The following is a 56,757-nucleotide window of genomic DNA, read 5'->3' on the forward strand; positions in this document are numbered from 1 at the left end:
CGATTTTGACCGTGGTCAGCTACTCTATTGCCCAAGGCAGGCGCGCCAATATTCCGCTTGTCGCTGCGGTGGCATTGGGTGATTCAACGGCGCTGCTCTTTTCACTGCTTGGCCTGGGAGCGGTGTTAGCCACCTCGGCATTTTGGTTCACCGTAATCAAGTGGATCGGCGGTTTATACCTGCTCTATATGGGCATCAAACTATTGCGTGCCGGTATATCCTCTGTGCAGCCAGTAACACCGGCGGTATCAGGTTCGCGCTGGAAGCTTTTCACCAATACCTATCTCGTTACTGCGCTCAACCCGAAGGGCATTATCTTCTTCGTCGCCTTTTTGCCGCAATTCGTCAGCCCGAACGCCGATGCTGGGCAACAATTGTGGATACTTGCGATCACGTTTGTGGCGTTGGCAACGCTGAATGCCACTCTTTACGCCGTATTCGCAACGTCGGTGCGCAAGATGCTGGCATCGCGTCGTGCCCAGCGTCGCTTCAACTTGGTTGGCGGAACGTTACTCTCTTCAGCGGGTGTCTGGGCGCTGCTTGCTAAGCGGCCTGTATAAGCAAAAGACGGTAAATTGGATGTGTTCGTATCGGGAGACAACTGTGAGTGAAACCCTTCAAGAACTGCTAGCGGAACTTGAGCAATTTGGCCAACAAAACGATGCTGCTATTTCTGAGCGCCCAAGACGAATGCTCAATATCACCCGTGATACGGGGGAGTTCCTATCGGTACTAGTTCAAGCAACCAATGCCCAACGAGTGCTGGAAATTGGCACCTCGAATGGGTACTCCACCTTATGGCTGGCTCAGGCAGCGCAGAGGATTGGTGGGCACGTTACCACCGTTGAGCTCTCCGAATTCAAGCTGGAGATGGCCGCGAGAAATTTTGACCGCTCAGGCCTCACTAAGGTCATCACTCAGCATCGGGGGGAGGCGGGCAGTATGCTTGAAAGCCTGGACGATGCCTGTTTCGATCTGCTCTTTTTAGACTCAAAGCGCTCTGATTATGTGCATTGGTGGCCGAATATCCAGCGAGTTTTACGCAAGGGCGGACTGCTTGTGGTGGATAACGCCACTTCCCATGCAGATGAAATGGCTGATTTTATGGCGCTGGTATCGGCAGACTCCAAGTTCACTACTTGCACTGTACCCGTTGGCAATGGCGAGTTTCTGGCAACGCGGTGCGGGTAACGCCTGCTTAGCGTTAAAGGCGCCCTAGCTGATTCAGAAAGCGGAAGTCGATTTTTCATCAGTGAACCTAAACCGTCAGAATATAAATGGAATAAACCATGATCAGAGATGCCGTAGAGGGTGATTCGGAAGCCATAGCGCACATTTATAACCACTACATCGAAAATACCGCTATTTCATTTGAAGAAAAGCCAGTATTGGGTTCAGACATTCAAGGCCGGATTGAAAACGTTCAGGGGGCCGGTTTGCCTTGGGTAGTGGCAGTGGAAGATGATGCTGTGGTGGGCTATGCCTACGCTACCAAATGGAAAGAGAGAAGCGCCTATCGATTTTCAGTTGAAGTCAGCGTCTACCTTTCCAATCAGGCGCACGGTAGGGGCTTGGGCGCAAAGCTGTACGAAACGCTCTTTTCCACGCTCACAGAGTGCGGTATTCATGCGGTGATGGGCGGTATCACGCTTCCCAACCCGGCCAGCGTTGCACTGCATGAAAAAATGGGTATGAAAAAAGTAGCCCATTTTGAAAAGGTCGGGTTCAAGTTCGATCAGTGGCACGACGTTGGCTACTGGCAGCTAAGCTTGAATACCTGATTGTGACTCGATACACAAAAATTAAGGCTGATGTGAGTGGGTAAGCATGGACAGTACTTGCCGCTTCTAGGCGTGTAGTCATTGGGTAAAGCGCAAACTCGCACTGTTTATGACGAGCTTTGAGGCAAGTATGACAATCACTGAAATTAAACGCCCACAAGAGCTGTCGCGCTTACGCCGCCTTGCCCTGGCTGCGCAAGGTTTGCTGCAGAATAAGCCTTATGGACGTGGCTTAGCCGGTGCCCGTAAAGCGATTAACCACCTGGGTTATGTTCAGATAGACACCATATCTGTGGTGGAACGAGCCCATCATCATGTTATTCACTCCCGGGTACCAGGGTTTGAGCCACACATGCTGAACCAGCTGTTGATCAATAAAGACATTTTTGAGTATTGGTCGCACGCGGCTGCATTTTTACCCATTACCGATTTTCGCTTTTCCTTGCCCTACAAAAACGCTATCAAAAGTGGGCAAACGCATTGGTTTAGATCACCTGATAAAAAGCTCATGGGAGAGTTGTTGGCTCGCATACGTTCAGATGGCCCGCTGCGGTCTCGAGATGTAGGGACTAGCAGCATCAAACGTGCAGGCTGGTGGGACTGGAAGCCCGCCAAAAAGGCACTTGAACAGCTGTATATGCAAGGCGATCTGATGGTCAGCGACCGCGACGGCTTTCAAAAGACATATGATCTAACCGAGCGGGTATTGCCATCCAACGTAAATTTAAAGATGCCCTCCATGGAGGAGTATGCGGCGCACCTTGTAGACCAACAATTGCGCTGTCATGGGTTTGCTTCACTCAAAGGACTGACCTATTTGCGCCGAAATGCAGAATTACGCAAAGCTGTGAATGCCCTGGTAAATGAAAGGTTGGCACAGGGCGATTTAGAGAGAGTAAAAGTGAGCAGTGGCGATGAATTTATATTGGAAAAGGGTGCACTCGAACGCTCCCTTCCTCGTTTGAAAGAGCGTATGTTGATTCTTTCGCCATTCGACAACAGTGTCATTCAGCGGGAGCGGCTCAAAGCGCTATTTCAATACGACTATCAGTTGGAATGTTATGTGCCCGAAACCAAGCGTCAGTATGGCTACTTTTGCCTGCCGCTTCTTTATCGCGATGAGTTTGTTGGCCGGATGGATTGTAAAGTCCATCGAAAAACCAGCCACTTAGAGATCAAGAATTTATATTTCGAACCACACCCTTTTGATGAACATAGAGTCGTTACTGCTTTTGTGGAAGCCATCGTTCAGTTTTGTCATTTTCAAAAATCTGACTCCGTCTCTTTGAATGCAGTCCAACCTGAACACCTGACTCAGCGGTTGCGCAGCGCGTTAAAACCCCTGGGGTGAAAGGATCTAGGCAGGGGGGGGTATCTAAGCTAGGCGTTGCTATTGGAAAAATTTTCCTCGGAGCCATGGCTTCAGGTACATGAATGTGTTGAATGACCGTTTCTAGCCGAATCAAAAACTTTCCTCCATATTAACAACGGGGCAGATGACGGCCTGCTGACGTAGATACGTTAGCTGCTATATTAGCGATAACGCTTAAGCGAGAGGATTGCACCAATGACAGGGACAAATAAACCATCAACGATAGCATTGTTGAGCGATAACCGGGTAAAGGTGCTCTTGGTCATCGCGATTATTGCGGTGGTCTGGGCCGTGGTGGCGCACACCATTGCGGGGTCGCGGGGAGACAGTATGGATGCGCTCGAAGCGCGTCTGGCTGAAACCGAGCGGGAGCATCAACAGATTCAGGCGGAGATGTCTGAGGTTGAAGCCGCGGAGCTTGATTTAGCAACACTGCAGCAGAGAATGAGCGCCCTTGAGGTTGAGCAAGCTGATGCTGAAGCCGAGCTAGCTTCGACGCGAGCAGATATTTCCCACGCTGAAGAAGATTTGAAGGCTTTACGGGGCGAGCGTGAAACCCGCGAAGAAGAAGTGGAGACCCTCAATGAGCAGGTCGACGAACGGCAGAGCAGCCTTGAAGAGCTGAATGAGAACTACGCCGAGGTAGAAAAAGAGAAAGAAGAGGCCGAAGCCGCCCGCGATGCCGCTCAACAGTCTCGTCAAGACGCAGAAGACGCTCGCAGCGAGGCTGAAGCAGACCTTGAAGCGCTCAACGCCGAGATTGAAGAAGCCGAAGCCGCCAGCGATACCGCGCAACAGGCTCGTCAAGAGGCAGAAGATGCCCGCAGTCAGGTTGAAGCTGACCTTGAAGCGCTAAATACTCAGATAGAAGAGGCCAATAACCAACTTTCAGCGGTCGGTGATCGGGTAAGTGAGTTAGAAACAACGCGTGATGCGCTCACCGTTGAAATCACTTCGCTCGAAGTGATGCGCGACGAAGCGCAAACGCCTGAGTGATTTACAGCCTTAACGAATAATACCTCGCAGCGAAGAACTCTAGACGTGTCTCCCCGTTACTTTAACGGGGAGGTTCTAGACGATATCTACTGCTCCGCCAAGGAGTGGTAGGTTCGCTAGAGCTTCATACTGAGTTGGATTATGTCCGCCTGTTTGTGGCCTACGATAACGACCGGCACCTTGGGCTGGGTAGCGTTGATGAACGCGACGAGCGCCACGCCTGCGAAGCGCCTTACACTCTACTGCACATTTCTTAATCCAGGCGATACTATCCGATGCATCGGCGATTTCTGTTACCTCTTTTTCTTTTGGGGTTGCTGGCCTCTTTGGCTGGCTGCGGGGAAACGCCCACCGGGCGCTCCCAATTGGCGTTAGTACCGAACGCGTTAATGGCTGACATGGGGGAAGATGCCTTTAATCAGCTACGCAATAGCCAGCCGATCAATCGCGATACGCAGGCTAATCAATTAGTGCAGTGCGTGGCCGAAAAAGTGGTGGCTGGCGCTAAGGCGAGCTACCCAGGGCTCGCTTTCCCTGAACGCTGGGAAGTGGTGGTATTTGAGGATGCTTCCCCCAATGCGTTTGCTCTGCCGGGTGGACGCATGGGGGTGCATAGCGGGCTACTGCGAGTGGCCGAGACGCCAGCCCAGCTAGCGGCGGTGATTGGGCACGAGGTGGGGCATGTGTTGGCGGATCATGGCAATGAGCGGCTTACCCAGCAGCTTGGCATTAAAGCCGTGTTATTGGTGGTGGGGTTATTAGGGGAAGAGGAATTTGGCAACCAGCAATTGATGCAGGCCTTGGGTATCGGTGCCCAGTTGGGCATTAGCCTGCCTTTCAGCCGCACTCATGAGGAGGAGGCCGATTTGATGGGCTTGGAAATTATGGCCCGTGCGGGGTTTGACCCGCAGCAGAGCGTGACCCTGTGGCGCAACATGGCTGCTAGCGGTGGTGGTCAGCCCCCTGAATTTCTTTCTACGCATCCTGCCCATGAATCGCGCATTCGGGCATTACAGCAAGGGCTGGAAAAGGCCACGGCCAGCTATCGTACGGTTAGGCCTGCTGAATGTTGAGGTGAGTGGCATCGCGTTATTGATAAAATAAGAAAAATTGCCACGTGACGTCGGGAGTGTGGGGCTGTGCCATTACAGAAACAACAGTATCAGGTGCATGGGTTAACCGGACAGTTTTGCGATGCCAGCCGTGAGTTTATGTATCGCCGCTCTATCCAGGAAAGCGTGCGGCTTGAGTTTAGCTTTGCTGTGAGCGTTGCGGCATGTGTCTTTGGCATGTTCGCGATTGCGGATTACTACCTGCTGGGCCTTACCAGGGAGTTCTATCTGCTGCTTACCATGCGAATAGTGGTGGTGAGCATTTGCCTGTTGGTGGCACTCGTTGTGCGGCGCTGGGGTGGCAATGATTACCGTGCTTGGTTGCACGCCTTACCGCTGTGGGTATTTGCCACGGGCATTATATTGATTGTCCCCCTACGACCCGAAAGCCTCCCCACTCAAATCACCGCGGTGGTGGCTACCATGGCGTTTTATCTTCTGATTCCCAATCCGCTAACAGTCGTGACAGCGGCCAGCCTCTATTTAAATATTGGCTTTTTAGTGGCTGCGGTGCTGTTCGCAAGTCTTGCCCCGATAGCGACGCTACTGGTCGCACTGTTGCTGATTATGGGCAGCGTTGTAGGGTTTTTCGCCCTGCTGCGCTTGGAATGCCTGCAGCGTAAGCAATATGCACTGCTTCAAGAAGAGCGAGAGAATAACCACCAGTTACACAAAGAGATCGCGCACCGAAAATCACTGGAAGAACAGCTGAGGGTAGTCGCTGAGCAGGACGCGCTGACCAGCCTGAATAATCGCGGCCATTTTATAAAACTGGCTAAAGATCTGTTGCAGCACTCGCAAACCCACAAGGTGCCATTCAGCCTGTTTATGATCGATGTGGATCACTTCAAACACATTAACGACACCTGGGGGCATAGCCATGGGGATTGGGTGCTAACCAAGATTGCCGAAGTCTGTGCAGAATCGCTGCGCCCAACGGATGTGATAGGACGTTTTGGTGGTGAAGAGTTTGTTGTCGCACTCCCAGACACCAGCTCGAGCGATGCGCAAATGGTAGCAGAGCGTTTGAAAAAGAAGGTGGCTGAACTTTCGTTAACAGAAGAGATGGGCAAACTGCGCCCAAGCGTCACCGTTGGCGTGGCGGCTACCGATTCAGAGGAAGCCGATCTGGAGTCTTTAATTAAACGAGCGGATGAGATGCTTTATGTTGGCAAACGCGCTGGGAGGAACCAAGTCGTCGTCTGCAGCGATGTTGTCGAAGCACCAGATTCACCCGTTGGCAACAAGTAGCGCTTTCCTATGCCCCCATCACTGCTGCTAATGCTCGCCGACACCCTTCTAATTCTCCATGTGCTGTTTGTGGCCTTCGTGGTGTTAGGCCTGGTCGCCATTTACGCAGGCTACTTCTTCAGCTGGCGGTGGGTTCGCAATAGAACCTTTCGTATCATGCATCTATGCGCCATAGGTTATGTGGTGGTTCAGGCTTGGCTTGGCGTGGTTTGCCCGTTAACCACCTGGGAAATGGCGCTGAGGGCAGAGGCAGGCGCCGTCACCTATTCGGGCTCGTTTATTCAGAACTGGCTGCACAGCCTGCTCTATTTCACTTTGCCGGAGTGGGTGTTTGTGGTGGTGTACACGCTATTCGGTAGCCTGGTGTTGGCCAGTTGGTTTGTGGTGAAGCCTCGACAGCACTCTCCCTAGAAGATGGGCGTGTACTAAACTTTGCGTATCATACTGTGCTTGGGAGCGAACCCATGCGGCACCTATACCTAATGCGGCATGCCAAGGCTAAACAGCCCAGTGGCGACATGACCGACCACCAAAGGCCGTTGCGAAAGCGTGGTAAACGTCAGGCAGCGGCGATGGCGCATGTGCTTCAGCACTGGCAAGCGTTAGAAGGCGGGATTTACGCCAGTACAGCGGCTCGCACGCGGGAAACCTTCGACGAGATCGCAGCGCAACTGCCTGATCGTACCCTGGTCAATCAGGTTCACTTCGATGAAGACCTTTACACGTTCGATGGTGGCGGGCTGCAGGCATGGCTCGAATCGCTGCCGAATGAAGCCGAAAGGGTGCTGGTGATTGGGCATAACCCGGCGCTGCATGATCTGGCTCGTTGGCTCGACAAGACCGCGCCGCATTCGCTGCCCACCGGGAGCGTGCTGCATTTCACGCTGTCCGGCTCTTCCTGGGAAAGCGTGAGGCAGGGCGGAGCCAAGCTGGCAGGGTGCCAGACCCCGGAAGCGGCCAGTTATCCTCTTTTTCAGCGCCTTGCCCCCCGACCACCCAAACGCAATAACGACACTACCAGCCGCATTCGTGACATGCTGGAGCACCAGTATCAGATGATCCGTACCTTGGAAGCTGGTGTCATCGCAGGTGTTGATCCTGAGTTCCTGCACCAGTACCGGGTCAATCTGCGTCGTAGCCGGGCAGTGGGTGAATCCGTGCGCGCCATTACCCGAGTGCCTGGCCTGAAAAAGATGCTTAAGCGGCTCAAGCAACGTGCCCAGGCTACCAGTGACCTGCGTGATATTGATGTGTTTCTGGAGGATATAGCCAAGACGCCCCCGCCGCTCACTTCTGGTAGTCGCCAGGGATTGATGCAGTGGCTCCAGGCTTGCCAGCGGGAGCGCCACCAGGCGCTATGTCAGCAGTTAAGTGCACCGGCGTATGCTGAAGAGATGGAGGCATGGCAGCACTTTATCGCTTCCGATGACGTTGGTAAGGCACTTTCGAAACTGACGCCAAAGCGTATCCGTACGGTACTGAATGAGCGTATCGCACGCCACGATGAAGACCTTGCAGCACTTTCGTTGGATACCCATGACACCGGGTTCCATGAACTGCGTAAGGGCGTGAAGCGGATTCGCTACCTGGCTGATCTGGATCCAGAGACCCCTGAGCCGTTTCTGTCCCAATTGAAGCACCGCCAGCGCCTGCTCGGGGAGTATCAAGACCTGTGTTCCCGCCAGGCCTGGTTGGATGCCTTTGTCGCAAACCCCGATAACGACTCGCAGCAACAGCAGGAGTGTGTTCAGTGGCGCGATTCGTTAGAGAAGCCGAAGCTTGTGCTGCGCAAAGAAGTATTGGCGTTGGAACCTCTGGCCAACGTGTCCCCGTAACAACGTAATTAGGTAGCCTTGCCGCCAATCGTTACGCGATATATGATTCGTATATGCTTCATATTCGTTTCATATATTAGGTGGTGTGATGGGTATCGTTAAGATCAATGACCAGTTGCATGAGGATATTCGCAAGGCAAGCACTGTCATGGTGCGCTCAATCAATGCCCAGGCAGAGTACTGGATAAAGGTGGGCATGCTGGCTGAGGCCAATCCGGGAATGACCTTCTCTGACATCATGCGTGAGCAAATGAAGCAAGCCGACGTTGAAGTAAGGAAGGTGGTCGGTGAGTGAGCTGACGCTAAAAAGCGAGGAGGAGTTGCGTTTGATGCGGGAAGCCGGACGGCTACTCGGATTGGTGTTCAGTCATCTCGACCAACGGATAGCGCCCGGCGTATCCACCATGGCTATTAACGATTGGGCCGAGCGTTATATCGTCGATCAATTGCAGGCTCGCCCGGCCAGTAAGGGGCAATACGATTATCAGTACGTATTGAATGCCTCAGTCAACCACGTGGTGTGCCATGGCATTCCATCCGATAAGCAAATACTCAAAATAGGCGATATCGTCAATGTCGACATTACCCTGGAGAAAGACGGCTTTATTGCTGACTCCAGTAAGATGTATCTGATCGGTGATGTGACTCCCTATGCCAAGCGCCTGGTCGATAAAACCTACGAGGCCATGTGGCAAGGAATACACGCGGTCAAGCCTGGTGCTACGTTGGGTGATGTAGGCTACGCAATTCAGCAATATGCCGAAAAACACGGATACTCTGTCGTTCGTGAGTATTGTGGCCATGGCATTGGTCGCGAAATGCATGAAGAGCCGCAGGTGCTGCATTACGGGAAGAGAGGCAGAGGCCTGGCGTTGAAAGAAGGGATGGTGTTTACCATCGAGCCTATGATTAATCAGGGCAGGGCCAAGATAAAAACCAAGCGGGATGGCTGGACGGTGGTGACCAGTGACAAGAAATTGTCTGCTCAGTGGGAGCATACGGTAGCGGTCACATCCTCTGGTTTCGAAGTGCTAACACTCCGTGATGACGAGTGCCTCCCTACTGAGATTAACCCATAACGGCCATGATCTATCCTCCTTCGTTTAAGCGCCCTGTATGTTTAAGGGCCGTAGCCTGAAATCGATCTGGCGAAGCATATCAGGTGCGTTAAGCTGAAATGGTGGATGTGGCATAGCTAGGCATGCTTTCTCTTGCATGGAGTCTATGATTCACCTATTCCATATCGCTTAACAGCTAAATGAAAAGGATGTCTACGATGGCGAAAAAACCGACAGGTAAAGGCAATACGCCAGCGGGTGAGTCACTCGCCACTGTTTCATGCGGTACCGAAAAATTGCTATTGGCAGCCTTAGAGCGGGGCGGCAGTTGCCTTGAAACCGGGCGCTTTCTGATTAGCTATCGTGAGGGGCGGGTAGAAGAGGGCATTAAGTCGCTAAAAGCCCAGAAATTTCGCATCGCTGATGCGCGGGATTTCACCGATCAAGCCGTTAGCCTGGAAGATGCCGGAGATGCTGAGGCAATGGTATTTCCGGAGATTGGAGTAGCGCTGGTAGGCGGCGATGCCCTACAGCAGCATGGCATGAGTGCGCTGGGTAAAGTAGCCGCGGATAGTCCCATCGAAATTATTGAGCCAGAGTATTTCGCTTTTTCTGAAAATTCTGAATATCTACGGGGTTTTTTGCGGGCAGCCAGCACCATCGCTCGTGATCTTGGCGTTGAGCTGGATTTGGAAGAAGGCGAAGAGAACCTTGAAGAGGACGCCCTTCGGCCAACTTGGGGGCTAAAACGCTGTAAGGTGCCGCAAAGTAGCTGGAGTGGCGCGGGTATAAAAGTCGCCGTTCTGGATACCGGGATGGATCTTGGCCACCCGGATTTCGAGGGTAGGGAGTTCGTTACCCGCTCATTCGTCGGGGAGCCGGTGCAGGATATTAACGGGCACGGTACTCACTGTATCGGCACGGCCTGTGGCCCCCAGGCGCCCGGTGAAAACACTCAGCGTTACGGGATCGCGTATGAGGCGCAGGTCTTCGTCGGCAAGGTGCTGACCAACTCGGGCAGCAGTACCGGGGCGGGCGTTCTCGCTGGCCTAAACTGGGCCATAGCCAACCGCTGTGAAGTGATCTCGATGTCGCTTGGCAGCCAGAGCCCGGTGCAGGCCGCCTACACCCATGCTGGTGAAGCGGCGCTGCGTAATGGGTGCCTCGTTATCGCTGCAGCGGGAAATTCTGCAACCAATACAGGGGCGCCTGCCAACTCGCCTACCGTGATGTCGGTGGCGTCTCTCGATCCGAACCTGAAGCCTTCCAGCTTTTCCAATCATGGCAAGATCGAAATTGCCGCGCCTGGGCGCGATATCTTCTCCTCATGGCCCCGGCCCACTCGCCATAAGACGATCAGTGGCACCAGCATGGCGGCACCACACGTGGCAGGCTGCGCGGCACTGTGGGCACAGTCTGATGCCTCATTACGGGGAAGGAAACTGTGGCAACAGCTAGTGGCTTCGGTGCAAGAGCTGCCATCACCTGAATCCCGCGTGGGAGCTGGATTGGTACAATCGCCTTGATGTTGGGCGACGCACTGGGCAGGCGCTCCTTTCTGGCCGCTCAGTGCTCTTACTATGGAGATATGCCAGATGCCAACGGTAGCGCTATGGTTGATCACTATTTCCAGCGATCAACCGATAAATGAAATGGCCACGCGCCTCAGCGCTGAAGGATTAACCATCCAGGAGGTGCTGGAGGAGATCGGCTGTATTACCGGCTCGGCTGACGATGCCACGGCGGAACGGCTGAAAAAGATCAAAGGCGTAGTGGATATAGCGCCTGATATGCAGATCGATATGGGGCCACCGGGCTCTGAGGAGACTTGGTAAGCTCGGTAAATATTTCACTGGGCTTAATGACGCTATGGTTTTAGTGGAGATGTGATATGGCAACCCTCGCAAAGAACACTGTTTGCCTTTGGTACGATGGTGGTGCAGAAGAGGCAGCACGCTTTTACGCTGATACCTTTCCTGATTCGTTTGTCAGGGCGGTTCATCACGCACCGGGAGACTTTCCATCGGGTAAGCAAGGGGATGTATTGACCGTCGAGTTTACCGTGATGGGCATTCCGTGCCTTGGACTCAACGGCGGGCCTGGGGTTACGCACAATGAGTCGTTCTCTTTTCAGGTCTCAACGAATGACCAAGCCGAAACGGATCGCTATTGGAATGCCATTGTTAGCAATGGTGGAGAGGAAAGCGCCTGTGGCTGGTGCAAGGATAAATGGGGAATATCGTGGCAGATAACGCCTGCCGTGCTGATTAACGCCGTTACCAATCCTGACCCTGCCGCCGCTAAGCGCGCATTCGACGCAATGATGCAGATGAGAAAAATCAACGTCGCTGACATTGAGGCGGCGCTTCACGGTTGAGTATAGGATTGGTTGACTCTTCGTTTAAATTAAGAATATTTCGCAAATCGGCTTAACTAGGCATTATGAGCATTGAACCTCAATATGTCGCTTACCATTAGCCACGTCAGGAAATCCTGATCTCACCGGTGTTTCCCGGTAGGTGGCGGGTGGAGTAAAGCTATCCAGTTTCCGGAAGCAGGTAATGATGATGAGTAAGCATGTGCCAATACCCACCGAATGGCAGGCCGATTTTCTGCTTAAGCAATACTCGCTGTCGCACCGACTTGGCTACTCGTTGTCTGGCGTGGTGTTGGTGTTTTTACCCATTTTTACTATTTTGGACGCGACACTGGTCAGCTACGCTGATGGGGAGTTGATATGGAAACATATTCTCTTCCGCCTGCCCGCCGTTATTCTGGCGATTACTTTTTTGCTGCTCCATCATAAGAAAGACCCGGGCTTTTGGGCTTATCCGCTATTGCTGACGTTGAATCTTTCAATAGTGGGCATGATGGCTGCCATGTTTGTATTGCACTATTCGGAGCAGGGCGGACGTCTTCTTTACATCACCCAGGGGCTAACCTTGGTCATTATTACTGTGGCTACAGCGACCGTCTACGGTGTTAGAGATCTGGCTTTGATATACGGCTTGCCGCTTACGGCAGTAATCGCTTTTATTGTTTTTTCAGGCAGCCCGTTTCCAGATAACCCCATTCATTTGACCTTCATTCCCGCTGCGATAGGCATAGGTGTAGTCATTGCCACTATGCTTTACCAGGAACACCAGCGTACTTTTATTGCCAGCCAGCAACTTGAGCATAGTGCTTTGACCGACGCGCTGACTGGCTTACCCAACCGGCGTTCGATGCAAACAGACTTACAGGCAGAGTGGAGTCGTGCTAAGCGTGAAGAACAGTATTTTGCCGTGTTGATGGCGGATTTGGATCGCTTCAAGGCTGTAAATGACCAGCATGGTCATGAAGTGGGTGATGAGGTGCTCACCATTCTTGCTACACGGTTCACTAATACTCTTCGGGGTGGAGACCGGGTTGCCCGCTGGGGAGGAGAGGAATTTTTGCTACTGATTCCAAGCGCCACCGAAGAGAGCGCTATGGCCGTCGCCGAAAAGGTACGTCGAGCAGTTGCTGAGCCGCCCTTTGCCACCTCAGCAGGCAACTTGGCGGTTACATTGAGCCTGGGTGTTGCGCTTCACCGCCAGACCGAGAGCATTGACGAAGTGATCAGTCGCGCCGACAAGGCGCTTTACCGTGCTAAGCAAGAAGGCCGCAACCGCGCGGTACTGGCTGGCGATTGATCGGGCACGGTATTTTCTGGAATTGCTTCAAACTCATAACGCATCTAACACATCAAAGTGATCGCAGTAAGCTATATCCACGAGCTCGACTTGGATATGGCTAGTTTTTAACGCTGCAACAAAATCGTGTGTTTGTTGGCGAAAAGCGGGCGGATCGCTTTCGGCGATCACCACTTGGCATGAGGGTAGTTTGCTGGAATCGGCAAATATAGGACTTAACGCAAGCGCTTGGGGTGGAGTGAGCTCCAGCGCTTCGTTAACGTAGGTATCCACCAATGGTGTTAGGTCATAAACGCCGCTAACCAGTATCAACTTATCAATGGGTATATCACCACTGGCGGCTACCCAGTAGGCTAGCTGGGCACCGGCGCTATGGCCGCCTAATACAATAGACCACACGCCACCGTTATCCGCGAGGGCGTTGCATGCCGCCCCAATCCCCTCAATGCATTGGCTCACCATGGTGTTAATGGAGGTTTCCGGTGCTAAGCCGTAACCCAGGGAGGCGAAGGCCATACCACGGGCCAGGTAGCGTTCAGCCAGAAAGTCCGTCGCGGTGTTATCCAGCGCCTGCCAGTAGCCGCCGTGAATAAATAGCATCAATGGCCAGGGGCCCGCGGTACTTTCCGGGACGAACAGGTTGAGACGGGCCGCCGGATCTTCACCGTAGCGCAGGGTAATCGGCTGGTGGCGTGCCACCAGGTCGATACCTAAAGCTGCCTGGCGCGTTAAAGTGGCTTCGAAATCCCGAGCGAAATGGCTCGGCGAGTAGGCGAGGTTCAGGGGTATTTCAGTCATAACATACCTCTATTAGGTAACGGCATCACGCACATGAAACTGCGGATCCTGGTACTCACCGCTTTCCATTACCTCGCGGAAGTGCTGGGCGGCCTGCCAAACATCTTCAAAACTGAGATACAGCGGGGTAAAACCAAAACGCATTAGGCCGGGTTCCCGGTAGTCGCCGATCACACCGCGGGCAATCAAGGCTTGAACGATAGCGTAGCCGTTTTGACTATCCACCAGTGATACCTGGCTGCCGCGCTCACTGGCTGATGGGGTTATATCGTCAATATTATGAGTGGTAAAAATATCGCTTAAACACTCTCGAAACAGGTCGCTCATTGCCAGACTTTTTTCTCTCAGCGCCTGCATGTCCACCTCGCTCCATAGGGCGAGTGAGGCTTCCAGAGCGGCGTAGGCAAGTGCCGAATGGGTGCCAGTGCGAAAGCGGGAAATATCCCCCGCTGGGGTGTAATCCGCTTCAAAAGCGAAGGGCGATGCATGGCCGTGCCAGCCGGAAAGCGGCTGCCAACCTTTGTCTTGGTGATCGCTATGCACGTATAAAAAAGCTGGCGCGCCAGGGCCGCCGTTAAGGTACTTGTACGTACAGCCTACGGCGTAGCGAGCACCGCAACCGTTTAGATCAATGGGCAGTGCGCCTGCGGAATGGGCCAAATCCCAGATGACTTCCGCGCCGTGGTCGTGCACCAGTTTCGTGGTGGTGGCTATATCGCGTAATTTGCCAGTACGGTAATTAACTTGGCTCAGTACCACCACGGCTACACCGTCGAGGTGTTCGGCCAAGTTGCCTCCTTCGGGCAGGAAGCGGTGCTCGGCGCCACTCACCTGGCAATAGCCTTGGGCGATGTAGCCATCGGTCGGGAAGTTGCCGCCTTCGCTAAGAACCGCCTGGCGACCCTCCTTGCCTTGGCCGAGGATATACCCCAGCAGCTTGAAGATATTTAGCGTGATATTGTCAGTGACGCTTACCTCACCGCGTTGCGCACCAATCACCGGGGCTAGCAGATTGCCCAAGCGTTCCGGAGCATCGAACCAGCCCTGGTTCCAGCCTTTGATCAGTTGGTCGCGCCATTGATCCAGAGTCTCATCGACCGCCTGTTTGGCGGCCTTCGGTTGAGCGCCCAGTGAGTTCCCATCAAGATAAAGCACGCCTTCAGGCAGGGCGAAATGGCTTTTAAAGTCTGCCAATGGGTCTTGGCGGTCACGCTCACGAACACTATCCAGGCTTACAGGCATATGGCTGCTCCGAAAAATTGTATGTCGCTGTTTTGAATATCAAGACGGTAGTTAAACTGGGTGCGCAGCAGCGCGCCAAGTGCTTATATCGTCGTCCGAACACTCCACAGTTCCGGGAAGAACTGAAGATCCAGCGCTTTGACCAGATAGTTCACCCCAGCCGTTCCGCCTGTGCCGCGTCTATAGCCAATGATACGCTCGACCGTTTTCATGTGGCTGAATCGCCAGCGCTGAAAGTTGAATTCGACATCCACCAATTTTTCAGCAAGCTCGTATAGATCCCAGTGTTGTTCGCTGTTGCGGTAGATTTCCGTCCAGACCGCTTCCACCTCACTACTGGCGGTGTAGGGAATACTCCAATCGCGTTGGGTTTTGCTTTCCGGGATGCTGAAACCGCGTTTGGCAAGCAGCTGCAGCACGATATCGTAAAGACTGGGCGAGTGGAGGGATTCCTGAAGTTTTTGGTAGTGTTTGGGTTTTGATCTGTGGGCTTCGATTAGCTTGGCGTTCTTGTTACCCAACAGGAATTCCATTTCCCGATATTGATAGGACTGAAACCCAGAGCTTTGGCCAAGGCTGTCTCGGAAGCTGGCATAGTCGGCGGGGGTCATGGTGACCAACACTTCCCAGGCCTTGATAAGCTGTTCCTGAATTCTGGAAACCCGCGATAGCATCTTGAAAGCAGGGCGCAGGTTATCTTCTTGAATATGCGCTGCGGCACCATGAGCTTCGTGAAGGCAAAGTTTGATCCATAGCTCCGATACTTGATGGATAACGATGAAGAGTAATTCATCGTGTTCATCAGAAGCCGGATTTTGGCAAGCAAGCAAAGGTTCCAGATCCAGGTACTGGCCGTAGCTAATATCCTGATCCCAATGAATGGCTTCATTATCGACGCTGTTTTCTTCAGGAGTCGTCATTTTATTCTGCCTTGGTTGCTGTGCAATGTGTGGTTGTTGTCGTTTGTTTGCAAGCCTGTTCTTTAGGTTCACCTAAGTCCCAGAGTATACCGGCGGCGAGCTTCAGACCCTGCTCGATAATCGTTTCGAGCAGGTACTGATACGATCACAGTGTTTTATGAGAAAGGTGATCTTGAGCAATGCTATGTCGACATTCCCTTTCTCCCTAAGCTTGCAAAGTGATGTGTGAACGTCGGATATTGAACTTGGTAGCTACTTTTTTCACTAGCTAGGCATTCATTGTCTAGCTTTTCATAGACCGGCTTTTACTGACGAATGCCTACTATAAGGAAGAACCATAGTGCTCACTATCATCATCACCGTGGCGATCATCGCCGTTATCGCGTTTTACGTCATCGGTATCTACAACCGACTTGTGTCTTTGAAAAATCGCTTTGAGAACGCCTTTGCGCAAATTGAAGTGCAACTTAAGCGTCGGCATGACCTGATTCCTAACCTTGTCGAAACTGCCAAAGGGTATCTGAGCCATGAGCGGGAGACGCTGCAGTCCGTCATCGAAGCTCGTAATACAGCCGCCGCTGGGCTAAAAGCGGCCGCGGCAAACCCAGGCAGTGCCAAAGCCATGGCAGACCTGGGCGGCGCAGAAGGTGCACTGACTCAGGCAATGGGGCGGCTCAATGTGGTCATGGAAGCCTACCCGGATCTAAAAGCCTCAGAAAATATGCAGCAATTGTCAGAAGAGCTAACCAGCACTGAAAACAAGGTGGCCTTTGCGCGGCAGTCATTTAATGACGCCGTGATGCACTACAACACCTATCGGCAGAGCTTCCCGCCAGTGGCAGTGGCGGGGATGTTTGGCCATGGGCAGGATGCCTCGTTGTTAGAGTTTGAAGACAGTGCCCAGATTCAAGTGGCGCCGACGGTGTCGTTCTAAGCTCAGGGAAAACGCGACATGGATTTTTTTACCGCGCAGGATAAAGCTCGTCGTAAAACCGGGCGTCTGGTCGTTTTGATGGTACTGGCAGTACTCGCCCTGATTGCTGTTACCACGCTCGCAATTACCATCGCGCTGCATCTAATGGGGGAGCAATCTGCTACACAAACCAATCTTTCTGCTCAGGGGATGTGGTCGGCACTCTCGATTGAACTGGTCACTGGCGTTGCTATTGCGGTGTTGGCCGTCGTGGTGCTGGGCGGGCTATTTAAACGCAGTCAGCTAAGGCGTGGTGGCCGGGTAGTGGCAGAAGCCCTTGGTGGACGCGAGATCAATCTTAATACCCGTGATGCTGATGAGCGGCGTATTCTCAATGTGGTTGAAGAGATGGCGATTGCCTCTGGAACGCCAGTGCCCTCCGTGTATGTGCTGGAGGAGGAGAGCATCAATGCCTTCGCCGCAGGTTATCAAACCAATGACGCAGTGATCGGGATTACTCGTGGCACGATCCGAAACCTGACGCGGGATGAGCTGCAGGGCGTCGTAGCTCATGAGTTTAGCCATATTCTGCATGGTGATATGCGGTTGAATATGCGCCTGATCAGCATCCTCCATGGCATTCTAATCATTGGCTTATTGGGCGGTACACTGCTGCGTAGTATGCGTTTTCGACGGGTGGGCGGTGGAAAACGTGACAACTCAGGCGCTGTCGTTTTAGCGCTGGGGGCGGCGCTAATGCTGATCGGCTACGCGGGTACCTTCTTTGGTAACTTGATCAAGTCGGCGGTTAGTCGGCAGCGTGAATATCTGGCGGATGCCTCTGCGGTGCAGTTTACCCGCAACCCTAAGGGGATTGGTAATGCACTGGTTAAAATCGGCTCGCACAGCCAGGGTTCTCACCTGCAAGCGACACAAGCGGCGGAATTCAGCCACCTGTTCTTCGGTCAAGGCGTGCGGCAGGGGTTTAGCCAAATGATGGCCACCCACCCGCCACTTAAAGATCGCATCAAGCGGGTAATGCCGGACTGGAATGGCCGCTTCGAAGCCACTTTGCCCACCCCGCAAGCCGAGAGTGACGCACCAGAACCAGAATACAACAATGAGCGGTCTGGCGCGGATCCGACGCTTGGGCGAGGAGCCGGATTGGGAGCAACAGCGGCTGTGTTAACCGGAGCCTCTGCACAAGCGGCCATTAACACCATGGGTCAGCCTGGTCAGCGCCACCTTGCCCAAGCTAGAGCAACGCTAGAGGCGCTGCCTGAGCGGATTAAAACCGCCGCCCATGAGCCTTATGCTGCCCGTGCTTTGGTCTATTCGCTGCTGCTCAGCCAGGATAAGACAATGCGTCATCATCAGCTTAAGGCGTTGCATCAAGTTGCACTGCCAGATGTTTACCGAGCGCTGATGGATTATGGCCCTGAAATGTTGAGGCTGGATGTACAGTTACGCTTGCCACTGATTGAACTGGCGCTGCCAGCGTTACGCTCGCTCTCAATGGAGCAGGCCCAACACTTTCGCCTCTGTATGGAACGGTTGATCGAGGCAGATGGTCAGGTCAGCCTGTTGGAGTGGACGCTATATCAGTTGGTGTTGAATAACATCAGCAAGCAAGGCAGTGGGCCTGCAAACCTCAAGATAAACGACCTGCAACGGGAGTGTCAGATGCTACTGACGGTGCTTGCCACCGCCGGGCAAGATGACCCGGTTGAGAGAAGCGCTGCGCTTAATGCCGCTGAGCGTGAGCTGCCATTCTCATTGAGGGCCACTGACGATATAAGTGATATGCGTGCACTCAGCCTGGCGGTTGAGCGCTTGCGACGTTTAAAGCCTTTGCATAAGCCCGCGCTGTTGCAAGCGATGGCGCGCTGTATTGAACATAGCGGACGTATTTTGCCCGCCGAAGCCGAACTGTTCCGTGCCATGGCCGATATTCTCGATTGCCCAATGCCGCCACTGTTATCAGATGAGGCATAGGCAGCCATTCGCGCTAAAGGGGGGAGCCTCAACCATGGATGAAACGGAATCTTTAAATCGAGCCATCCATGAGGAGGTCGCGCTGTTTCCATATGATGCGGCTTGGCCAACTCTATTTAAGCAGGAGCGAGACAGGCTGCTAGATTTATTTCCAGATGAGTTCCTAGCCATTGAGCACATCGGAAGTACCGCTGTTCCTGGTCTCTCGGCCAAGCCGATCATCGATATTCTGGCAGGCGTTGACTCAATATCCAGGGCCGATGACTTATTGGAGCCGTTGTGCCGTGCCAAATATGCGACATCATTAGCGTACAACGCTTCCTTGGTCGGGCGGCGTTGGTTAATGCGATGGGCCGAGGGGCGTAGGACGCATCATCTGCATCTGATGGTGTATGGCAGCGAGGAGTGGCATCGTCGGTTGGATTTTCGCAATAAACTGCGTGCTGATACTGAGCTTTCGCAACGGTATGAGAAAAAGAAGCGCCTGTGGGCGGCGGAATTTACGTCAGACCGAGAAGCCTATACGGCGGCGAAAGGGGATTTCATTAAACAGGCGCTCAAGAATGCCTCTTAACCACAGCAGTCAATGTCGCGTCTGTTTTGCAGACCTTTCTACAGTAACGCTTAGCGCGTCAAATGAAATGGGAGGTTAAAGTGAAGGCTATCAAAACATCTCTAATGTTTGTGGGGGATCAGGCCGGTAAAGCCGAAGAAGCTATCAAGTTTTACACTTCGCTATTTGAGAACTCGAAAATCATCGATATCGAGCGTGTCGAAGCTGGGGGGCATGATCCCGAAGGGGCAGTTAAGCTCGCCCGCTTCTCGATAAACGGCACTCTCTTCCTGGCAATGGATAGCTATTACGACCATCAGTTCAGTTTTACGCCATCAATGTCGTTACACGTTGAGTGCGGCTCAGAGAAAGAAATAGAAGACGTATTTAAAGCATTGAGCGATGGAGGTAAGGTTTTGATGCCTCTAGATAATTACGGCTTTAGTGAAAAATTCGGATGGTTGAATGATAAATACGGCGTTTCCTGGCAGCTGAACCTTTCCAGCTAGCACGTTAACATTCTTTTAGCTTGGCAACGGAAAAATACAAGAGAGCGCTTATGTTTGAGTATACATTGCTGCACTGGATGACTTTTTTATCAGCGGCCGTGCTTTTGAACCTATCGCCGGGGCCAGATATTGCCTACATACTGGGGCAAACATTACGTAGCGGGCGACGACAAGGGTTTGCCGCTATGTTTGGGATTTGGACAGGAGCGGCGCTCCATGTAGTAATGGCTGCAGTTGGTCTTTCGGCTATTTTAGCCACCTCTGCATTGGCGTTTTCGATTGTTAAATGGGTAGGGGCCGCCTACCTGATATGGCTCGGTATTAAAATGTTGCTGTCTCAAGGGGATCAGTTTGTCGCTGCAGAAAAGCCGGGTAACAAGAACCTCTCCGCTGTTTATTGGCAGGGCATGCTGGTATCAGCGCTAAACCCCAAAGTCGCTATCTTCTTTCTGGCTTTCCTGCCGCAATTTATCGTGGAAGGCGCTGGCCCAGCCGAGGCACAGCTTTTATTGCATGGCAGCCTTATTATTGCAGTTGCTGCCTTAATAGAACCTCCTCTGGTTCTGGCTGGCGCTAAGTTGGGTGCTTACTTAAAGAGAAAGCCACGCGTTGGTTTGTGGATGGATAGAAGCTTGGGGGCACTTTTCGTCGCGTTGGGTGCACGGTTGGCAGCCAGTGCAAGATAGGCTACGTGATGCTATTTTTACTTTTGAAGTGCTGGGGGCGGGTGTCTCTTTTCGTTGAAATGGAGGATGATGATAATGCCTGCCTACGCCGTTGCTCTTATCCGCGAAACCCGATTCGATCCTGAAATTAAACAATATTTAGAAGGCATTGATGCAACCCTCGCACCATTTTCGGGCAAATACCGCGTGCATGGTGGGCCATACATTCCGCTTGAGGGGGCATGGGCAGGCGATATGGTGGTGATTGAGTTTCCTTCCATGGAGCATGCGCAAGGTTGGTATGACTCGGCTGCTTATAAAGCGATCCGCCCATTGCGTACCCGGAATACAGAGGGCGATGTGCTATTAGTTCAAGGTGTACCAGAAGGGCATAAAGGAGCGGACATCCTTGGGTAGCGATAGCCACTCCTTATACTTCAGCGTATTTACGATGAAAGATCATTAACTATAATTTAGGCCGGTTGAGGTGATGGCGTGCTTTCCAACACTACCTGCAACTCTTCAACAAGCGTTTCAACTTTCTGTATCGCGGCAGCAACCGATTTGGCCAATACCTCGCCGCCCACTTCCTGCCCTTCGATCGCGATGTAGTGAACGCGAGTGATGCCGATAAATGCCAGTGCTGTGGCCAAGTGTGGCTCAAGGTGGTTCATATGGGCCATTTCTTCACCTGGCGCCATATTTACACCGCCTCTAGCGGTGAGCACAACGGCATGCCTTTTTCGGTCTGTGAGCTTGGGTATGTAAGGGTCTATCGGGTTGGTGTCATCGAATTCTACCGTTCGGCCGGGCCGTACTACTTGGTCGACCCACGCCTTGAGGGCGGCAGGCATCCCGAAGTTGTAAAGCGGCGTTCCGATTACCACAATATCAGCAGCAATTAACTCATCAATCAGCTGGTCGCTCTCTGTCAGTGCGGCCTTCATCCAGGATTCTCGTCGCTCTTCTGGAGCGAAGGCAGAGGCAATCCAGTCGTGGCTGATAATCGACGGTGGGTTTTGGCCTATATCGTGATAGGTAACCGTGTCTTGTGGCCGGCCTGATTGCCACTGGCTAACAAACTGATAAGTCAAATGGCGGCTATGCGAACCATGGTTATCTGTGCCAGCAATGCCGGGGCGGGCGCTAGCGTCTATATGCAGGATGTGTGTCATGGTGGCCTCCTAATCTGAGTTGAACTCATCTATGATTAACAACAGGCTTAGCTTAGGCTGTGCCTTTCAGCCTGAACAAACGATCTTTTCTTGCAGCTATAGATGAGTGAAGCTCATTCATGAACCATCGCCGATTACCTTCGCTTTCAGCACTACGAGCTTTCGAAGCCGCTGCCCGCCATGAAAGTGCCAAGCAGGCGGCGCAGGAATTATCCGTTACCGCCACTGCGATTAGCCATCAGGTTCGGGGTCTTGAAGAGGCGCTGGGCGTTTCGCTGTTTTTACGTAAACCCCGACAGTTGGCGCTGACACCTCAGGGCCGTGAGCTACTGCAGGTTCTGGAGACTGCGTTTGATAGCATTAGTCATGTTGTCGAGCGGTTGAGTGCTGTACCTGTTCGCCAAACCGTTACGCTCTCTACAACGCCAGCGGTTGCGGTGCGCTGGTTGCTGCCCTGGGTGTGTATGCTGCGCGACTCCCATCCAGATATTGATCTGCGTATTCATGCTTCGCATGAGTCGGTTCCTCTGGATGGGGTAACGGCAGACATTGCCATTCGCTATGGCGATGGCCGTTGGCCAGGGTTGGTCGCCGAGAAGCTGTTTGATAACACCTTTATCCCGACCTGTAGCCCACGCCTTGGTCTACACGAGGTAGAACAGCTACCTTTGCACCCATTGATTCACTTCAGCAGTCAGGGGGCCATATCATCACCACTGGATTGGGCGACGTGGCAGAAAGAAGCAAAGGTACCTGGGCTGGACGTGAGTGCCGGGCTGGTCTTTTCTGATGAGACCCACGCTATCTCGGCTGCCGTTGGGGAGCAGGGTGTAGCGCTGATGAGCCGCCAGTTGATTCAGGATGAGTTGGAAGAGGGGCGTTTGGTGCAACCTTTCGGCCCCGAATTTGAAGGTAAGCCGTTCTTTCTGGTCTACCCAGAAAGCCGACGGCATGACCCAACCATTCAAGCGATCAGTGATTGGGTTTTGGCGGTGCCGGGTGGGTTGTGTACGTTGATGAATTGATAGTGGAGGACTTTTATACCGTTATCTTATAGGCAAGCTACCCATCCACCTTACTGACTTGGTTAACAGACCACGCTGCTGGATGACCTTCGAAGCTTCGCTGTTGTTCAAGGAGCTTCTAAAGTGTATCTCCGAGCTGATGCTCGTCCTACTGCAGGTGAGAAATGCTGTTTCCCCTGAATTCAACTCATAGTATTTAAGAGCCGTCGCTCTGGCAATCAAGGAACGAAACGATGGAAGTAATTATTAATACTATAATATCCGAGTTTTCGGATTTTAATGACCTGAGTGAATTCATCATTGTTGTGATTCGCTTGCTGTTGGCGGCTGTACTAGGCGGTCTATTGGGGCTCGAGCGAGAGCAGAGAGGCAAGGCCGCTGGAATACGCACCCATATGCTGGTCTGTATGGGGGCGGCTTTGTTTATATTTATACCTCAGCAAACGGGTATCTCTGATGCGGAAATGAGCCGGGTCATCCAAGGCGTTATTGCTGGCATCGGTTTTCTTTGTGCTGGCACCATCATCACCCGAAAAGATGAAAAAGGCACGTCAGGGCTTACCACGGCGGCAGGGGTTTGGTTGACGGCGGCAATTGGCATAGCCGTAGGCCTAGGACGCGAGCAGACGGCGGTTTTGTGTACGCTGCTGGCCTGGGTAGTCCTCTATGTAGTGCCTTTCTTTTCCGGTTCAATCAGCAAGAAAAAGTCTTCGTCCTTGGGCGATGACGAAGATAATACCGATATTTGATGGGAGCCGAATGCAAAAACTAGAGGGCGTGAATGAACAGAGAGTTAACTCCTCTGGTAAGGCCTCGCCTTTTTATAATCAGGGAACTACATCCAGACGGTATAATTATTATTTGTTGGAAGCCTTCTTTCTTCCACTGGGGCTTTTCCTTCTTGCATAGCTCTTTCTCGGCTTACCCGTGCGTTTCGGCGGGCCACCGGCCTCACCCTGGGCGGTTTGCAGGCTCTGCCTGAGCTTGGCAGCGTCACTGTGGGTGAGCAGGCCGCGTAAATCATCCAGCAGCGCTTGCTGAAACGCGCCAGGGTCGTCCTGCTGTTCGGAAATCGCCCGTAGGCGTTGTTCCCATAGCGCAGTGCGTTCAGGCGTGCTTACGGCGCTGGGAAGGGCGGCGATTAGGGCAGTGCCAAGCTTGGTGGCGCGCAGGGCTTTTTGCTGGCGTACCAGGTAGCCGCGCTGTACCAGGGTTTCGATAATGCCCGCCCGGGTGGCTTCGGTGCCCAGGCCATCGGTGTCGCGAAGCGTACGGCGCACTTCCGGGTCGTCCACGTAGCGGCCAATGTTCATCATGGCCTTGATCAGGCTGGCATCGGTGAATGGTTCCGGTGGGCGGGTTTCCTTCTCCTCTACGCCTGCGCCCAGCGCCTGGCAGGGCTCACCTTGAGTGAGTGGTGGCAGCGGTGGTGTTTCATCCCGAGTAGTGAATAGCGGTTTCCAGCCGGGGTCGAGAATGCTTTGCCCGCGGGCGCGGAAGGCTTCATTAAGCAGCGTAAATTCGGCTTTGACTTCGAAGGTGCGCAGAGGACGGTAGAACTGCGCCATCACGTTGCGCACGATCAACCGAAACACATTGCCTTCGGTAGCGGAGAGTTGGCTGAAATCTGCCGGTTTTCCGGTGGGGGCAATGGCGTGGTGGGCACCGACCTGCTTATCGTTCCATGCCTTGGAGCGCAGGGTAAAGTCTGCTCCATTCAGCCACTGCTGAAGCGCATCATCGTTTTGGCAAGCACTGGTCAGGCTGCGCTGGGCAAGCTGAAGATGCTCTTCAGGTAGGTAGCGGCAATCGGAGCGCGGGTAGGTGATCAACTTGTGGCGCTCGTAGAGCCGCTGGCAAATGTCCAGCACCATCTGCGCGGAAAGCCCATGACGGCGGGCGGCATCTACCTGAAGGGCTGATAGCGAGTAGGGCAGCGGCGGTGCCTGGCGTTTCTCCTGCTGGTCGAGCTTGGTGAGTTGCCCTGATGCGCCGGGTAACTGAGCCGCCAGTTCATCGGCGGGCCTGCGGTCAATCAAACGGCCTTGATCGTCAAGGGGTTGGTGCTCTTTGGGCACCCACCAGGCGCGCAGTTGACCTTGGGCAACCTTGAGATCCACCCATAGTGGATAAAACGGATGGGGCACAAAATCACGGATGGCGTTATCGCGGCGCACGATTAATCCCAGTACCGGGGTTTGCACACGGCCGACAGAAAGCACACCGTCGTGCCCCGCTTGTCGGCCGGTGAGTGTCCAGGCACGGGTTAGGTTAATGCCATACAGCCAGTCGGCGCGAGAGCGGGCCTGGGCTGCCTGAAACAGCGGCTGGTAATCGGCGTTGGAGCGTAGCTTGGCAAGCGCCCGGCTCACTGCAGGTTTATTGAGGTCGCTGATCAGCAGCCGTTGTACCGGGCCACGGTACTTCATGTACTCGATCACTTCCTGCACCAGCAGCTGACCTTCGCGGTCAGGGTCACCCGCGTGAACCACATCGGTGGCTTGTTTGATCAGCTTGCGAATCACCGCGAGCTGCCCACGCGCCTTGGGGCGTGGCATCAGCTTCCACTGCTGCGGCACGATAGGAAGCCGATCCAGCCGCCACTGTTTGTCAGCGGGGTCATAGGCTTCCGGTGGCGCTTGCTCTAATAAGTGCCCTAAGCACCAAGTGACCGTGGTGTCGCCACATAGCACCGCGCCCTCCTGGCGTTTGCTAGTGCCCGGTAACGCCTCGGCAATGGCTTGGGCGAGGCTGGGTTTTTCGGCAATTATCAGGCGCATAGCAGCGAAGCCTTCATCGTATCCTTTGATGGCGCCTATGGTAGCAGACGCTGGCCAGCATTGGCGCCAGAGGGGGCAGGTCAATGTAGTGATGCGATAAATTGCTGATACTGTTAAGTTGTATAAATTATGTACAAATAGTTTTGTTGGCTAGCAATCTGTTTGATAGCAATCTATTTGATGGTCAGGGCTGGTATTTAAGGGGCATCATCAATGCGTGATCAAGGTAGAACACGACGTTTAATGGGATTGGGTGCACGCACCGGTGGAGCGCTGCTGAAAACCCGTTTAGGTGGCCAAGCGGATTGGCGAGCCCTGGGCGAAGCGCTGTTTGAGGGGCTTTCAGAGCTTAAAGGCCCGGCCATGAAGCTTGCCCAAATTATGTCCCAGTGGGACGATCTGCTACCGCCCGATCTCGCCGAGGAGCTTGCCCGCCTGCAGCGCCAGGCCGAACCGATGCCCTGGCTACGTATTCATGAAGCGCTGGTTCAGCAGTACGGCGACATTGACCACTATTTCAGCGAAGTCGAGGAGCGCCCCTTTGCCAGCGCCTCCATGGGGCAGGTTCACCGCGCGACCACTCATGAGGGAGAAACGGTCGTGCTTAAGGTGCAGTACCCCGGCCTTGCTGATGTTTTGGAGAGCGATTTAATCCAGGTGCGACGCATTATGCGTTTAGGCCGCTGGTTTAAAGTACCCCAGGCGCGCTTGGACGCGCTGTTTGAAGAGCTCGCCGAAAGCCTGCGTGGGGAACTGGACTATCACGCCGAAGCTGCTGCGTTGGCCCGTTACCGTGAGCGCTATAAGGATGATCCACGGCTAGTGATTCCCGAGCCTTTGCCAGCGCTCTCCGGCCCTCATGTGCTGGCGATGCGCTACGTGGAAGGAGCGCCATTGCGCGAATTAGCCGAGGCAGATGACACGACGCGCCAGAGCATTGCCGAGACATTAGCAGACTGGATTACCCAAGAGCTGTTTACCTACGGCGAACTACATGCCGACCCCCATGCGGGTAATTTCGCAGCCGATGCCCAAGGGCGGCTGGTGATTTACGATTTGGGCGCGGTAATTGCGGTCCCCGATGCGCGTATAAAGGCGATGATGCAACTGTTGGATGCCACCTTGAAGCATGACCCCATGGGGATGGACGAAGCCTTGATGCAAATGGGTGGCCGCCAGGGGCAGGGCGCGCCGCTGGCGCTCTATCGTGAATCTGCTGAATGTATCGCGCCACTGTTTGAGCCGGGCGAGCAGGATTTCAGCGATGTGCGGGTGCACCGTCGTCTGCGCGAGCTAACCCCTAAAGTGTGGGCGGCGATGGATCGCCTACAGCCTCCCGCAGAAACGCTGCTGCTTTCCCGGGCGCTGAACGGCCACTATTGGAATTTAGTGCGTTTGGGCGCGCGACTGAATATGCACGAGCGCACGCTTCCGCTATTACATCGAGCCTATTAATGATCAACCGATTGCCACTGCGACCATGTCGGCCTTCATGCTAAACTATGCCGCTTTTAAACAGGTCATTGTTTAATTCGATATCGTTGAACACGACATCGTTTAACAAGCCATCCTGTCACAACATGGAGACGGCAATGCTGGCGGTATGGGTCGATCAGCTGCTGGGATTCGCCTCCGGGGCACTCTCGGCAATCAGGCAACAAGAACACTATCCGGATTTTATGACCTGGGTGCGTGCCAAAGGCGCGGATTCATTTGAAGGCGATGTGTCCATGGCCCAAGCGCTGGCACCAGTGCTGTGGTCGCAAACACCGCTAGAGCGGCTCGACTTTGCCTGTGAGCCCCTCGCCACGCCGGGGCGTAATGAACCGTGCTGGTGTGACTCAGGGCGCAAATTCAAGCAGTGTTGCTATCAGATCGAGTTTCCCACTGAGATCCCCGATCAGATGATGTGGATGCTCTCGCTGCGCGAATGGAAGGGCGCGACCCTGAAAGCCGCGTTGGATAGCCAACAGGCTCCGGCTCAAGCGCTACTGGAAGCCGGGTTGATTGCTGCTGAAAGCGGCCAGACGGGCCGCGCTATGCAAATCCTTGAATCACTCTTCGATGGTAGTGACTGGTCACGGCTGCCTGAGCAGGCCGAGCCTGCCTTTGAAATCCTGCTGGATATTTATCAAGAGCGCGGTTTTAGCCGTAAACGTGCTGACCTACTTGATGATGTGATGGAGCGGGGGCCGCTGTTTTTGCGTGGCGTGGCTCTTGAGCGTTTATGCCTGATGCACTTGGATAACGATGACCTGGATAGTGCCCGCGGTGCCTTTGTGAAGGCTCAGCAGGCGCTACCTGATTCGCCTACCTTGGCCTACATTGAAGCTATGCTGTTGCTGCATGAAGGGCACGAACAGGAAGCCAAAGAGCGCGCTAATTTCTGGTATCGCCGCTTGGTTCGACAGGGTGATCTGGATGAAGATCAGTTGGATTTTTTAGCCGCGTTGGCGGATAACCCCGGCGCGACGCTTGCCGATCAGTTGCTGAGTGCGGAAGAGGATCTGGCAACGCCGCTGGTAGCGCTTCAGGCATTGCTGGCCGCGCTGCCCACTGCCCCCAAAATCGATGTGAGCGCTGACCCTGAAAGTGGGCGATTGCTATATAACACCAGTGCTCGTGAAGAGACTCTGTTTGCCGCTTGGCATGAGCAGTTTCAGGTGTTGGTGGATGAAGACGTAGCGTTGGGCTTCCGAGATGACCCCTGGGGCAACGCCATTGAGTGGATGTCGGCACTCTGTGCACATCCCGAGTGGCTGGACGCCCCACAGGTTGTGCAGGACTTAACGTTGGCGCTCACCAGCCGCTTTGGCAGCCTGCCGTGGATGGCTCCAAGCCTACTAGAGCCACTGGCGCTTCGACTTTCGCGCTGGCTGGAACAAGCCCGCGCCGAAGGCGACGGTAACTTGTGCTGGGACGATGCCAACAACGCCATGTTGCTACGCACAGGGTTAGCGCTGGTGGTCGGCATGGAGCGCGGTGCGCGTCAGCACTCCCGCGAGTTGGCCGAAGAGCTACTGCTGATCGACCAGGAAGATAGCTTAGGGCTGCGCGAGCTGGTACTTGACCAGCTGCTGCGTGATGATCGCAACGAGGAAGCGTTGGCACTTGCGGAAGAGAGTGACGACGACGGCTCGCTGGTACTGGGGCTTTTGATGGGTAAAGCCCTGGCACTCTATCGGTTAGAGCAGCGTGAGGCGGCAGAAGCGGCGCTAGGCGATGTGCTTGGCCATAACCGCTACGCGTTAGAGCTAATTTGCGCAGATAGTCCGCGGCCTTCCATGCCTCACCCCGATGGTCAAGTTGACCCCGGCTCCCGGGCGGAAGCGTGGCAGTACCGCACCTTGATGCGCGATCAGTGGCGGACTACGCCAGGGGCCTTGGACTGGCTCGAAACACACCGCTAGCTTAAACCCCCAAGCCTGCTTAAGCAGGCTTGGGGGTAGGCACTAACTGCTTGTCTCGGCTGATCCAAATCGCCAAAATAATGGCGGGAAGGCCCAATAACGTTGCGATGACAAAGAAGCTTGGGTAGCCCTGAGAGGTTACGACCAGCCCACCAAAACCGCTCAAAAACTTTCCTGGCAGCGTCATTAGTGATGAGAACAGCGCGTACTGCGTTGCAGTATAGGCGCGGGATGTGAGGCTGGAGAGAAAGGCGATAAATACCGCGCTGGCTAAGCCGTTGGCGAGATTATCGCCGATAATCGTCACCACCAGCATGGGCAACTGATTACCCACCACGGCAAGCACGGCAAACAGCAGGTTAGTTACCATCACCAACCCCGCGCCGAAGATCAGCAGCGGGCCAATGCCGTAGCGCGCCACGCATAGCCCGCCTAGAATTCCACCGGTAATGCTCATCGCAATGCCGAATATATTGGTCACGTTAGCAATCTCTGCCAGCGAAAAGCCCAGGTCGATATACAGCGGGTTGGCCATGGAGGCCATGGCCAAATCGCTGATTCTAAATACGGCAATAAACACCAAAATCCACAGCGCTTTCACTCCATAGCGGCGAAAAAAGTCGGTAAACGGACAGACCAGCGCACCAATGCTCCAGGCACCCAGGCGGCGTAACAGTTTGGGCTTACCGCGGCTGGCGCGAATAAACGCCCGTACCTTAGGCTCATGGATAAGTTGAATAGAAAGCGAAGCGCGCTTCGGTTCAGGGCGCAGCAGCACGGTGAGAACGCCAATGCCCATTAGCGCCGCCATGCTCATGTAGGCCACATCCCAAGAGGCAGAGGCCGCGATATACAGTGCGCCGGCACCGGCGGCAAGTAAGCCACCGCGATAGCCAATAATATAGGTCGAGGCCATGGCGGCCTGAACATCGTCATCGGCGGACTCAATGCGATAGGCATCGATAGCGATATCCTGCGTCGCTGAGCCAAACGCCACCAGCAGTGCAAAGAGGGCCACCCAGCCGAGATTACCCACCGGGCTCAAACCGGCCAGCCCCACTAACCCCGCAACGATCAACCCCTGGGCTAACAGCATCCAGCCGCGGCGTTGGCCGAAGGCGCGGGTCAAAATCGGGAGCGCTAACCGGTCTACCACCGGCGCCCAGAAAAACTTGATCGAGTAGAGCATGCCAATCCAGGCAAAAAAGCCAATTGCCGCTACCTCCACGCCGTCGCTACGCAGCCAGGCGGAGAGTGTTGAAAACACTAATAAAAAGGGTAGGCCTGCAGAAAACCCCAAAAACAGCATGGTAATAACGGGTGCACGACAATAAATAGCCAGCGCAGCAAGCCAAGTGCGCTGGGGGGTGGGGTTTAACATTAAACGCTACTCCTGGTGGAAAGACGCTGGCAACGGCCAAGTGATAAACTGAGGCAGTGTTCTAACACAAAGTGCTATCACAAAACCGACAGCTTACCGGAGAGGAGTTTTCCATGTCGATTACGGCGCATCAGGTAGTTACCTTGCACTATGTCCTCAGCGACGTGCTCAACGATGGCAGCAAGCAGGTATTGGATGACTCCCAAGCGCGCAATAAGCCGCTAGAGTATTTGCATGGTCACGACAATATCGTGCCAGGGTTGGAGAGTGCGCTAGCAGGTCAAATCGTTGGCGCCGAGCTTAGCGTTCAACTAATGCCCGCAGATGCCTACGGTGTGCGTAACGAAGATCTGGTTCAGGAAGTCAGCCGTGGCTCTTTTGGTAACGCTGAGTTGGAACCGGGCAGCCGCTTTCAAACTGAGGGCGAAGCCGGGCCGCAAATTGTTACGGTACTCAAAGTCGATGGCGACCGCGTCACCGTCGATACCAATCACCCCCTGGCCGGGCGCACGCTGAACTATAAAGTCACCATTTTAGACGTACGCGAAGCTACCCGTGCAGAATTAGCCAAAGGCCATCCGTTACCACCAGGTACCGAACACAGTAAAGTCGAAGACCGCAAGGTGCTGTAGTGCTAATCACGCCCAAAAATTGATCAGTATCAATTTCCTGTTTAACCGCCTTCCCCCGCCTGCCGTAACTTGATCTAGGTCAGCATTCTTCTGCCGTTGAGTGACTAGTATGAACGCATACATCACGGCGGGGGGATTCACCATGTATTGGGATGACACAGTTATTTTCGGCTTAGTGACCGTCGCGTTAGTAATCGTTTTTATGCTGGGGTGGGTGGGCTTCGTGATTCGTGATCATCTACGTAAAGATGAGCGTAAAAAGTAGCTTTCCCACCTCATGTAAACCTTGTCAGGGGAGGGGGTTTGCTATCGCAGTAAACCTCCTGTTGCCAGCCCACCATGGGCTGGCTTTTTTTTGCCTGAAATGTGCTGAAAAGTTGCAATCGCATAGCGTGCGTTAATGAGCAATGCAAGGCGTGCTCTGGTAAAGTCCATTGAAGCAATGACTACACTAGGATGCTTTGTCATGAACGCAGTTGCCTTACACCACAGCCCGTGGGGTCGTGTACGTGATCGGTTAGCGTGCGCGTTAATTGTCGTGGGCATAATACTTCCCGCGACTGCCTTTGCCCAGGCAGTAAATATGATCAACGGCGATGTCACTCAAAAGGTCGCTTTAAGTGACTTGCACGACATGTCTGATACGACGTTTACACTCTATGACCCCTATCAAGGGCGCGATGTGGAGATGCAGGGCGTCGAGTTTCGCACCTTTCTGATTGAACAGTTTGGCGAAGTGCCCCCGGCGCTTCACTTTACCGCTTGGGACGACTACGAGGTTACCTTAGAAGGGTGGGACGACCCTAACTGGTACCTGATTAGCTCTGAGGATGGCGATCCGCTCACCATCCGTACGCGAGGCCCTGTGCGGCTGGTAGAGCGTGACTACAATAATCAGGGCAAGGGTGATCGCGACGTAGAAAACCTGCGTGAGTTCAATGACTGGATCTGGATGATTCGTAGCATAGAGGCGAAGTGGTGACATCCAAAACTAGGCCCGTCGCGCAGCCCACAGTTCGTCCCCGGCCTTTAGCTCGCCAGCACCGCTATTTTACGTGGTTATCATTGAGCTTGATGAGCTTTTTGGCACTTATGGTGTTGATTGTTTATGAATCGCGCTGGGTATACCCCGAAATACAGGCTTATTTCAGCCAGACGGGGAGCCTTACAGGTCAGCAGCTTTCTACTCGGGCACGGGTCTACCTACAAAATGCCCAATCCGAGCTATTGAGTGACCAGGCAGAGCAAGATGCGCTGGATGCCGCAGCCTTGGATATTGACCTGGCCTACGGCTTAGCCGATGTGCACATTTATCGGCGTGAATATACCTGCGTTGAGCCTAGTTTGAAGGAGTTGGATCGGCTGGTGGCGCTGCTCGTGGCGCGGGGCATTGACCGTATCGCTGCGGCGATGGCGTTGTTCGCACCGATTCAATGCTTAACCCATATTGAGATGGATCAGCTTGATCGTCGGGGCGCAGCGATTAACGATTTTTCCGAAAGCACCCGTCAGCATCGTCAGGTGCTGACTTACTCCAGTTTATTGATCTTTGTGATGGGATTGGCGTTTTGGTGGCTCCATGAGCGCCAGCTAAGACGCGCAGATCGCGCCACCCAAGAGACCTTCGAGTGGATGCAGCGTGCCATGCGCGACCCGCTCACCGGGATTGGCAATCGCAGCGCTTTACACCAGGATGTGTTGGCGAAGCAGCATCAATCGTTAGGGCTGATTCTGGTCGATATCGACTTTTTTAAACAGTACAACGATGCCTATGGGCATCCGCAAGGCGATACTCTTTTGCGCCAATTGGCCACATTGATTGGTGAAACGCTGAATGATGAAGCGCAGCTCTACCGCTTGGGAGGCGATGAGTTCGCGGCACTACTTCACTGCCCGAACACTGACACGCTGAAGCGTTACTGTCGTCAGCTAATTGAAGGGCTGCGGGAAGCTGATTTTGCCCACTCTGCCCATCCGGATAAAAAAGGCGTGACGTTAAGCGTTGGCGGGAGCTGTTTTGTAGCCGATGAAGCAACGTTTCCCTACGCTTACGAAGCCGCCGACAAAGCACTCTACCGGGTAAAAGCGATGGGCCGTGACGGTTGGCAGGTTACTGAAGACGCATAACGTCTGTGTACATAGGGGCGAGTCTGCCCAGCAGTTCATTACGTGCGCCAAGGGCAATACCCTCCGCCTGCATAGCCGCATCGAGATGTTCCACCAAGCGATTAAAATGCGCATCTGTTAGCCCCATATGTTGATGAGCACGATCCATCGGCGGGCCTTCATAGTGGCAGGGGCCATCGCTTACATCGCATAGCTGGCTGGCCAGGGATTCAGCAAATAAATCGATATTGGTGTTAGCAAAAAACACCACTACTTCGGGATCATCCGCAATTCGGTATAAGAGATTCTCGACCACCGTGTCGATAGTGCCCTGACCGCCAAGCCGTTCGTAAAGCGTTGTTGATTGAGTGGCTGACTGATGAGTGCAGCCTGCGAGCGTAATTGCGATTGTTGCAAAAGTAACCGTTATTAAACCACGGTGTGTCCGCTTGCATTTGTGTGGAAAGCTCATAGCGCCCCGCTTAGAAAGCTGCCTGAAGTGAAAGATAGCCGCCGCGTTGGGAAGGTAGGCCGGCAATGTCGCCTAAGTTCAACCACGCGCCCGTGAGTGATAAGTGCTTATTGAAGAAGTAGGCACTGTAGAGACTTTGCCAATCATCCTCTTTAGCTACGCTTAGGTTATCGGGTTTCTGACGATACTCTGCACCGACAACCCATTGCGGGGTAATAAAAACGCCCACGCTCCCCTCGGCCATCCACGAGCGGCTACTCTGATCGCCGCCAAAGCCAAGCAGACCGCCCTGGTTGGCATTGGTATTGCGCAGGGTGGCGTTGAATAGCACATTGCGCCCGGCAACAGCGCTAAACAGCAACTTGCTGGCGCTAAGATACATATCGGTACCGCTTGTTTTATCGGCACCGAGGGCGGTGGGAATGGTGCCATCAACCAGTCGTTTATGTTGCATCCCAACACTCCAAATGCCCCAAGGGTGATAGAGCACATCACCGAGCAAGCGCACCTTAGCACCGTAAATATCCTGGCCTAGCTCGCCACCCAGGGTGTCTAGATCAAGCGTTTGACGCGCCACTGAGACTTCAATACGGTCATAAACATTCAGGCTTGCGCCGGTCACTGTTAGCCGATAATCGTCCACCCAGGCATGGGTAGCGGCGGCAGTGACGCCGATTTCCTGTTCGCTGGCGGTGCTGGCCAGCACTGCCCAAGGCGATAAGCCACCCCCCGCGGCCCCTTCAATAGCACTCACTCCGCCCGTACTTACAATACGGCTACCGGCATAGGAGGGCATGGACGCAAGCGCTAAACAGACCGCAAGGCAGCTGAAAAAAAAGTGCCGAAAGGGTGAACTGGATGGTGAAAACATAGATTGAAATAACATCATGGCTTTCTCTGGAACGCCTTTAGTAAGGACGACATCGGGTGGGGCAAGGAGAGCGGCGTAAAATTATCCAACCATGCGGGGAGTTCATCAGCTGGCATTGGTTTAGCAATCCAATAGCCCTGTAAAAAGTCACAGCCAAGCTTGCTTAACAGCTCGGCGCTGGCGCGATTCTCGACGCCTTCGGCCACTAAGCGCAGTCCTAAGCTGTGGCCCATTTCGATGGTCGAGCTGACAATCGTCAAGTCATCTTTTTGAGAATCAATGGCCAACACGAACGATTTATCGATCTTGAGTTCATCCACGGGCAAGCGTTTGATTTGCGCTAGGGAAGAGTAGCCGGTGCCGTAATCGTCAATCGCGATACGCAGCCCTAGTTGGTTGAGCTCCATCAACGTGGCCATGGCGGCATCAACGTCCTGCATAACGGCACTTTCAGTGACTTCGATACTCAGGCGGGCAGGGGCAAGACGATAGCGCTCAAGCAGGCTAGCCAAATAAGCAGCTAATTGGCGATCCACCACATCACTGGCGGAGAGATTAACCGCTACCGATAAGTGGTAACCATGCTGCTGCCAAGCATGCAGTTGAGCGCAGACATTGGCTAACATCCAGTGGCTTAGCATGCTGATGCTTCCCGAACGCTCGGCCAAGCTAATAAACTCATCGGGTGGCACAAAACCTAACGACGGGTGACGCCAGCGCATCAACGCTTCGCACTGATCGACACGGCCGTTACGTGTGTTTACTTTGGGCTGGTAGGCCATCCACAGCTCACCGTTGCCCACCGCGTCCTGTAGGTCTCGAATCAAGGTGAGCTGGCGTAAATGATGCTCATCCTGTCCTTCCAAATAGCGTTGATGGGCGTGACGGTGGCGACGCGCCATATCGAGTGCGATGTCGGCACGCCGCAGCAGCAGTTGAGGGCTGTCGCCATGGTCGGGGTAATTAGTTTCGCCCGCCGAGAGTGACGGCGCGATAGGGAATTTATCAAGGTCGATAGGGTGGTGCAGCGTTGTAAAAAGGCGGGTTCGCCAGGCAAAGTCGCTTCTCGACTGCTTGACGAGTAGCAGTAATTCATCGCCATCCAGTCGGTAGGCAGTGCTCTCAGAGCCATCAAAGTGCTGCAAGCGCTTGGCCAGTGTGACTAGCACGTGATCCCCCAGCGCATAGCCGAAGGTGTCGTTGATGTCGCGAAAGTTGTTAATCGCCAGGCGAAGCAAGGTAAAAGGCTCACCGCGTTTGATCAAAAGGCTAATATCTTCTTGGGTGCTGATGCGGTTGGGCAGGTCGGTAAGGAGGTCGTGGCGAGACTGGTGATGAAGCGTCGCCTCGCGCTGAGCGATGCCTTCCTGCATGGCGATCAGTGTCGACGCCAAAAGCCCCGTTTCACTTCGCTCACTACCAATGGGTAGCTCGGTAAAACGTTCGCCGCGACCAATGCGCTGTGCCGCCTTCGCCAACTCCATTAACGGTTTGCTCATACTCCGGGCGCTCCACATAGCAATCAGCACGGTAAACAGCAGGATCAAAGCAATGATTCCCAGCAGTTGCCACTGCAGCGAGCGGTAAGCGCCAAGCAGCTCGTTGCGTGAGAGTTGTAACAACGCATAGGTCTGGTTGACGTCATCGGAATAGAGCTGAGACGCGTAGGTCAGGTACTCGGCATCCGGCGTCATCTGGCTGTGTAAGGCATATTCACCTTCGATTAGCTCATCGTCACGCCCGCTCATTAATTCCAGGGCCAGTTGCTCGGGATGAGAACTGGCAAGGTAGCTGATCTCGCCGTTGTCGCGATAGTTGACTACGCTGATGTCCAACCCGGTTAATGCATTAATCTCTTCCGTGACCGCTTCATTGATTAAAAAGCCCATACCCACCCAGCCAATCAGGTTGGGGGCACGCACTGGCAGCAGGGCAAACTCGTACGGCTGCCCTTCGGCGATGACGACGCTAACAGCTTCGCCTTCTTGGCTGGCTCGATCGAACAACTGCGGGAAAGGCATGGGGCTATTTTGCGCGTGATGGCTGCTTGCCAAAATACGCCCATCCAGGCCGCTGAGTAACACGATATCCGCCTTGGCTCGATCACCATGGTTGGCCAATACGGAGTAGAGCGTATCGGTGTCCTGGGTGGAAACGGCGCTTTTAAAACCGAAGTCATCGGCAAGAATGGCGACGTTATTAGCTAACTGCTCACCGCGTGCGTCCAGCAGTTGTTCCAATACATTGGCACCCACTTCTAAACGTTGGGAGCCTTTTGCAATGACGTCGTTTTGGGTCGCACGAAGAAACGCCACCCCGGTGGCGAGTTGCGAGACAATCACCACTGTCAGTAGCACGAGCATCAGGCGCGTTCTAAAGCGCATAGCAACCTCACTAAGTGGCGGATCGCGATCTCCTGAACACTGATAGGGGCTTAGGTGGCATCTTTAAATCGCTGCTGAAGTGGAGAGAGTGTTGGCGCTGGGGGTGGCAGCGCATTGAGTTTCAAGCTGACGTTTAATTGGTCGGTATCGGTAATGACGCCTTCCCACCAGACTTGTTGGCTGTCATCAAGCTGAGGGTGCCAAATCCGCACACGATGCTCACCTGGCGGCAGAGTAGGTAGCAAAAGCGTGCCTTCGGCAGCCGTTGTGGCCATATAGGGAGCGTCGCTAACGACAATAAAGGCCTGCATATGGTCGTGAATATTGCACCCCAAGACGACAATGCCCGCTCGGTCGAATTGAACTGGTGGTGGGGTTTCTTGCAGGTAGAGATTTAAATCAAAGGTTTTGGCCGGTGAAAAAGAGTAGACGTGATGGCGAGTCGTATCTTGGTTAGGAAATGCCACATAGCTGTCGGTCGATACGGTTAGCACCTTGGGGTGAAAGGCGGCATCGCGCTGGTAGATACTCTCTTGTTGGGGTGGATTTCCTGCTGAGGTGTCGTAATAGACCTCAACCACTGCGTCCTCAAGCAGTTGACCTTCAACACTACGCACCGTTACCTGGGCAGCATTAGCGGTGGAGACAAGTAGGGATGTGATTGCCACTACAAAAAACGGGGCAGTAAATACGCTGAAAAAGCCACTAAAAGGGCTACGTTGTTGTGTTGGCATTCAGATTGGCATCCCGCATTAAGCTGGCAAAGTGTTAAGCCTAATAGTGGATGGATTATGCAAGAAAGTCATGCCTTTGGCTTAACGGTAAGCCAACACTTGTGGATTTATCCTTAACTTTGCTTTTGTTTTATTAGGTGCTGTGGCACTCGCACCAGTGACCACGTTAGCTTTTACCGATTAGATGGGCAGGATAGTGCTTAACGCAATGCTGGCTGGCGCCAAGTGTCCCGCCAGGCATACATGACGCGCTCTGGGTACCAGGTTTCTCCCAGGCTGCGTCTGGCGCTGCACGTCATCACCAATAAAACGCGCTAGCGGCGTGCCCATACGTTCACGCCACTGGGCTTGTCTCTACAAGCCCAGCGCCGCTCAGCGTTACTGCCTTAGCTAGCTTTCTCACGCAAAAAGTCGATGATTTGATCCGCAGGCACCATGGTGGCTTCGCTATCCCGACGTCCTTTATATTCCAGTTCGCCGTTGTCCAGGCCGCGGTCGCCGATTACCAGGCGGTGAGGAACGCCCATCAGCTCCAAGTCGGCAAATTTAACGCCGGGCCGGGTGTCTCGGTCATCCAGCAAGACGTCTAAGCCAGCGGCGGTGAGTGCTTGGTAAAGACGTTCAGACTCTTCGCGAACACGCTGGGATTTGTGTGCATTCATCGGCACCAGTGCCACCTGGAAGGGCGCAATAGCGTTAGGCCAGATAATGCCGGATTCATCGTGGTTCTGCTCAATGGCCGCGGCGACCACACGGGTCACGCCGATGCCGTAGCAACCCATCCAAGGATGGCTGGTTTTGCCGTTGTCGCCCAGTACGTTGGCGTTCATGGCCTGGGAGTACTTTTGGCCAAGCTGGAAGACGTGGCCAACCTCGATGCCGCGCTTGATAGAGAGCGTGCCTTGACCGTCGGGAGAAGGGTCGCCTTCCACCACATTGCGTAGGTCGGCCACCTCGGGAAGGGCAACATCACGCTCCCAGTTAATGCCGAAATAGTGTTTGCCTTCAATATTGGCACCCGCGCCAAAGTCGCTCATCAGGGCAACGCTGCGGTCGGCAATAATGGGCATATCAAGGTTCACCGGGCCAAGCGAGCCAAAGCCTGCACCAACTGCTGCGCGAATTTCTTCTTCGCTGCCCATGGTCAGCGGGGCCGCCACTTGGGGAAGGTTCTCTGCTTTTACCTCGTTCAGCTCATGATCACCGCGCACCAATAGGGCAATCAGGCCACCTTCAGCGGCACGTACGATGAGGGTCTTGACCGTTTTCTCGATCGGCAGATCAAACTGCTCAACCAGGGCGGCGATGGTCTTGGCATTAGGTGTGTCTACCAGATGCATCTCTTGGGTAGGTGCTTCGCGCTGTATGTCGCTGCCCACCGGGGCAGGCAAGGCTTCGGCCTTTTCCATGTTTGCGGCGTAGTCGGAGGCGTTGGAGAATACGATATCGTCTTCGCCCGAGTCGGCCAGTACGTGGAATTCATGGGAGCCGGTGCCGCCGATAGAGCCGTTGTCGGCAATTACCGGGCGAAAGTCGAGGCCTAGTCGCGTGAAAATGCGTGTGTAAGCATCATACATATCCTGGTAGGTCTGCTTCAGCGAGGCTTCATCCAGGTGGAAGGAGTAAGCATCCTTCATGATGAACTCGCGGGAGCGCATTACCCCAAAGCGTGGGCGAATCTCGTCACGGAACTTGGTCTGAATCTGATAGAAATTGACCGGCAGCTGTTTATAGCTGGCAATCTCTTTGCGCACCAGGTCGGTGATCACTTCTTCGTGGGTCGGGCCGACGCAGTAGTCGCGGTCGTGGCGATCTTTCAGGCGTAACAGCTCGGGGCCATACTGCTCCCAACGGCCAGACTCCTGCCAAAGCTCAGCGGGCTGCACGGCGGGCATCAGTACCTCTTGAGCACCGGCACGGTTCATCTCTTCGCGCACAATGGCTTCCACTTTACGCAGGGTGCGCAGGCCAAGTGGCAGCCAGGTGTATAGCCCTGAGGTTAAACGGCGAATCATCCCGGCACGGAGCATTAGCTGGTGGCTAATGACTTCGGCGTCAGCCGGGGTTTCTTTGAGAGTGGCAATCAGTAATTGGCTGGCGCGCATGGGCGTGAGCATTCCTTAGGTTTTTGAAAACAGGGTTGTTGAAAACCTGGTTCTTGAAAACTGGGTTCTTGAAAAAGTGCTTGGAAGCGTTGAATGGGGACATTGTACGGTCTAGCGGTTAAAGCGGCAAAATAGTGCTTATGTTCAAATGATCTATGCTTTTGGATGGCTGTGCTAAACTGATCGAGTTTTGTGGCGCGATAGTCGGCAAAAACGCAAGCGCAATACGCTATATCGACTATCGTTACTTTTGTATTTGAGGGAACCTTCATGCATCAAGCAGTTCGTCGCTGGTTGACTGGCGCCGTGGTTGGCGTTTCCATCGTGTCATTGAGTGGTTGTGGTACGCTTTTTCACCCTGAACGTAAAGGGCAATTGAGCGGTGATATTGATCCGGTTATTGCTGTCGCCAATGGGGTCGGTTTGCTGTTTTTTATTGTACCCGGAGTGATTGCCTACGCCGTGGATTTCTCTAATGGCACCATCTATCTGCCGGGCCGCAACAGCGCCTCAGTAGATGTTCACCACTTAGACGACGCTATGGATGTGGCTTCCCTGGAAAAATTGCTCTCTGAAACAGCTGGTCAGCCGGTGAGCTTAGAGAGCGAGTTGGTCATGATCGAGGAGGTGAGCAGCTTGGATGAAGCGTTGGCCATGGTGCGTATGTCGGGCGTGTTAGACCAAGAGAAACTCTCAGCTATGTAACGTTCGCTATTGATCGCTAAAACCCAGCCATGTGTCACGCTTGGCTGGGTTTTTTCATGTCGTGCAAGTGTTAAGCATACTGGGGAGGGTTGGGTACGCTGGGAAAGCGCGGCGGGTGCGCTTCCATGTAGGCGTGGCAGGCACGCAGTACCCGCACATCATCATACTTGCCACCCGCAAGCTGAAAACCCACCGGTAAACCGTTATCGGTAAAACCACAGGGCACTGACGCGGCGGGCTGCTGGCTAAGGTTAAAAGGATAGCTAAAGGGCGCCCACTCTTCCCAGTCCCGCATATCGCTGCTGAGGGGAACTTCCTGGTTAATTTCAAACGGCGGTATCGCCACCGAGGGGGTCATCAGTAGATGATACTCTTGGTTAAAGTGCTCCAGGAGCTGGGTTAACTCCGCACGATCTGCCAAGGCACGAAACAGTTCAACGGCTTTCCAGGGTTCGGCCTCACGGGCATTGGCCACCATGCCGGGATCCAGCAGCGTACGCTGGTGATCATCCATTTGTGACCACTGCTCTAAAGAGGCGGTAAACCACAGCTTACGGAAGGTATCCAGCGGTGACGAAAAGCCGGGATGCACTTCGACGATTTCAGCGCCCAACGCCTCCAGTCTGCCGGCTGCTTCTCGCACGCGTTCGGCAACCTGTGGATCTACCTTGGCGTAGCCAAGATCAGCCGAGTAGCCAATCCGTAGTCCGGTTAAACCTTTATCCAAATCCATCCCCCAGCACTCGGGCTGCCCGCGGGTGGCGTAAGGGTCACGGTAGTCGTAACGGCCCATCACATTGAGCATGCTAACCGCATCCCGCACGGTGCGCGTTAACGGCCCCAGGTGCGATAGGCTGGGTTCTTTAGCTGGAGGCCATTGGGGCGTCCAGCCAAATGTGGGTTTGAAGCCAAAAACACCGGTGAACGCCGCGGGGATACGTATGGATCCGCCGGAGTCGCCGCCCTGGTGCAGTACCCCCATATTGAGTGCCGCAGCAGCGGCGGCCCCGCCGGAAGAACCGCCGGGGGTTAACCGAGTATCCCAGGGGTTAGCCGTGGCACCGAAGACACGGTTATCGGTCACGGCTTTCCAGCCAAATTCGGGCGTGTTGGTTTTACCTAAAATGACGGCGCCTGCTTCACGCAGCATGCGTGCGGGTGGCGCATCGGTGTCACATAGCGCTTCAGAAGAGGTTAACGAGCCTTCTCGGCAGGGCATGCCTGCCACTTGGGTCAGGTCTTTAAGCGATACCGGCACCCCGTCGATGGGGCTTAGCGGCTTGCCTTGCCCCCAGCGCCGCGCCGAGGCTTTGGCCGCCGATTCCGCACCTTCAGCATCTACATACACATAGGCGTTAACGTCTGGGTTGAAGCGCTCGATTCGATCAAGAGCGACACGAGTCGCTTCTAGCGGGGAGGCCTCTCGGCTTGCAAACAAGTGAGCTAGGGTCTGGGCATCTAAACTGCCAAGATCGGTATCGCTCATTGCACACTCCTTACGTAGGCTGGGGCTTGGGTAAAGGAGTTTAAGCGTAGGCAAGCATTACCGGGCGTGCAAAAACCGCTGAATCGTAGGCTGACTCTTTGTATCCACTTCAGGAGGCTTGAGCGCGTAGCCAAGCTATTTCATCGGCCCATATCTCGGGTTCGATGGTCTCCAGTATCATTGGAATGCCGTTAATCCGTGGTTCCTGCATGATGGTGGTAAAGGCAGGTAGGCCAATATTGCCTTTGCCCAGGCTATGGTGGCGATCCACGCGGCTGGCAAGGTTGCTTTTGGCATCGTTTAAATGCATACCGCGCAGATACTCAAAGCCGACCACGCTGTCTAGCTCATCAAGCGTTGCTTGGGTGGCCTCTGTCGTGCGTAGATCATAGCCCGCCGCAAAGGCGTGGCAGGTGTCAATACACACCCCCACGCGAGTTTTATCGTCCACGTGGGCAATGATCTCGGCCAAATGCTCGAAGCGCCAACCTAGGTTAGTGCCTTGGCCAGCGGTATTTTCAATGACTGCGGTAACGCCTTGGGTATGCGTTAGCGCTTCGTTAACGGATTCTGCAATACGCTTTAAGCAGTCGCTTTCGCTGATTTTGTTCAAATGGCTGCCAGGGTGAAAATTAAGCAGCGTCAGCCCCAACTGCTCGCAGCGCTGCATCTCATCCAGAAACGCATCGCGGGATTTGCGCAGCCCTTCCTGCTCGGGGTGACCCAGATTAATCAGATAGCTGTCGTGGGGCAAAATCTGCTCTGCAGAAAAGTTGTGCTCGGCACAGGCATCGCGAAAGGCTTGAATCGCCTCATCGGTGAGCGGTTTACCTTTCCATTGACGCTGATTTTTGGTGAATAGCGCAAACGCATCCGCACCGATTTCCACTGCTCGCTGCACGGCTTGGTCTGCGCCGCCAGCGGCGCTCACATGGGCTCCTAGGTACTTCACGGTGGACTCCTTGTCAGTGTGTGAACTTATAAGTTGTTAGAGTTTATCAATGGCTGTCTAAAAAGCGCTTGAACGCGGCGGGTTCATCGGTGATGACACTGCCGATGCCCCACTCCCAGCGGCTATGAAAGGCACTGGGGTCATTGGCGGTATAGCACAATATTTGATAGCCATCGCGCTGCATAGCGTCGGCTTGGGCGCGCTTCAAACGCGGCCAGTGGGGGTGCACGCTAAAAGCCTCAATGGCCTCGCACTGCTCACGCCAACTTTTGGGCACGCTACCGAACAGCACACCCAGGGCCAGCCGTTCTTTGCTGGCAAATTGACGGCAGTGGCCAAGAGCCGCGGCATTGAAGGAGGAGATAATCAAGCGCTCGGGGGGGAGAGTGTCGAGCATTTCCGGCAGCGCGCGTTCCACCAGCGCGATGGGGTCGCGGCCTTTGTTGACCTTGATTTCCATATTGGCGCCCATTTCCAGCTCGTTAAGCAGTGCCAACATCTCGCTGAGGCTAGGCATCTTCTCACCCGCAAAACGATCGTCAAACCAAGCCCCGGCATCCAGGGTTTGCGCCTTCGCCCAGCTCATGGAGGCGAGTCCGCCCCGTCCGTTTGAGCAGCGTGCTACATCGCCGTCGTGCCAAATCACCGGGGTGCCATCACCGAGTAGCTGCACATCCAGCTCTACCCATGTGGCTCCCGCTTCATAGGCGGCGCGCACCGCGGCGAGGGTGTTTTCAGGGGCAGCGGCGGAGTAGCCGCGGTGGGCAATCAGCGCGGGGAGTTGAATAGCGGGATGCGTCATGACAAATCTCTAAGCCTTAGACGATAAAGAAGCGCTAATACTAGCATGGGCGCATGACAGCAGGATTGCATTGCCTCGCGTTCTAGTGGGTAAAAATACGCTAGCGTGCTAGCTTGATTTAAATGCCATGACGCGCTTGTATAGCAGCACCTGTTGCCATGCTTAGCATTATTCAGAGATGGCGTATCAACTCGAATAATAGCCGAATTACACAATAAGGAGTCCTAATGTCTCAGCGTATTCAATTTGCCCGCACCGGCGGTTCTGAGGTACTTGAACTGGTCGACGTTACCCCTGCTGAACCTGGCCAGGGTGAAGTACGTATTGCTAATAAAGCCGTTGGCCTTAATTTTATCGACATCTATTTTCGTACCGGGCTCTATCCAACCCCTTCCATGCCTTCTGGTCTAGGCACCGAAGGTGCAGGCGTGGTCGATGCGGTTGGCGAAGGAGTCACACACCTTCAGGTTGGCGATCGCGTGGCCTATGCCCAAGGCCCGTTGGGCGCCTATGCTGAACTGCATACGCTGCCAGCGGCTAAAGTGGTCAAGCTACCCGACTTCGTTGATTTCGACACCGCAGCGGCGAGTATGCTCAAGGGCCTTACCGTGCAGTATCTGCTGCGCCAAACCTATGAACTAAAAGGTGGCGAAACCATTCTATTTCACGCCGCAGCGGGCGGGGTAGGTTCGATTGCCTGCCAGTGGGCGAAGTCGTTAGGCGTTAAGCTGATCGGCACAGTCAGTTCACAGGAAAAAGCGGATCTAGCCATGGCCAACGGTGCCTGGGCGACAATTAATTACAGCGAAGAGAACGTGGTAGAGCGCGTACGCGAGCTTACCAACGGCGATATGTGCGATGTGGTGTACGATTCGGTGGGTAAAGACACCTGGGAAATGTCACTGGACTGCCTGAAGCCCCGTGGTCTGATGGTCAGCTTTGGCAACGCGTCTGGCCCGGTGGAGGGCGTTAATATCGGCATTCTGAATCAGAAGGGCGCACTTTACGTGACCCGCCCCAGCCTGAATGGCTACGCCGACACCCGCGAGCGTTTGGAGATGATGTGCGAAGAGTTTTTCGCCATGATTGAAAGCGGTAAGGTCAACATTGATATCGCCAACCGCTACCCACTTGCAGAAGCTGGCAAAGCCCAAGACGCCCTGCAAAGCCGCAAGACCACGGGCTCAACTATTCTTTTGCCGTAGCGGGTTCATTTTAGCCGACGATAGAACTTTGAGAGCAGCAGCAGGGGCAGCCTGAAGCGATTGGCCAGGGCCCCGTGAAGTTTCCTATATCTCAAAGGCTGCACGCATCGCTATAAGATTGTTGATGCTCACATTATTGTTGAGCGCCAAAAGTAAGCGCTTTTATTAGCCCGTTTTACCCTTCATTACACTACCGATATGAAGCTCGGCTTTGCCGAGCTTTTGTCCCTTTTGGCTATGTGTTTATAGGCTTTGCGTATGCAGGGTCTATACCTCTGTATAGTAAACGTCTAATGTGCAGAAGAAATAGTCATGTTAAAGCGTGTTTTGCATCAATCGCATGGTGAACTTTCAAACGCCAGCAAGGGAGTGGGAAAAGGATGTCGGCTGAGGACATAAGTGTTGAGGGCTCAAGCGCTGAGGGCTCCGGTATTGAAAACGTAAGTATTGAAGCATTGGATCTTGGCGGGTTAACGCTTACACCTAGCACACTGGTGTTTATCGTACTTGGGCTAACGCTCGCCGCGTTTATATGGGGACGCTTTCGTTATGACTTAGTGGCGCTGGCAGCGTTGTTGGGTTCGGTCATGCTGGGGCTTGTGCCGGCCGAAAGCGCTTTCGCCGGTTTCGGCCATCCGGCGGTGATTACCGTGGCCGCTGTACTGGTGCTTAGCCGAGGGTTTGAGCGCTCGGGCGTGGTCGATATTATTGCCAACCAAGTGCTTAAAGTGGGGGAAAACCTGCTGCTCCAACTCCTGGTGCTGGTGGGTACCATTGTTGTGCTGTCAGGTATTATGAATAATGTGGGCGCCCTGGCACTGCTGCTACCGGTAGCAATGCGGCTTGCCCGCGAACACAACACCTCGCCTTCCTTACTGCTTATGCCCCTGGCGTTTGGCTCTCTGCTCGGCGGCCTGACCACGATGATTGGTACCCCACCCAATATCATTATTTCCAGTTATCGCCGTGATGTGACAGATGAAGCATTTAGTATGTTTAGCTTCTCGCCTGTTGGCATCGTAGTTGCGCTGGCGGGGCTGGCCTTTATTGTTCTGGTGGGCTGGCGCTTGACGCCCAAGCGTAGCGGCCAGGCCTCTACGGATGAAATGTTCGATACCGCCAACTATTTAGTCGAATTGAAAGTGGGTGAAGAGTCGAAAGCCAAAGGCTTAACGCTACAGCAGTTGCGCGACGAACTGGACGAAACCATTCCCGTGTTAGCGGTGGTGCGTGATGACAACCGCCGTGCGGGCTATAACTTCCACGGCGCACTGGAAGAGGGCGATATTCTGCTATTAGAAGCAGGGCCTGATGAGCTTCAAATGCTGGAAGACAAAGTAGGGCTAAGCGCGATTGCAGAGTTGGAGGAAGACCCTGAGGCGGAGGATGCTGAGCCTACGGAGAGTGATAAGGATCCTGCGAATAAGAAAGATTCTGCGCAGGATCGACAGCCCGTGGATACCGAGGGCCTGCAACTGATCGAGGCCGTGGTGCGTAACGACTCAATGATGATTAACCGCAGCGTACGCCAGCTCCGCTTAAACCATCAGTTTGGCCTGCACTTGGTGGCTGTCGCACGAGATGGCGGGCGCTTGAAGCAGCGGTTGCGGGATATTCGTTTTAAAAACGGTGATGTTTTGCTCCTCCAGGGCAGTGAAAACGAGATGTCAGATAGCCTGGCCTCGCTTGGGTGTCTACCCCTGGCTAGCCGTGAACTGCATCTGGGGCAGCCACGCAAACTCGCTATGTCGATTGCTATTTTTGCCTTGGCAATCGTCGCCATGCTGTTTGATCTACTCCCCGCAGCGGTGGCCATGAGTAGTGCGGCACTGATTTCGCTCCTGATTGGCGTGTTACCACTCCGGGAAGGGTATCAGGCCATTGATGGCCCCGTCATAGTGCTGCTCGCGGCGATGATTCCCGTGGGCGAAGCATTAGAAACCAGTGGAGGTGCAGATTTGATTGCTAACGCGCTGCTCAGTTTTGGCAGCGATTGGCCGGTGGTGGTGACCATGATAGGGCTGTTTTTACTCTCTATGCTGCTCTCCAATGTGGTTAACAATGCGGCGGCTGCGCTACTGATGGCACCGATTGCGGTGAGCTTAGCCAATGGCTTTGACGTCTCACTGGATCCGTTTTTGATGGTCGTAGCTGTTAGCGCTTCCTGTGCGTTTTTAACCCCTATTGGGCACCAATCCAATACGCTGGTGCTTGGGCCTGGCGGCTACCGCTTTGGTGATTATTGGAAACTGGGCTTGCCGCTATCACTGGTGGTGCTGGTGGTTGCTATCCCAATGATCCTATGGGTGTGGCCGCTTTAATAGGCGAGGTCGCCGCTTGGTCTGTCGGTTTGGCACCTGCGGAATTGTATGAATAGTGCTATTAGGTTTCGAAAATTTTGCTAGATTATGTTCAGATATCAATAAAAATCGAACAGGCCGGGCTTATGAATCAACAATTTCGTCAGGATGCCATTGTCGAGCTGGTTCGTCAGCACGGCTATATGAGTATTGAGCAGCTCACCGATCATTTTGCCGTGACACCACAAACCATCCGTCGCGATTTAAATACCCTGGCCAATGAGGGCCGGGTGAGGCGGGTGCATGGCGGAGTAGGAATCGAGTCGAGTACAGTCAATACCGCCTACAGCACGCGCAAGACACTGCATCTGGAAGAAAAGGAGCGCATTGCCCGCTGTTTAGCACAGCACATCCCGAATCACTCCTCTCTGTTTATTAATATCGGCACCAGCAATGAAGTGATTGCTCAAGCGCTGTTAGAGCACCAGGGCCTTGAGATCATTACCAATAATTTAAATGTTGCCGCTATCCTGCAACATAAAGAGGATTTCACCGTGATTATCGCCGGCGGTCAGGTGCGCTCCCGGGACGGCGGCATTATCGGTGAAGCAACGATCGACTTTATCAATCAGTTCAAAGTGGACTACGGCATTATCGGCATCAGCGGTATCGATGAGGATGGCTCACTGCTGGAGTTTGATTACCAGGAAGTGCGCGTTGCTCAGGCGATTATCGCCAATTCCAGGCGCATCTATCTGGCGGCGGACTACTCTAAATTTCACCGTAACCCGGTTGTTCGGCAAGGTAACCTGGAACAGCTGGATGCGCTATTTACCGACCGCAAACCCCCAGACGCGATTCAGCGCTTGCTGACGCAACACGATGTGGCGCTCTACATTGCTTAATGAGGTGGTTTCAGCCTTGAGCATTTTGGGCGGCTAGAGTAGCCTTGGATGATAATAAAGCGAAAACGTGGAAACCTCTGATTAACTATTGCGCTTGGCCATACAGCGTTAAAAATCGCCTCAAAATGCTCATTTACACCCCGTAAACTCCGCTTTTTCGTTGATTTTTGCCTTGTCTGGCCTGCGCTCATCGCGTTAATCAGAGGTTTCCAATCATACAAAATCGAAAGATAATACAACAAAGCGAACTCGATATGTCCTCTTTTATACTCGCCATTGATCAAGGTACCACCAGTTCTCGCGCCATTCTGTTTGACCGCCAAGGCCAGGTGGCCGCTGTTGCCCAGCAAGAATTCACTCAGCACTTCCCCCACGACGGATGGATTGAGCACAACCCCGAAGACATTTGGGAAACCGTGGTGGCGACTTGCCGAGATGTGATGCGTAACGCTGAAGTTTCCGCCGACCAAATAGCCGGGATCGGCATTACCAACCAGCGGGAAACCACTATTCTGTGGGATCGGAAAACGGGTAAGCCACTCTATAACGCCATCGTTTGGCAGGATCGCCGCACCTCAGATTTATGCCAGTCACTGCGCGATCAAGGCTATACCGATACCGTTCAAGCTAAAACGGGCCTATTGATTGATCCCTACTTTTCAGCCACCAAGCTTGGTTGGGTACTGGACAACGTTGAGGGTGCTCGGGAGCGCGCCGAGCAGGGCGAGTTGGCATTTGGAACGGTAGATAGCTTTTTAATCTGGCGGCTGACAGGCGGTCAGCAGCACGTGACCGATGCCACCAATGCTTCGCGTACAGCGTTGTTTAATATCCATACTCAGGAGTGGGATGAAGAGCTGCTGGCGCTATTTAATATTCCCGCCAATTTATTGCCCGAAGTGAAAGACTCCAGCGATGATTTTGGCACCACCGAAGCGCACTGGCTGGGTGCCGCGCTCCCCATTGCTGGGGTAGCGGGGGATCAGCAGGCTGCTTTAGTGGGGCAGGCGTGCTTTCAACCGGGGATGGGTAAAAGCACCTATGGCACAGGCTGTTTTATGATTGTGAATACCGGTGAAACGCCCTCGCTGTCGCGCAATCGCCTGTTGACCACCATTGGCTACCGGCTTCACGGTAAGCCGACCTATGCCATGGAGGGCAGTATTTTCGTGGCGGGGGCGACGGTGCAGTGGTTACGTGACGGCTTGAACCTGTTTGCCGATGCGTCAGAGACGGAGGCCTTGGCCCAGGAGACCCGCAGTGGCCACAGCGTTTATCTGGTGCCCGCCTTTACCGGCTTGGGCGCTCCACACTGGGATCCCAAAGCCCGCGGCGCTATTTTTGGGTTAACTCGCGATACCGGTATCGCTGAAATAGTCGCTGCAGGCCTGCAAGCGGTGTGCTATCAAACCCGAGACCTCCAGCACTGTATGAACGACGACATGGAGGCCGCACCAGGCACTTTGCGCGTCGACGGTGGCATGGTGAAGAACAGCTGGGTGATGCAGTTTCTTGCCGATATGCTGGGTGTCCAGGTGGATCGCCCTACGATTTTGGAAACCACGGCGCTGGGGGCTGCTTACTTAGCCGGGTTGCGTTTAGGTTGGTATCAAACCCTCGAAGAGATTGAGCAGCTGTGGCGCTGTGAGAAGAGCTTTATGCCTGCTATGGAGGAGACCACTCGCGAGCAGCTCTATCAAGGCTGGTTGGATGCGGTTTCGCGCGTGCGCTCCACGCCTTAGGTAATAACGATTTAGCCCACTACTTAAGCACACTATCTATTAACTCTTTCGATTCTTTATAATGCGGCGGCCAATTAAACCATTGGCCGCCTTTCTTCGCTTTTAGCGCCCCTCATGAAAGTCTTTAACACACTTAACACTTAATGAGTGTTTATGTAGTCGAGTTACAACCACCCCTGCTGCCAATGATGCATTGTGGGTTTTGTTGCAGTGAACCATAGTGAAGCCATGGATCAGGAGGGTGCTTCGTTATCCCGAGTCACTGCCCTGATCTCTGCTACAGAACCATAGCGCTTCAGTATTACCCGAGCGCTAAAGGCGAAGGTCTTGCAAAGCTTGTGACCGTTTCGCAGTTGCCGAACTGGGCACTTATCCGGCCCAGCATGAGTAGCAACGTCACCATACGTCGTTAACTAAGATGGCTGCTTTTTTTAACCGATAGTCGGTTAAGCAGCGGATGACCATACCATGAGGTATTACTAATGAACTGCATCGAACTGAGCCAACAAGCCGACAGCATCGCCAGCACTTTCAGCAAACAAGATCTCGCTAGACTTGTTGTGGCACTGAAGGGCAACCGTGAATCACTGCAGCATGCCGTTGAGGTCATCGACACAGTGGATAGCCGCTCAGGCTGCACACTGGAAGAAGCTTGGGATGAAGTGCTCTCAGGGGACTCTCAAATGCGAATTGAAGACGAAGAGTAGGGCATCGCTTATTGATTGTTTGAGCCCCCTCACTTAGGTGAGGGGGCTTTTTTACGCTAAACCGCTGTCGATGTCGGCGGAAGTGCAGTATCGCGATTTTGTTCGAAGTACTGGCTAAATCGATTTTCAGCATCGTCACCAAACAGTACCCGACACGCTTCCTTTAAACCTGTGGAATGGCGTAACTGCTCATGAGGTACCACCAGAGAAACTTTGGCGCGGCGGCGCAGGAAGTCCTCAAGCTGGGTGATCATCTCGTGGTCGCGGGCATGCTCAATTTCACAACGGATGTACTCAGTGCCTTCAATGAGGATTTCGCCCTGAGCGGGATCCTGACGAATTTTCTCCAGCATCGGTATGGCTTGATCGGCATAGCGCCGCCACAGCCGAGAGGAGAGCAGCTCCGATGACGTAGAGGCGGTCATGGCATCCAGGTTCATACGCTTGGCTTGATCCATAAACTGCTGTTTCACGGGCTTGGCAGGTTCCCCGTACCACCGAAAGTTGGGGTCTGAAAGTGAAACGCCCAGGCGGCTGATCTCTTCGGCAATCTCATCCCCCACGTTCAAACAGTCGGTAAGTTTGCCACCAAAGATGCTGATATGCGCACTCTCAACGTTGGTATCGACCACATGCTTGCGAGAAAGCTGTAAAAAGTCTCGGTCACTGCCCTGATCATCTTTGATGGCTAAAGGCCTTACGCCACAGCGTGTCGAGATAATGTCGTCTTGTGTGAGCGGTTGATCTAGCGTTAGGCGTTTATTGATATTTTCCAGCACAAAGGCGATATCGTCAGCAGTAACGTCCACCTCTGGATGCTCCATATGGGTATCGGTAGTGCCGATACAGGTGCGATTGCCCATGGGAATGACGAAGAACAGCCTTCCATCGTCGGCAAAAAATGCCAACACCCGCTGTGAATCGGTTAGCTGTGGAACGATGAGGTGAATGCCCTTGGAGTAGAGGTGATGATGGGTAGTCTTTTGGCCGGTCAGCTCGTTATGCTGATCTACCCAGGGGCCAGCAGCGTTGATTAATACCTTGGCATGAATATCGAAGGTGCTGCCATCCATCACGTTGTGCGCTTTGGTCACCCATAGGTCGCCGACCCGTTCGGCGCCGAGTGACTCGACGTAGTTGGCGGCAATTGCTCCATAGTTAAGCGCGTGGCGCACAAAGTTGAACACAAAGCGTGCGTCATTATCGTGGAGGTAGGCGTCGGAGTACTCGAAGCCGCCAACGGCGTCCTCAATATCGATAATGGGTTCTTGCTGCTTAATCTTGTTAGGCGAAAGCAGGCGGGGCAGTTTAGTGAAGCCGTTGCCCATCAGCCAGTAAAGCCAGGTGCCCGCCCATAGGTAGCGTGGTGAGTGGCGGAAACCTTTCGAAATAGTGGTCAGGAAACGAATCTCCTGCACGGTAGAGGGGTAACTCTTTATCAAGTGATTGCGGCTTTTGCACAATTTTCGAACCAGTGCAAAATCCTTGCTTTCCATGTATTTAATGCCTCCCCAAACTAAGTTGGAGGAGTGCATGCTGGTGCTGCCGGCGAAGTCGCCGCGATCAATCAGTGCGACTTTAGCGCCTTTTCCAGCCAGCGCCGCCGCAGTGGCCGCGCCATTGATACCGCCCCCTATAATCAGGGCATCAAAGGTCTCGGTAGGTAATTTTTCTATATTTCGATTTCGCAGTTTCATAGCGGATCCAATTAACAAATAAATAGCCCTGGTGCCCTGGGTGTTTTCTCTTGTGCTATGGCCTGCCGCCAATGAAACCCTTGCAGGGCGGTTGCCCACCCTGCAAGCGTTACGCGTGATTACTCTTGGCGCGTACCGGCTGCCATCCAGGCTTCCATCATTTCGTCATAAGGAACGGTGGTGCCTTGGGGCATTTCATTGTCCAGCTTGGCTTTGGGTGCGCCTTCCTGATCCAGCCAGTATTGCGGATCCTGCTCTTCATTGAGCACGGGCGCATAGCTGTCGAAGACGTTGGCCCTGGCTAGGCGATGCATGGTGCTGTCCATATCCGACGCCAGTTTGTCCAAGCCTTCCTGAGGCGTGACTTCACCACTCATGACAGGCGCCAGGTTTTGCCACCACAGTGGGGCCATGCGTGGGTAGTCAGGCACATTGGTGCCGGTAGGCGTCCAGTTCGACTCGTTGGGGCTGCGGTAGAACTCCACCAGGCCGCCTAATTTGGGGGCCATCTCGGTCATCTGCTCAGAGAAGATGTCAGATTCACGAATCGGCGTTAGACCGTGCATCAGTTTTTCCAAAGACACCGTTTTAGACACGGTGAACTGGCCGAACAGCCACGCCGCGGTGCGACGATCTTCCGGCGTTGAATCGAAGAACGTCCAGGCGCCTACATCTTGGTAGCCGACCTTCATACCCTCTTCCCAGTACGGGCCGGTGGGGGATGGAGCCATGCGCCATAGCGGGTTGCCTTCGTCATCGGTCACTGCGACTGCAGGGTCGGTCATGTCGGCAGTAAAGGCGGTGTACCAGAAAATCTGCTGGGCAATGTGTCCCTGCGCAGGTACCGGGCCAGCCTCACCAAAGGTCATGCCCTGTGCTTCAGGAGGGGCATAGTCACGCAGCCAATCGACGGCTTTTTGCATGGCAAATACCGAGGCCGGTGAGTTAGTAGCACCGCCGCGGCTTACGCTTGCGCCTACTGGCTGGCTATCTTCGTTGACGCGGATACCCCAGTCATCCACCGGGTTGCCGGAAGGGACGCCGGGGCTGCCCATACCTGCCATGGAGAGCCAGGAGTCGTGGAAGCGCCAGCCCAGTGACGGATCGCGGCGGCCGTAATCCATATGGCCATACACCTTGGTGCCATCTATTTCGCCGACATGCTCGGTAAAGAACTCGGCGATATCTTGATAGGCCGTCCAGTTAGTGGGAACGCCAAGAGGGTAGCCGTAGACCTCTTCGAACTGTGCCATCAGCTCAGGGTCGGTAAACCAGTCATAGCGGAACCAGTAGAGGTTAGCGAACTGTTGGGTGGGCAGTTGAAAGAGGCTGCCATCTGGCCCGGTGCCGTACTGCAGTCCAATAAAGTCGTCTAAATCCAGGGTGGGCAACGTATAGTCGGCCCACTCGTTCTCCATCGCTTCAGACAGGTTGATGGTGGTGCCATAACGAATATGCGTGCCGATGGAGTCGGTGTCATTGACGAAGCCATCGTAGATGCTGTTACCCGACTGCATCTGATTCTGCATGGTGTCCACCACATCACCTTCACCGATGATGTTGTGGGTCAGGTTAATGCCGGTCAGCTCACTAAAGGCTTCTGCAAGCACTTCACTTTCATAAACGTGAGTCGTGAGGCCTTCAGCCACGGTTTGAATATCCATGCCGCGGAAAGGCTCGGCAGCGTTGGCAAACCACATCAGCTCTTCGATCTGCTCTTCGCGGCTCAGGGTTGAGTTCTGGAAGTGCTCGTCGACCAAGCGTTCAGCGATGGCACGGGTATCCTGCTCTTGCGCTGACAGCGTTCCCGACGCCAGCAACAAGCTGGCGGCGAGGGTTGTCAGTTTGAATTTAGTCAGTTTGGATTTATTGTCGTGCTTTTGCATGTTGACCTCGTTTTGTTGTGTTCTTCCTTGATGGCTTGGCCGTCCTTGATACCGATTAAACGCTGATGGCATTTCCCAAGGGCTAGTCCCAAGGGCTATCCCCAGCGCATTAAAACCAGCAGCCATACGGCTGATACCGCTAGTGCTATCCAAATGGAAAGTGACGTGAAGCCGATCACGCCCAAATGGATAAAGGCTGCGGAGAGCAGGCCGATAAACAGCCGATCCCCGCGAGTGGTGGCAATGGGTAAAAAACCTTTGCGTTCAACAGTGGGCGACATGATCTCCCATACCGTCATGCCTGCCAGCATGGCCGCAATGGATGAAAAGAATATGGCGGTGGGCACTGTCCATACCATCCAAGACATAGCGAGATCTCCTCAGGTACGGCCCAGGGCAAAGCCCTTGGCGATATGGTTACGAACGAAGTAGACCACCAGAATGCCGGGAATGATGGTGAGTACACCGGCGGCGGCCAAAGTGCCCCAGTCAATCCCAGAAGCAGTCGATGTGCGCGTCATGATCATGCCAATGGGCTGGGCGTCAGTGGCTGTCAACGTGCGGGCCAGCAACAGCTCCACCCAGGAGAACATGAACAGGAAGAACAGCGTGACGCCAATGCCTGAGCGGATCATGGGGATAAAAATCTTGACGAAAAAGCGCGGAAAGCTATAGCCGTCGATATAGGCGGTTTCATCGATCTCTTTAGGCACGCTGCTCATAAAGCCCTCCAAAATCCAGATAGCAAGGGGGATATTGAACAGGCAGTGAGCCAGCGCGACGGCGATGTGGGTATCGAACAGGCCTACCGAGTAGTAGAGCTGGAAGTAGGGCAGCAGAAATACCGCAGGTGGCGCCATTAGGTTGGTCAGCAGCCAGAAAAATAGATGCTTGTCGCCAATAAAGGTGTAGCGGCTAAAGGCGTAGGCGGCGGGTAGCGCGACGCAGATGGTGATGAGCATATTCATCGCTACGTAGAGCATCGAGTTGACGTAGCCCATGTACCAGCTTGAGTTGGTGAAAATGCCGATGTAGTTATCAAAAGTAAGGTTCTGGGGCCACAGCGTCATCGAGCCGAGAATTTCGCTATTGGTCTGTAGCGACATATTGATCAGCCAGTAAATGGGCAGAATCATCAGCGCCAGATACAGGCCAAGCAAGAGACGCGAGCGCCAGTGTGCACGGGCGGTGCGGTTACGCCGCTTGGCCGGTGAAACCTTGCTAAAAATCGTGTTGTACTTTTCACCGCGCTGGGTGTTTTCGAGTTGATAGCTCATGTTAGGCACCTCCGTGCGGCGGTTTGTCTTTCTGCATATTCATAATGGTGGTGTAGAACACCCAGCTCACCAGCAGAATGACCAGGAAGTAGATCAGCGAGAAAGCTGCAGAAGGGCCTAAATCCTGTTGGCCGACAGCCATAGTGGTTAGTGATTGACTTAAGAAAGTGGTGGCGCTGCCCGGCCCGCCGCCCGTCAGTACAAAGGGTTCGGCGTAGATCATAAAAGAGTGCATAAAGCGCAGCAGCACGGCAATGACCAGCACGTTGGTTAGCTTGGGGAGCTGAATGTAGCGGAACACCGCCCATTTTGAGGCACGGTCGATACGTGCTGCTTGATAGTAGGCTTCGGGAATCGAGCGGAGACCGCTATAGCACAGCATGGCCACCAGCGGCGTCCAGTGCCACACGTCCATTAAAATGATGGTTACCCAGGCGTCGCCGGCATTACGGGTAATGTTGTATTCAATGCCCAGTTCGCGCAGGCCCCAGCCCATTAAGCCGATATCGCCACGGGTAAAGATTTGCCAGATACTGCCCACTACGTTCCAGGGAATCAGCAACGGCAGGGTAATCAGGATCAACACCGCCGAGGCTTGCCAACCGCGTTTGGGCATAATGAGCGCGATGCCAATCCCTAGCGGAATCTGAATAGCCAGAATAATCAGCGAGAACGAAATTTGGCGCAGAAACGCTGCCTGCAGCGCGTCGTCGTTGAGCATGCTTTGAAACCACTCAGTGCCGGTAAAAAAGCGTGCGTTCGGCCCGAGCACGTCCTGCACCGAGTAGTTGACCACGGTCATGAGCGGAATGATGGCGGAGAAGGCCACCAACACCAGCATGGGAAGCACCAGTAGCCAGGCTCTGTTATTGGGTACCTTGTTATTCATGACCAGCCTCCACCAGGTATTCATCGATATACAGCGCTACGTGAGCAGCATCGAAGTGCGCAAACGCCGCTTCACTGACCGGCGGATGGCCTTCGGGCAGGCGTGCCTTAAACGTTTGCTCGTTGAGTTTGAAGGTCAGCAGGGAGTAGGTGCCCAGGTCTTGCACGCTGGTCACCTGAATCGGCACGCTATTGGCCACTTCACTTGAGGAAATGGCGATAAACTCGGGGCGGATGCCTAGTTTTATATTGTTATGGCTAATATCGTTAGCGCTGGCATTGGCAGCGCTGGCGACAGCGTGTTTCATCTGCTCGCTAACCGGCAGTGGCTGTGTGCCGAACATTACCTGATCGTCGCGATATTCCACGGCCATAAAATTCATGCCCGGGCTGCCAATAAAGTAACCCACAAAGGTATGCGCAGGGCGCTCGAACAGCTCACGTGGGGTGCCGAAT

The 56,757-nt window shown here is 54.0% G+C and carries 56 protein-coding genes (2 of these 56 running past the window's edge); 35 read left to right on the top strand and 21 right to left on the bottom strand.

Translation table 11 applies throughout. The features are described from left to right. From HALTITAN_RS05325 to HALTITAN_RS05395, 15 genes are all read left to right on the top strand, one after another. Nucleotides 1-560, top strand: partial view of a LysE family translocator gene (locus tag HALTITAN_RS05325; RefSeq protein ID WP_027959191.1) — the 3' portion only. The gene continues 67 nt to the left of window position 1, outside the view; only the last 560 of its 627 coding nucleotides appear in the window; the start codon falls outside the window, past its left edge; the stop codon is at nucleotides 558-560. A 43-nt stretch (nucleotides 561-603) separates the two neighbouring features. After that, on the top strand, nucleotides 604-1,191 hold the full coding sequence (locus tag HALTITAN_RS05330) for an O-methyltransferase (protein ID WP_039858271.1): 588 nt from the start codon (nucleotides 604-606) through the stop codon (nucleotides 1,189-1,191). A gap of 98 nt (nucleotides 1,192-1,289) precedes the next feature. Continuing rightward, nucleotides 1,290-1,781, top strand: a complete 492-nt coding sequence (locus HALTITAN_RS05335) for an arsinothricin resistance N-acetyltransferase ArsN1 family B (RefSeq protein ID WP_009286479.1) — start codon at nucleotides 1,290-1,292, stop codon at nucleotides 1,779-1,781. A gap of 130 nt (nucleotides 1,782-1,911) precedes the next feature. After that, complete coding sequence (locus tag HALTITAN_RS05340; protein ID WP_217920570.1) at nucleotides 1,912-3,132, top strand: winged helix-turn-helix domain-containing protein; 1,221 nt, start codon at nucleotides 1,912-1,914, stop codon at nucleotides 3,130-3,132. Nucleotides 3,133-3,348: 216 nt separating this feature from the next. Next, on the top strand, nucleotides 3,349-4,149 hold the full coding sequence (locus HALTITAN_RS05345; protein WP_009286481.1) for a coiled-coil domain-containing protein: 801 nt from the start codon (nucleotides 3,349-3,351) through the stop codon (nucleotides 4,147-4,149). A 275-nt stretch (nucleotides 4,150-4,424) separates the two neighbouring features. Next, a complete protein-coding gene (locus HALTITAN_RS05350; RefSeq protein ID WP_009286482.1) occupies nucleotides 4,425-5,222 on the top strand; it encodes a M48 family metallopeptidase in 798 nt (265 codons plus the stop codon). 66 nt (nucleotides 5,223-5,288) lie between these two features. Continuing rightward, a complete protein-coding gene (locus tag HALTITAN_RS05355; protein WP_009286483.1) occupies nucleotides 5,289-6,512 on the top strand; it encodes a GGDEF domain-containing protein in 1,224 nt (407 codons plus the stop codon). A gap of 9 nt (nucleotides 6,513-6,521) precedes the next feature. Further along, nucleotides 6,522-6,923: a DUF2784 domain-containing protein gene (locus HALTITAN_RS05360; protein ID WP_039858274.1), complete on the top strand. Its 402-nt coding sequence runs from the start codon at nucleotides 6,522-6,524 to the stop codon at nucleotides 6,921-6,923. 53 nt (nucleotides 6,924-6,976) lie between these two features. Next, on the top strand, nucleotides 6,977-8,347 hold the full coding sequence (locus HALTITAN_RS24460; RefSeq protein ID WP_051051886.1) for a CHAD domain-containing protein: 1,371 nt from the start codon (nucleotides 6,977-6,979) through the stop codon (nucleotides 8,345-8,347). A gap of 88 nt (nucleotides 8,348-8,435) precedes the next feature. Further along, nucleotides 8,436-8,642 (top strand): ParD-like family protein, encoded by a 207-nt coding sequence (locus HALTITAN_RS05370; RefSeq protein WP_022523750.1) that lies wholly within the window; start codon nucleotides 8,436-8,438, stop codon nucleotides 8,640-8,642. Continuing rightward, the gene (gene map / locus HALTITAN_RS05375; RefSeq protein WP_009286484.1) at nucleotides 8,635-9,426 is read left to right on the top strand and encodes a type I methionyl aminopeptidase; all 792 of its coding nucleotides are present in this window, start codon (nucleotides 8,635-8,637) and stop codon (nucleotides 9,424-9,426) included. The genes HALTITAN_RS05370 and map overlap by 8 nt, the downstream gene beginning before the upstream one ends. A gap of 197 nt (nucleotides 9,427-9,623) precedes the next feature. Continuing rightward, on the top strand, nucleotides 9,624-10,931 hold the full coding sequence (locus tag HALTITAN_RS05380; protein ID WP_039858276.1) for a S8 family serine peptidase: 1,308 nt from the start codon (nucleotides 9,624-9,626) through the stop codon (nucleotides 10,929-10,931). Nucleotides 10,932-11,000: 69 nt separating this feature from the next. Continuing rightward, nucleotides 11,001-11,240 carry a hypothetical protein gene (locus HALTITAN_RS05385; protein WP_035578737.1) on the top strand — a complete coding sequence of 80 codons (240 nt, stop codon included), beginning with the start codon at nucleotides 11,001-11,003 and terminating at the stop codon, nucleotides 11,238-11,240. Between the two features lie 56 nt (nucleotides 11,241-11,296). Then, entirely contained in the window at nucleotides 11,297-11,782 is a 486-nt protein-coding gene (locus HALTITAN_RS05390; protein ID WP_009286486.1) for a VOC family protein, read from the top strand. A gap of 184 nt (nucleotides 11,783-11,966) precedes the next feature. Further along, nucleotides 11,967-13,079 (top strand): GGDEF domain-containing protein, encoded by a 1,113-nt coding sequence (locus HALTITAN_RS05395; protein WP_152419227.1) that lies wholly within the window; start codon nucleotides 11,967-11,969, stop codon nucleotides 13,077-13,079. Nucleotides 13,080-13,112: 33 nt separating this feature from the next. On the opposite strand, the gene HALTITAN_RS05400 is transcribed toward HALTITAN_RS05395, so the two are convergent. The 3 genes from HALTITAN_RS05400 to kynA all read right to left on the bottom strand — a co-directional run bounded on the left by HALTITAN_RS05400 (nucleotide 13,113) and on the right by kynA (nucleotide 16,039). Next, entirely contained in the window at nucleotides 13,113-13,877 is a 765-nt protein-coding gene (locus HALTITAN_RS05400) for an alpha/beta hydrolase (protein WP_009286488.1), read from the bottom strand. Between the two features lie 12 nt (nucleotides 13,878-13,889). Then, the gene (gene kynU, locus HALTITAN_RS05405) at nucleotides 13,890-15,119 is read right to left on the bottom strand and encodes a kynureninase (RefSeq protein WP_009286489.1); all 1,230 of its coding nucleotides are present in this window, start codon (nucleotides 15,117-15,119) and stop codon (nucleotides 13,890-13,892) included. An 83-nt stretch (nucleotides 15,120-15,202) separates the two neighbouring features. After that, a complete protein-coding gene (gene kynA, locus HALTITAN_RS05410; protein WP_027959205.1) occupies nucleotides 15,203-16,039 on the bottom strand; it encodes a tryptophan 2,3-dioxygenase in 837 nt (278 codons plus the stop codon). A gap of 337 nt (nucleotides 16,040-16,376) precedes the next feature. On the opposite strand from kynA, the gene HALTITAN_RS05415 reads away from it, so the two are divergent. From HALTITAN_RS05415 to HALTITAN_RS05440, 6 genes are all read left to right on the top strand, one after another. Next, a complete protein-coding gene (locus HALTITAN_RS05415) occupies nucleotides 16,377-16,973 on the top strand; it encodes a LemA family protein (RefSeq protein WP_176316235.1) in 597 nt (198 codons plus the stop codon). A gap of 18 nt (nucleotides 16,974-16,991) precedes the next feature. Next, nucleotides 16,992-18,947, top strand: a complete 1,956-nt coding sequence (locus HALTITAN_RS05420; RefSeq protein ID WP_039858278.1) for a M48 family metallopeptidase — start codon at nucleotides 16,992-16,994, stop codon at nucleotides 18,945-18,947. Between the two features lie 34 nt (nucleotides 18,948-18,981). Continuing rightward, nucleotides 18,982-19,521: a GrpB family protein gene (locus HALTITAN_RS05425; protein ID WP_039858279.1), complete on the top strand. Its 540-nt coding sequence runs from the start codon at nucleotides 18,982-18,984 to the stop codon at nucleotides 19,519-19,521. Between the two features lie 80 nt (nucleotides 19,522-19,601). Continuing rightward, nucleotides 19,602-20,009 carry a VOC family protein gene (locus HALTITAN_RS05430; protein ID WP_027959209.1) on the top strand — a complete coding sequence of 136 codons (408 nt, stop codon included), beginning with the start codon at nucleotides 19,602-19,604 and terminating at the stop codon, nucleotides 20,007-20,009. 50 nt (nucleotides 20,010-20,059) lie between these two features. Continuing rightward, on the top strand, nucleotides 20,060-20,695 hold the full coding sequence (locus tag HALTITAN_RS05435) for a LysE family translocator (RefSeq protein WP_027959210.1): 636 nt from the start codon (nucleotides 20,060-20,062) through the stop codon (nucleotides 20,693-20,695). A gap of 75 nt (nucleotides 20,696-20,770) precedes the next feature. Beyond that, nucleotides 20,771-21,091, top strand: a complete 321-nt coding sequence (locus tag HALTITAN_RS05440) for a DUF1330 domain-containing protein (RefSeq protein ID WP_027959211.1) — start codon at nucleotides 20,771-20,773, stop codon at nucleotides 21,089-21,091. A gap of 56 nt (nucleotides 21,092-21,147) precedes the next feature. Here the strand turns inward: HALTITAN_RS05440 and HALTITAN_RS05445 are convergent, their stop codons facing one another. After that, nucleotides 21,148-21,849: an FMN-dependent NADH-azoreductase gene (locus tag HALTITAN_RS05445; protein ID WP_039858281.1), complete on the bottom strand. Its 702-nt coding sequence runs from the start codon at nucleotides 21,847-21,849 to the stop codon at nucleotides 21,148-21,150. A gap of 119 nt (nucleotides 21,850-21,968) precedes the next feature. Between HALTITAN_RS05445 and HALTITAN_RS05450 the strand changes: the two genes are divergently transcribed. Both HALTITAN_RS05450 and HALTITAN_RS05455 read left to right on the top strand, forming a co-directional pair. Further along, nucleotides 21,969-22,874 carry a LysR substrate-binding domain-containing protein gene (locus HALTITAN_RS05450; RefSeq protein ID WP_009286494.1) on the top strand — a complete coding sequence of 302 codons (906 nt, stop codon included), beginning with the start codon at nucleotides 21,969-21,971 and terminating at the stop codon, nucleotides 22,872-22,874. Nucleotides 22,875-23,107: 233 nt separating this feature from the next. Further along, nucleotides 23,108-23,623: an MgtC/SapB family protein gene (locus tag HALTITAN_RS05455; RefSeq protein WP_009286495.1), complete on the top strand. Its 516-nt coding sequence runs from the start codon at nucleotides 23,108-23,110 to the stop codon at nucleotides 23,621-23,623. 108 nt (nucleotides 23,624-23,731) lie between these two features. On the opposite strand, the gene HALTITAN_RS05460 is transcribed toward HALTITAN_RS05455, so the two are convergent. Continuing rightward, a complete protein-coding gene (locus HALTITAN_RS05460) occupies nucleotides 23,732-25,654 on the bottom strand; it encodes a DNA topoisomerase III (RefSeq protein WP_039858283.1) in 1,923 nt (640 codons plus the stop codon). Between the two features lie 213 nt (nucleotides 25,655-25,867). Between HALTITAN_RS05460 and HALTITAN_RS05465 the strand changes: the two genes are divergently transcribed. Next, the gene (locus HALTITAN_RS05465; RefSeq protein ID WP_009286497.1) at nucleotides 25,868-27,109 is read left to right on the top strand and encodes an ABC1 kinase family protein; all 1,242 of its coding nucleotides are present in this window, start codon (nucleotides 25,868-25,870) and stop codon (nucleotides 27,107-27,109) included. 137 nt (nucleotides 27,110-27,246) lie between these two features. After that, nucleotides 27,247-29,064 (top strand): SEC-C domain-containing protein, encoded by a 1,818-nt coding sequence (locus HALTITAN_RS05470; protein WP_039858284.1) that lies wholly within the window; start codon nucleotides 27,247-27,249, stop codon nucleotides 29,062-29,064. Nucleotides 29,065-29,083: 19 nt separating this feature from the next. On the opposite strand, the gene HALTITAN_RS05475 is transcribed toward HALTITAN_RS05470, so the two are convergent. Beyond that, nucleotides 29,084-30,445: an AmpG family muropeptide MFS transporter gene (locus tag HALTITAN_RS05475; protein WP_009286498.1), complete on the bottom strand. Its 1,362-nt coding sequence runs from the start codon at nucleotides 30,443-30,445 to the stop codon at nucleotides 29,084-29,086. A 113-nt stretch (nucleotides 30,446-30,558) separates the two neighbouring features. Between HALTITAN_RS05475 and HALTITAN_RS05480 the strand changes: the two genes are divergently transcribed. The 4 genes from HALTITAN_RS05480 to HALTITAN_RS05490 all read left to right on the top strand — a co-directional run bounded on the left by HALTITAN_RS05480 (nucleotide 30,559) and on the right by HALTITAN_RS05490 (nucleotide 33,204). Continuing rightward, nucleotides 30,559-31,077: an FKBP-type peptidyl-prolyl cis-trans isomerase gene (locus HALTITAN_RS05480; protein WP_039858286.1), complete on the top strand. Its 519-nt coding sequence runs from the start codon at nucleotides 30,559-30,561 to the stop codon at nucleotides 31,075-31,077. 109 nt (nucleotides 31,078-31,186) lie between these two features. Then, nucleotides 31,187-31,342, top strand: coding sequence for a cytochrome c oxidase subunit CcoM (ccoM, locus tag HALTITAN_RS25685; RefSeq protein ID WP_022523728.1), 156 nt, complete (start codon nucleotides 31,187-31,189; stop codon nucleotides 31,340-31,342). A 201-nt stretch (nucleotides 31,343-31,543) separates the two neighbouring features. Further along, nucleotides 31,544-32,059 (top strand): hypothetical protein, encoded by a 516-nt coding sequence (locus tag HALTITAN_RS25940; RefSeq protein ID WP_022523727.1) that lies wholly within the window; start codon nucleotides 31,544-31,546, stop codon nucleotides 32,057-32,059. A gap of 92 nt (nucleotides 32,060-32,151) precedes the next feature. Beyond that, entirely contained in the window at nucleotides 32,152-33,204 is a 1,053-nt protein-coding gene (locus tag HALTITAN_RS05490; protein WP_027959222.1) for a GGDEF domain-containing protein, read from the top strand. Here the strand turns inward: HALTITAN_RS05490 and HALTITAN_RS05495 are convergent. From HALTITAN_RS05495 to HALTITAN_RS05515, 6 genes are all read right to left on the bottom strand, one after another. Beyond that, on the bottom strand, nucleotides 33,188-33,655 hold the full coding sequence (locus tag HALTITAN_RS05495; protein ID WP_027959223.1) for a group I truncated hemoglobin: 468 nt from the start codon (nucleotides 33,653-33,655) through the stop codon (nucleotides 33,188-33,190). The two genes, HALTITAN_RS05490 and HALTITAN_RS05495, sit on opposite strands and share 17 nt — an antisense overlap. A 10-nt stretch (nucleotides 33,656-33,665) precedes the next feature. Continuing rightward, nucleotides 33,666-34,451 (bottom strand): DUF3034 family protein, encoded by a 786-nt coding sequence (locus HALTITAN_RS05500; protein WP_236614930.1) that lies wholly within the window; start codon nucleotides 34,449-34,451, stop codon nucleotides 33,666-33,668. Between the two features lie 89 nt (nucleotides 34,452-34,540). Then, nucleotides 34,541-36,910 carry a bifunctional diguanylate cyclase/phosphodiesterase gene (locus tag HALTITAN_RS05505; protein WP_009286502.1) on the bottom strand — a complete coding sequence of 790 codons (2,370 nt, stop codon included), beginning with the start codon at nucleotides 36,908-36,910 and terminating at the stop codon, nucleotides 34,541-34,543. Nucleotides 36,911-36,960: 50 nt separating this feature from the next. Next, nucleotides 36,961-37,644 (bottom strand): cupredoxin domain-containing protein, encoded by a 684-nt coding sequence (locus HALTITAN_RS05510; protein ID WP_009286503.1) that lies wholly within the window; start codon nucleotides 37,642-37,644, stop codon nucleotides 36,961-36,963. Between the two features lie 180 nt (nucleotides 37,645-37,824). Further along, complete coding sequence (locus tag HALTITAN_RS25525) at nucleotides 37,825-37,974, bottom strand: hypothetical protein (RefSeq protein WP_155705810.1); 150 nt, start codon at nucleotides 37,972-37,974, stop codon at nucleotides 37,825-37,827. A 56-nt stretch (nucleotides 37,975-38,030) separates the two neighbouring features. Then, on the bottom strand, nucleotides 38,031-39,749 hold the full coding sequence (locus HALTITAN_RS05515; RefSeq protein ID WP_027959226.1) for a proline--tRNA ligase: 1,719 nt from the start codon (nucleotides 39,747-39,749) through the stop codon (nucleotides 38,031-38,033). A gap of 270 nt (nucleotides 39,750-40,019) precedes the next feature. Between HALTITAN_RS05515 and HALTITAN_RS05520 the strand changes: the two genes are divergently transcribed. Continuing rightward, entirely contained in the window at nucleotides 40,020-40,454 is a 435-nt protein-coding gene (locus HALTITAN_RS05520) for a hypothetical protein (protein ID WP_009286505.1), read from the top strand. Nucleotides 40,455-40,524: 70 nt separating this feature from the next. Here the strand turns inward: HALTITAN_RS05520 and HALTITAN_RS05525 are convergent, their stop codons facing one another. From HALTITAN_RS05525 to HALTITAN_RS05535, 3 genes are all read right to left on the bottom strand, one after another. Continuing rightward, a complete protein-coding gene (locus tag HALTITAN_RS05525) occupies nucleotides 40,525-41,940 on the bottom strand; it encodes an amidase (protein WP_027959227.1) in 1,416 nt (471 codons plus the stop codon). A 109-nt stretch (nucleotides 41,941-42,049) separates the two neighbouring features. Continuing rightward, nucleotides 42,050-42,892, bottom strand: a complete 843-nt coding sequence (nfo, locus tag HALTITAN_RS05530; protein WP_009286506.1) for a deoxyribonuclease IV — start codon at nucleotides 42,890-42,892, stop codon at nucleotides 42,050-42,052. A gap of 46 nt (nucleotides 42,893-42,938) precedes the next feature. Beyond that, nucleotides 42,939-43,694 carry a glycerophosphodiester phosphodiesterase family protein gene (locus HALTITAN_RS05535; protein ID WP_009286507.1) on the bottom strand — a complete coding sequence of 252 codons (756 nt, stop codon included), beginning with the start codon at nucleotides 43,692-43,694 and terminating at the stop codon, nucleotides 42,939-42,941. Nucleotides 43,695-43,921: 227 nt separating this feature from the next. Here HALTITAN_RS05535 and HALTITAN_RS05540 point away from each other — a divergent pair, with 227 nt between their 5' ends. The 5 genes from HALTITAN_RS05540 (at nucleotide 43,922) to HALTITAN_RS05560 (ending at nucleotide 50,553) form a co-directional block, all read left to right on the top strand. After that, complete coding sequence (locus HALTITAN_RS05540) at nucleotides 43,922-44,899, top strand: NADPH:quinone reductase (RefSeq protein ID WP_009286508.1); 978 nt, start codon at nucleotides 43,922-43,924, stop codon at nucleotides 44,897-44,899. A gap of 380 nt (nucleotides 44,900-45,279) precedes the next feature. Beyond that, nucleotides 45,280-47,220, top strand: coding sequence for an SLC13 family permease (locus HALTITAN_RS05545; protein WP_009286509.1), 1,941 nt, complete (start codon nucleotides 45,280-45,282; stop codon nucleotides 47,218-47,220). A gap of 125 nt (nucleotides 47,221-47,345) precedes the next feature. Next, nucleotides 47,346-48,104 (top strand): DeoR/GlpR family transcriptional regulator, encoded by a 759-nt coding sequence (locus HALTITAN_RS05550; RefSeq protein ID WP_022523714.1) that lies wholly within the window; start codon nucleotides 47,346-47,348, stop codon nucleotides 48,102-48,104. Nucleotides 48,105-48,358: 254 nt separating this feature from the next. Continuing rightward, complete coding sequence (glpK, locus tag HALTITAN_RS05555; protein ID WP_027959230.1) at nucleotides 48,359-49,846, top strand: glycerol kinase GlpK; 1,488 nt, start codon at nucleotides 48,359-48,361, stop codon at nucleotides 49,844-49,846. 482 nt (nucleotides 49,847-50,328) lie between these two features. After that, nucleotides 50,329-50,553, top strand: a complete 225-nt coding sequence (locus HALTITAN_RS05560; RefSeq protein ID WP_022523712.1) for a hypothetical protein — start codon at nucleotides 50,329-50,331, stop codon at nucleotides 50,551-50,553. Between the two features lie 56 nt (nucleotides 50,554-50,609). Here HALTITAN_RS05560 and HALTITAN_RS05565 read toward each other — a convergent pair whose 3' ends face one another. The 6 genes from HALTITAN_RS05565 to HALTITAN_RS05590 form a co-directional block, all read right to left on the bottom strand. After that, a complete protein-coding gene (locus HALTITAN_RS05565) occupies nucleotides 50,610-52,250 on the bottom strand; it encodes a glycerol-3-phosphate dehydrogenase/oxidase (protein ID WP_039858288.1) in 1,641 nt (546 codons plus the stop codon). Between the two features lie 119 nt (nucleotides 52,251-52,369). Continuing rightward, entirely contained in the window at nucleotides 52,370-54,136 is a 1,767-nt protein-coding gene (locus tag HALTITAN_RS05570) for an ABC transporter substrate-binding protein (RefSeq protein ID WP_022523710.1), read from the bottom strand. A gap of 95 nt (nucleotides 54,137-54,231) precedes the next feature. Further along, a complete protein-coding gene (locus HALTITAN_RS05575) occupies nucleotides 54,232-54,504 on the bottom strand; it encodes a DUF2160 domain-containing protein (protein ID WP_022523709.1) in 273 nt (90 codons plus the stop codon). A 12-nt stretch (nucleotides 54,505-54,516) separates the two neighbouring features. Then, nucleotides 54,517-55,413, bottom strand: coding sequence for a carbohydrate ABC transporter permease (locus HALTITAN_RS05580; protein ID WP_027959233.1), 897 nt, complete (start codon nucleotides 55,411-55,413; stop codon nucleotides 54,517-54,519). A 1-nt stretch (nucleotide 55,414) separates the two neighbouring features. Next, the gene (locus HALTITAN_RS05585) at nucleotides 55,415-56,302 is read right to left on the bottom strand and encodes a carbohydrate ABC transporter permease (RefSeq protein ID WP_022523708.1); all 888 of its coding nucleotides are present in this window, start codon (nucleotides 56,300-56,302) and stop codon (nucleotides 55,415-55,417) included. Beyond that, nucleotides 56,295-56,757: the end of an ABC transporter ATP-binding protein gene (locus HALTITAN_RS05590; RefSeq protein WP_027959234.1), read on the bottom strand. It continues 662 nt past the right edge of the window; only the last 463 of its 1,125 coding nucleotides appear in the window; its start codon lies off the right edge, out of view; the stop codon is at nucleotides 56,295-56,297. Before HALTITAN_RS05590 ends, HALTITAN_RS05585 begins: the two co-directional genes overlap by 8 nt.

It is taken from the genome of Vreelandella titanicae BH1 (assembly GCF_000336575.1).
Classification (GTDB): Bacteria; Pseudomonadota; Gammaproteobacteria; order Pseudomonadales; family Halomonadaceae; genus Vreelandella; species Vreelandella titanicae.

Coding starts and splice junctions, on each gene's coding strand:
- HALTITAN_RS05435 (WP_027959210.1), top strand. CDS start 20,060: ATGTTTGAGTATACATTGCTGCACTGGATGACTTTTTTATCAGCGGCC.
- HALTITAN_RS05340 (WP_217920570.1), top strand. CDS start 1,912: ATGACAATCACTGAAATTAAACGCCCACAAGAGCTGTCGCGCTTACGC.
- HALTITAN_RS05515 (WP_027959226.1), bottom strand. CDS start 39,749: ATGCGCGCCAGCCAATTACTGATTGCCACTCTCAAAGAAACCCCGGCT.
- HALTITAN_RS05395 (WP_152419227.1), top strand. CDS start 11,967: ATGATGATGAGTAAGCATGTGCCAATACCCACCGAATGGCAGGCCGAT.
- HALTITAN_RS05350 (WP_009286482.1), top strand. CDS start 4,425: ATGCATCGGCGATTTCTGTTACCTCTTTTTCTTTTGGGGTTGCTGGCC.
- HALTITAN_RS05585 (WP_022523708.1), bottom strand. CDS start 56,302: ATGAATAACAAGGTACCCAATAACAGAGCCTGGCTACTGGTGCTTCCC.
- HALTITAN_RS05400 (WP_009286488.1), bottom strand. CDS start 13,877: ATGACTGAAATACCCCTGAACCTCGCCTACTCGCCGAGCCATTTCGCT.
- HALTITAN_RS05550 (WP_022523714.1), top strand. CDS start 47,346: ATGAATCAACAATTTCGTCAGGATGCCATTGTCGAGCTGGTTCGTCAG.
- kynU (WP_009286489.1), bottom strand. CDS start 15,119: ATGCCTGTAAGCCTGGATAGTGTTCGTGAGCGTGACCGCCAAGACCCA.
- HALTITAN_RS25940 (WP_022523727.1), top strand. CDS start 31,544: ATGAACGCAGTTGCCTTACACCACAGCCCGTGGGGTCGTGTACGTGAT.
- HALTITAN_RS05520 (WP_009286505.1), top strand. CDS start 40,020: ATGCATCAAGCAGTTCGTCGCTGGTTGACTGGCGCCGTGGTTGGCGTT.
- HALTITAN_RS05560 (WP_022523712.1), top strand. CDS start 50,329: ATGAACTGCATCGAACTGAGCCAACAAGCCGACAGCATCGCCAGCACT.
- HALTITAN_RS05510 (WP_009286503.1), bottom strand. CDS start 37,644: ATGCCAACACAACAACGTAGCCCTTTTAGTGGCTTTTTCAGCGTATTT.
- HALTITAN_RS05490 (WP_027959222.1), top strand. CDS start 32,152: ATGAGCTTTTTGGCACTTATGGTGTTGATTGTTTATGAATCGCGCTGG.
- HALTITAN_RS05580 (WP_027959233.1), bottom strand. CDS start 55,413: ATGAGCTATCAACTCGAAAACACCCAGCGCGGTGAAAAGTACAACACG.
- HALTITAN_RS05500 (WP_236614930.1), bottom strand. CDS start 34,451: ATGCCCTCCTATGCCGGTAGCCGTATTGTAAGTACGGGCGGAGTGAGT.
- HALTITAN_RS05460 (WP_039858283.1), bottom strand. CDS start 25,654: ATGCGCCTGATAATTGCCGAAAAACCCAGCCTCGCCCAAGCCATTGCC.
- HALTITAN_RS05390 (WP_009286486.1), top strand. CDS start 11,297: ATGGCAACCCTCGCAAAGAACACTGTTTGCCTTTGGTACGATGGTGGT.
- HALTITAN_RS05440 (WP_027959211.1), top strand. CDS start 20,771: ATGCCTGCCTACGCCGTTGCTCTTATCCGCGAAACCCGATTCGATCCT.
- HALTITAN_RS05360 (WP_039858274.1), top strand. CDS start 6,522: ATGCCCCCATCACTGCTGCTAATGCTCGCCGACACCCTTCTAATTCTC.
- HALTITAN_RS05335 (WP_009286479.1), top strand. CDS start 1,290: ATGATCAGAGATGCCGTAGAGGGTGATTCGGAAGCCATAGCGCACATT.
- HALTITAN_RS05475 (WP_009286498.1), bottom strand. CDS start 30,445: ATGTTAAACCCCACCCCCCAGCGCACTTGGCTTGCTGCGCTGGCTATT.
- HALTITAN_RS24460 (WP_051051886.1), top strand. CDS start 6,977: ATGCGGCACCTATACCTAATGCGGCATGCCAAGGCTAAACAGCCCAGT.
- HALTITAN_RS25525 (WP_155705810.1), bottom strand. CDS start 37,974: ATGGGCACGCCGCTAGCGCGTTTTATTGGTGATGACGTGCAGCGCCAG.
- HALTITAN_RS05480 (WP_039858286.1), top strand. CDS start 30,559: ATGTCGATTACGGCGCATCAGGTAGTTACCTTGCACTATGTCCTCAGC.
- glpK (WP_027959230.1), top strand. CDS start 48,359: ATGTCCTCTTTTATACTCGCCATTGATCAAGGTACCACCAGTTCTCGC.
- HALTITAN_RS05575 (WP_022523709.1), bottom strand. CDS start 54,504: ATGTCTTGGATGGTATGGACAGTGCCCACCGCCATATTCTTTTCATCC.
- HALTITAN_RS05525 (WP_027959227.1), bottom strand. CDS start 41,940: ATGAGCGATACCGATCTTGGCAGTTTAGATGCCCAGACCCTAGCTCAC.
- HALTITAN_RS05450 (WP_009286494.1), top strand. CDS start 21,969: ATGAACCATCGCCGATTACCTTCGCTTTCAGCACTACGAGCTTTCGAA.
- HALTITAN_RS05380 (WP_039858276.1), top strand. CDS start 9,624: ATGGCGAAAAAACCGACAGGTAAAGGCAATACGCCAGCGGGTGAGTCA.
- HALTITAN_RS05565 (WP_039858288.1), bottom strand. CDS start 52,250: ATGAAACTGCGAAATCGAAATATAGAAAAATTACCTACCGAGACCTTT.
- HALTITAN_RS05385 (WP_035578737.1), top strand. CDS start 11,001: ATGCCAACGGTAGCGCTATGGTTGATCACTATTTCCAGCGATCAACCG.
- HALTITAN_RS05345 (WP_009286481.1), top strand. CDS start 3,349: ATGACAGGGACAAATAAACCATCAACGATAGCATTGTTGAGCGATAAC.
- HALTITAN_RS05505 (WP_009286502.1), bottom strand. CDS start 36,910: ATGCGCTTTAGAACGCGCCTGATGCTCGTGCTACTGACAGTGGTGATT.
- HALTITAN_RS05570 (WP_022523710.1), bottom strand. CDS start 54,136: ATGCAAAAGCACGACAATAAATCCAAACTGACTAAATTCAAACTGACA.
- HALTITAN_RS05470 (WP_039858284.1), top strand. CDS start 27,247: ATGCTGGCGGTATGGGTCGATCAGCTGCTGGGATTCGCCTCCGGGGCA.
- HALTITAN_RS05455 (WP_009286495.1), top strand. CDS start 23,108: ATGGAAGTAATTATTAATACTATAATATCCGAGTTTTCGGATTTTAAT.
- ccoM (WP_022523728.1), top strand. CDS start 31,187: ATGAACGCATACATCACGGCGGGGGGATTCACCATGTATTGGGATGAC.
- HALTITAN_RS05445 (WP_039858281.1), bottom strand. CDS start 21,849: ATGACACACATCCTGCATATAGACGCTAGCGCCCGCCCCGGCATTGCT.
- HALTITAN_RS05420 (WP_039858278.1), top strand. CDS start 16,992: ATGGATTTTTTTACCGCGCAGGATAAAGCTCGTCGTAAAACCGGGCGT.
- HALTITAN_RS05540 (WP_009286508.1), top strand. CDS start 43,922: ATGTCTCAGCGTATTCAATTTGCCCGCACCGGCGGTTCTGAGGTACTT.
- HALTITAN_RS05545 (WP_009286509.1), top strand. CDS start 45,280: ATGTCGGCTGAGGACATAAGTGTTGAGGGCTCAAGCGCTGAGGGCTCC.
- HALTITAN_RS05495 (WP_027959223.1), bottom strand. CDS start 33,655: ATGAGCTTTCCACACAAATGCAAGCGGACACACCGTGGTTTAATAACG.
- HALTITAN_RS05370 (WP_022523750.1), top strand. CDS start 8,436: ATGGGTATCGTTAAGATCAATGACCAGTTGCATGAGGATATTCGCAAG.
- kynA (WP_027959205.1), bottom strand. CDS start 16,039: ATGACGACTCCTGAAGAAAACAGCGTCGATAATGAAGCCATTCATTGG.
- HALTITAN_RS05465 (WP_009286497.1), top strand. CDS start 25,868: ATGCGTGATCAAGGTAGAACACGACGTTTAATGGGATTGGGTGCACGC.
- HALTITAN_RS05535 (WP_009286507.1), bottom strand. CDS start 43,694: ATGACGCATCCCGCTATTCAACTCCCCGCGCTGATTGCCCACCGCGGC.
- HALTITAN_RS05425 (WP_039858279.1), top strand. CDS start 18,982: ATGGATGAAACGGAATCTTTAAATCGAGCCATCCATGAGGAGGTCGCG.